We start from the raw sequence: 57,671 nt of genomic DNA on the forward strand, positions 1-57,671 counted from the left end.
TCGTGATGATCCAGGTCGCCGGCTACAAGCCCGGCACCGTCACCGACTTCGAAATTCCGAAGAGATACGGCCTTCGGCAGACCATTGCCGACACGCTGGGTGTCGGCGGCATCATGCGCGGGCTGCGCACTGTGCCGGTGCTGCTCGAGATCGCAAACGATATGCGCGAACTCTGCCCAAAGGCGTTGATGCTGCAATATGTCAATCCGATGGCAATCAATTGCTGGGCGCTGAACCGCATGGCGCCCGACATCCGACATGTCGGCCTCTGCCACTCGGTCCAGGGCACCGCCTGGGAACTCTCGAAGGATCTCGGTGTCGACTACAAGTCGCTGCGCTACCAATGCGCCGGCATCAACCACATGGCTTTCTACACGCGGTTCGAACACGAGCGGCCCGATGGCACGCGCGAGGACCTCTATCCGCGATTGAAGGAAATTGCCGCCTCGGATGCCGAACCCGAATGGAACAAGGTACGATACGAGGTGCTGCGTCGAACCGGCTATTTCGTCACCGAATCGAGCGAGCATTTTGCCGAATATGTGCCCTGGTTCATCAAGCGCGACCGGCCGGAGCTGATCGAGAAATTCAATATACCTCTCGACGAATATATCCGCCGCTGCGAGGAACAGATTTCGGCATGGGATGCCCAGGAGCGCGATCTTGTCTCGGCCAACCGCCTGGAGGTCAAGTTCTCGGGCGAATATGGTGCCAAGATCATGCGTGCCGTCGTTTCGGGCAAGCCGGCCGTCATCAACGGCAATGTCGCCAATCACGGCCTGATCGATAACCTGCCGGCTGGCGCCTGCGTCGAGGTGCCGTGCCGCATCGATGCGAACGGGGTGACACCAACGAACGTGGGCACGCTGCCGCCGCATCTGGCCGCATTGATGCAGACCAACATCAATGTGCAGGCGCTGACGCTGGAGGCGCTGGCAACCGGCAAACGGGAGCATATCTACCACGCTGCCATGCTGGACCCCCATACCGCCGCCGAATTGTCGCTCGACCAGATCTGGAATCTCGTCGACGACCTGATCGAGGCGCATGGGGACTGGCTGCCGCGCTTCCGCTGACGCCCCCCCCGAAAAAGACAGCCATCTACCGATTTTTGTGTCATTTGGGCGACGCAAATATAAAATCCCGACGCGGTTGGCGGCGGGGGCAGAAGCCGATTCGCACGGCGAAGGGGGAAATCGACATGGAATTCGCACTGTCCAGAACCTGGCAATGGAAAACGCTGCTGATCTGGACAGGATTATCCGCCCTGCTCTTCGCCTCCTGGTGGCCGATCGACATCACGCGCGCGTTCTGGGATGCCTTCGACCTATGGGTCTTCCGGGCGGCAAACGCGACCGTCGCCTGGGAGCCGATGGCGATCATCTGGGCGCTGTCGGGCGACCGGCGCTTCGACTATTTCTCGGCGCTGATCATTTTCGGTATCTATCTTGCCTATATTTCGCGCGGCGATCTGGCGCGGTTCCGCGACGGTGTGGCCTTCGGCATCATGACAGCCGTGGTCCTGCTGGTGGTGATCGTTCTGCAACGCGAGATCATCGCCTTTCCGCGTCTCTCGCCCTCGCTGGCGCTCGACAGCTATCACTCGATCCAGACCCTTGTCCCCTGGTCGCTCGCCAAAGAAGGGTCGAACTCGAGCTTCCCCGGTGACCATGCGACCGTTACGATGATCATTGCCGTGTTGTGGTGGGTGGGATTCAACTGGCGTCTCGGCCTGCTGGGATTCGTTCTGGGTTTCCTCTTTGCCATGCCACGCATCGCGGCCGGCGCACACTGGGCCACCGATGTGGTCATCGGCGGCGGGTTCGTGACGCTGCTGACAATCGGCCTGGTGCGGGGCACGCCCTTCGGTTGGTGGATATATGGCTTTGCGGTGCGTCAGACCGAGGCCGCACTTGCCCTCTGGATCGGCACTGTCGACAAGCTGAACGTCGCCCATCACGACAACGTCAATCCGACGCGACAGGTTCTGCGCGGCATGTGCATCGGCGCCGCCGATCTGGTGCCGGGCGTCAGCGGCGGCACGATGGCGTTGATCCTTGGCGTCTACAAGCGATTGATTGCAGCCATCGCACATGTCGACATGGCGTTTCTGCGCCAGCTGGGACAGCGGGAAATCATGGCGGCGCTGAGACGGATCGACTTTCTGTTTCTGCTACCGCTGGGGATCGGCGCCGTTCTCGCCATTGTCATTTTCACCCGCATCGTGCCGCTCTCGGTACTGGTCACTGAATTTCCCGAAGCCACCTTCGGCTTCTTTTTCGGCCTGATCGCGGCTTCGGTGGTCGGCCTTGTCTCGCATGTCGACAATGGCAGCCGGCTGCACTGGATCTGGCTCGTTCTCGGCGCCGCGTTCGGCCTCGCCGTATCGATTCTCGTGCCGGTCCGCACACCCGACGATATCTGGTTCATTTTCCTCTGCGGCATGATCGCCATCGCCGCCATGCTTGTTCCTGGTATTTCAGGATCATTCGTACTTCTGATCCTCGGGAAATATACCGATACGATCGATGCATTGGGGCGGCTCGATTTTTCGTTCCTCGTGCCGCTGGCTGCAGGTGTCATTGCAGGAGCGCTCGCATTCTCGCGCGCCATCTCCTGGCTGCTGACGCACTATCAACGCCAGACGATGCTGACGGTGATCGGCATTCTGGCTGGCTCCCTGCTGGCCGTGTGGCCGTTCAAGGAGCGTGAATACGCCCTGATCGACGAGAAAATGCGCCTGGTCGCATCGCATCCCTACTTTCCCGACCAGTTCGACAGCGGCGTCACCGCTGGCCTGATCGCCATGGTGGCGGGCGCCCTGCTCTTCCGGCTACTCGACCGTCTGGCGCAGAAATCGGAAGAGGAAGAGGCGGAGCAGCGGCAACAGACGTGAGTCAACCAAAAAACCCGACGTTTAGATTAGCTTAAGAAGACCTTAATCGGCGGCATGCTTCAATGCAGGAGCATGTTAACAATCTATAATTGCATCATCATTGAGCACGACCCGAGCCTCGTTGCTCTGGCGGTCTTCGTCTGTCTGTTCGCCAGCTATACGGCCCTCAGACTGCTTGTCCATGCCGGCGAAACCGGATCCCAGGGCCGCACGCCCTGGGTACTTGCCGGCGGCGTCGTTGCGGGCAGCGGCATCTGGGCAACCCATTTCATTGCGATGCTGGCCTTTCGCCACGGCGAGCCTGTCGGTTACGCGCCGGGCCTTACGATCGCCTCCCTGTTCATTGCATTGGCATTGACGACCCTCGGCTTTTTCATCGCTGCCCGCATGAGACCGGCGGGTATCGGCGGCGCCATCGCAGGCCTGTCGATAGGAGCAATGCACTATGTCGGCATGGCCGCTGTCAGCCTGCAAGGCCATCTCGTCTGGGACCGCGCGCTTGTCGCCGCTTCGGTCCTTCTTGGTGTGAGTCTGACCGCGGCAGCACTACAAACGACATTCTCGAAGCCCGGGCTCGTGGGACGCCTTGCCGGCGCCGGTCTTCTGGCGCTCGCGATCTGTGCCCTTCATTTCACCGGCATGGCAGCTGTCTCGATCGTGCCCGACCCTGGTATCGCGCTAATCGAAAACACTGTGAATCCACATTCGCTGGCAATTCCGATTGCGGCAATCACGGTATTGATTGTCGCGCTGGCCTTTGCCGGATCGGCTGTCGACAGCCACCTCGCCGACCGCGCGGTAAAGGAGGCCGAAAAGCTTCGCATCTATGTGGCAGAACTTGAGGACACCAAGCGCAAACTCGAAATCACATCCAGGGATCTGCTGGTAGCGCTGGGCGCAGCTGCCTCGGCCGATCAGGCCAAGTCCCAGTTCCTGGCGACGATGAGTCATGAACTACGAACGCCGCTCAACGCGATACTCGGATTTTCGGAGATCATGGCAGCGGAGACTTTCGGGCCGCTCGGCAGCGCACGCTACAAGGATTATGCCGACGACATCCTCAAAAGCGGCAAGCACCTGCTTTCGCTGATCAACGATGTTCTCGACTTCACCCGTGTCGACGCTGGCGCATTGCAGCTCAACGAGGAGACTGTCGATATTGCCGATGCCATCGGCGATACCGTGCGCATGATCGAGGCCCAGGCCAAAGCCGGCGGTGTTAGGTTGCATGTCGGGACGGCCGGAGCGCTGCCGCACATCCGTGCCGACCACCGGCGTGTCCGGCAGGTTCTGTTGAACCTGCTGTCGAACGCCGTCAAGTTCACGCCGCCCGGCGGGCAAGTGCGCGTTACCAGCGCTGTTGAAGACGGAGCGCTTGTCATCCGCGTCAGTGATACCGGCATCGGCATCGCGGCCGAAGACATCCCGACGGCACTCGAGCGGTTCGGCCAGATCGACTCCGATCTCGCCCGCAAATACGAAGGCACAGGCCTCGGACTTCCCTTGACAAAATGCCTGATGGAATATCACGACGGTTCGCTGGAAATCGATAGCACAAAGGGGCGTGGCACGACGGTCAGTATCCTCTTCCCGGCCGGGCGCGTGCTGGCGGGGCCGCCGGCACGCCTTCAGCAAGTGCGCAGCCTTTCCTGACCATGAAACAGCCAGCCTTCAAAGCGGCACGCGCCATGCGCCGGGATTGTCCACGGCAACGCGCGACCACCATTCGGGTGAATCGCCAGCCAGCAGGGCAACGATACAACCGCCAAATCCCGCACCGGTCAGACGCGCGCCAACCGCACCAGCATCGCGCGCGCTCTCGACGAGACGGTCGAGCGCCGGCGTCGAGACCTCGAAGTCCTGCGCCAGAGAAGCATGACTTTCATTCATCAGCCGGCCGAAACCGGTGATGTCCGCTGCCTGAAGCGCCGTGGCTGCGGCGAGCACCCGCGCGTTCTCGGTCACGACATGGCAGGCATATTTCAACATTGTGTCATCGGACAGGGAAGCAATCCGGGAAGCATCGGCATCGCGCAAGGCTGTCACGCCGAGACGACGCGCCGCCTCGACCGTCGCAGCACGTCGCGCATTATAGGCGCCGTCAGCTAGGCGGCGCGGTTCGCCACAATGAACGATCTCAAAATGAAATCCAGGCGGCACCGGAACGAGCTGGCCTGTGCTCGTTCGGCAGTCGAGGAGCAGTGCCTGACCGGACCGGCCCATGGCGCTCGCCATCTGGTCGAGAATGCCGCATTGAACACCGCAATAGTTATTCTCGCCAGCCTGTGCGAGGTGTGCAATCCGGCTGTCGGAAACCGCCTGTCCGGTGAGAGACAGCATCGCCCGCAGCGTGGCGACCTCAAGCGCGGCCGACGATGAAAGTCCGGCCCCTGACGGCACGGACGAGCGCACCGTCATCTCGACGGGCGGCACCGTGAATCCGGCTTTCACAAGTTCGGCAAGCGGGCCGGCGACATAATCGCTCCAGTTGCCACGCGGCGGGCCAAACGGATCAAAGTCCAGCGTGTCCTCCATCTCCTCACTGTGGACGCGAAAGCCATCTGCCGGCGCCAGCGCGACATGCGTTTCGAGCGGCAGCGGCATTGGTAGGCAGAAACCTTCCGCATAGTCGGTGTGATCGCCGATCAGATTGACCCTTCCCGGAGCCGAGGCCCGGGCAACGGACCCGCGGCCGAACACGCGCATGAATGCATCACTCATGCGCCTGTCTCCGGATCGACCGCCTTCAGACGTGCCGCCGCCTGTTCAGGCAGCACGTCGACCAGAAAGACGCCCGCACCCTGTTCGACACCCGCCAGGAATTTCAGCTTGTCGTGGTCGCGTCGGAACGGCCGGATCTCGATCGTCATGTGGAAGCTTTGTTCGAATCCGCGCGGCGCCGCCTGCACAGTCAGAATGTAGGGCATGGGGCGACTGAAAAGTCCATCAAGCCGCCGAATGGCCCTGCGCAACAACCGCGCCAGTGCCTCCGTTTCGACCGGAGAAAGCGCATCCGGACCGGCGACCCGACGGCGCGGTGCAAGCCAGGTCTCGAAGGGATACATGGCGAAGGGCGGCACGAACGAGACGGCGGCGTCCTCGGTGTCGATCGCCAATTCGTGCGGCGCCGCATCGATGAGGCGGGCAACAATCGGGCTCTCCTGTTGTGCCTTGGCCGCGCGCAACACACGCTGCGGCACGAAGGGGAAGGCGTATATCTGTCCATGCGGATGATGCAGCGTGACACCGATCTCCTCGCCCCGGTTTTCGAAGGGAAGCACGCAAGAAAGCCCTGCCTCGTCACGCAGCGCCTTGATCCGCGCGCCCCAGACCTCGATCAGCAGCGCCAGCCGGTCGACCGGAAGCGTGCCGAGTCCACCTGCATGATCGGCAGAGAAGACCACTACCTCGCACCGTCCTTCGGCCGGGGCAGCGACAATACCCGCTATGTCGGGAGGAGCCGCCTGTGCTGCGATCAATGCCGGAAAGCGGTTCTCGAAGACGGCGATTTCGAATTCGGCAAACGGAATTTCGCCAATACGCCCTTCACCCGCGGGACACAACGGACAGGCTGCCCGATCTGGCAGGAAGGTGCGCCCCTGCCTAGCGCCGGCATAGGCCACCCACTCACCAAGAAATGGATGCCATCGCAGATGCGGTGGCGCCGCAGGCGGCTCGGACGGCAGGACCGGAAGCGGCGGCGCATCATGCGCCTTGCGTCCGTAAAGCAGCAACTCGCGGCCACCCGGCATCGAATGTCGTCTTAGAGTAAACAACAACGGCTCCGCTCTTGCATTAACCCGGCATTAACCAGAATCGAACCGTCAGGCCGGGACAGCGCTATTCTGGCGCACAATTTGCGCTCTCACGAAGCAATTGTCGCATTCGGACACATTGTTGGCGTGAGTATCGTGACCGCACTGAACAAACAGATTCCTGCATTCGAGGCCGCAACTCCCGTCGCCTCGCCCCTCCCCGCATTGGCGGACGCCGCCACGCGCGAGCAGAGCGCGGGCTCGCGGCTGACGCCGCTGGCCGACCGTTTCATGCTGCTGATGGGCGATCTGGGTGCACTGGTCCTGGCGCAGTTGATCGCCGGCTTTATCGCCTTTGGCGTCAATATCCAGCTTTTCAACACCGAATTCGGCGCTTTGGAAGCCGACGAGCTTGCCAGCCGTCTGGTGCGCATCGGGCTCCTGCTGATGCTTCCGGTTCTCTGGTGGGCAGCCAAGGGCCATTATTCGAAGCGCACGCCCTTCTGGGCCGAAGCCAAGGAGATCGTCAAGGCGATCGCCCTGGTCGCGCTGATCGACGGGTTCCTGCTTTACCTGACCAAGGACTATTTCTCGCGCCTCTGGATGCTCCAGGCCTGGGCCTGGGCGCTGATCCTTGTGCCGTTGGCGCGTATCGCCATGAGACATGTCCTGAAGCGATACGGCGGCTGGACCGCGCCGGTCCTGCTGATTGGTTCGAAAGAGAACACCGATGAGGCCGCGCAGGTGCTCGAATCGGAACCCTATCTGGGCTACGAAATCGCCGGCACGATCGACCTTGCCGAACTGACCTCCGAGGCCAATGCCGCCAATCCCGGCAGCCTTCTCTACCGGGCCGGCGGCCAGCTCTCGGCAGCACTGAAACTCGCCTGTGCGGGCTATGGCGCACGCTTCGTGGTGCTGGCCCCTTCGCCCGAGGAAATGGCCGGTCTCGACCATGTCCTGCGCGCGCTGCACCGTGCCCGCATCGCCTTCTCGATCATCCCGCCGGTCAAGGGGATCGGCGTCATGGCGCTCGAAACCGGCAACTTCTTCAGCCATGATCTTGTCATGCTGACGCTGGCCGACAATCTGAACCGGCCGATGGCACGCATCGTCAAGCGCAGCTTCGATCTCGCCGTCGCCTCGTTGGCGCTGGTGGTGCTTTCGCCCTTCTTCTGGGCCGTATCGGCACTGATCCGCCTGGACGGAGGTCCGGCCTTTTACGGCCACCGCCGCGTCGGCGAGAAGGGGCGCGAATTCATGTGCCGGAAGTTCCGGACCATGCATGTCGACAGCGACGCCATTTTGAAGGAAATCCTCGAAAAAGACCCGCTTCGCGCGGCCGAATGGGCCCGCGACCAGAAGCTGCGCAACGACCCCCGCATCACGCCGGTCGGTCATTTCCTGCGCAAGACGAGCCTCGACGAACTGCCGCAACTGATCAACGTGATCCGCGGCGAGATGAGCCTTGTCGGCCCGCGGCCGGTGACCTATCCGGAAGTCCTGCGCTATGGCGAGGATGCCGAATACTACCTCTCGGCCAAGCCCGGAATTACCGGCCTGTGGCAGGTCAGCGGCCGCAACGACACGACCTATCTGCGCCGCGTTCAGCTCGACGCCTGGTACGTGAAGAACTGGTCGCTCTGGCAGGATATCGCGATCATGTTCAAGACGCTGCCCGCAGTGCTGCTCCGCCAGGGCGCCTGCTGAACCGGCCTTAACCGGCCCAGGCGGCGAAATCGACAGATCCGGCGCCCGGCAGGTCGTCGGGTCTTCTGCGCCTGAATGACAGGATATCAACAGAATCAATGACTTGACAAAAGGGCATGCCCGGCACGCCACCGTCGGCCCGCTGGTAATCCGAACCCTTGGTAACCATCCGTAAAGGTTAACTCTGGCAAGAATGAGGGACAGCCGGCGGGGGCGCGGGCACGAATCATTCGAAAAGGCAGAGCCAGGGCCATGTTTGAGGACAAGTCGATCCTGATCACGGGCGGCACGGGATCGTTCGGCAAGAAATTCACCCGCACGCTGATCGAGCGCCACCGCCCGCGGCGCCTTGTGATCTACTCGCGCGACGAGCTGAAGCAGTTCGAGATGGCCCAGCAATTCGGCGGGTCCGAAATGCGCTATTTCATCGGCGACGTGCGCGACGGCGAACGACTGCGCCAGGCCATGCAGGGTGTCGACATCGTGATTCACGCGGCCGCCCTGAAGCAGGTGCCGGCCGCCGAATACAATCCGATGGAATGTATCAAGACCAACATTCATGGCGCCGAGAACGTGATCAAGGCCGCGATTGAGAACAGGGTCGGCCATGTCATGGCGCTCTCGACCGACAAGGCTGCCAATCCGATCAATCTCTACGGCGCGACCAAACTTGCCTCCGACAAACTCTTCGTGGCGGCCAACAACATGGTCGGCAGCGCCCCGACGCGTTTTGCCGTCGTGCGCTACGGCAATGTCGTCGGCTCGCGCGGCTCGGTGGTGCCCTTCTTCGCCAAACTGGTCCAGGATGGCGCAAAGGAGCTGCCGATCACCGACGAGCGGATGACGCGTTTCTGGATCACGCTGCAGGAGGGGGTCGATTTTGTGCTCGACAATCTTCAGCGCATGCATGGCGGCGAGATTTTCGTGCCGAAGATCCCCTCCGTCCGGATCATGGATCTGGCTGCGGCAATGGCGCCGAAGCTGCCGACAAGAGTCATCGGCATACGGCCCGGCGAGAAACTGCATGAAGTCATGTGCCCGGCCGATGACAGCCACCTGACCGTCGAATTCGACGGTCACTATGTGATCCGGCCGACGATCAAGTTTTTCAACGGCGATGCGGATTATCTGACAAACCGGCGTGGCGAGCGCGGCAAGCCGGTGGATCAAGGCTTTGAATACAATTCGGGCACGAACCATCGTTTTCTCACTGCCGAGGAGATCGCGACCTACAACGCAAGAGCCGCGGAATGACAAAGGCGGTGATCGTTCAGGCGCGCATGACATCGACACGCCTGCCTGGAAAAGTGTTGATGGAGCTTGGTGGCACGACGGTCCTCGACCATGTCCTGACAAGATGCGCAGCCATTCCGGGCATCGACAAGGTCTGTTGCGCTATTCCGGAAGGTGATCGTCACGACGCCGTTGCCGCCGAAGCGGAGCGTTGTGGCGCCGTAGTGGTTCGCGGCGCCGAGCTCGACGTGCTTGACCGCTATCACCATGCCGCACAGAGCCTCAGGGCCAGTGTCGTCATGCGGGTCACCAGCGATTGCCCGTTGATCGATCCCGGACTTTGCGGCGAGGTGCTCGCAATGCTGCTGGCCGACGACACCGCCGACTATGCCGCAAACAATTTCTCGCACCGCTATCCGCACGGCCTCGATTGCGAGGCCTTCAGGTCTGACGCGCTGGCGCGCGCCTGGAACGAAGCGACCGACGATTATGATCGAGAACACGTAACTCCATGGTTGCGGCGTGCTTCCGGCATTCATCGCCTGTCGCTCGGCGGTCCGAATCCCGAACTCGGCAAGCTCCGCTGGACGCTCGATTTTCCTGAGGATCTCGAATTCTGCCGCGCCTTGTTTGCCCGTCTGGGTCCGGGCATCCCGCCGTGGACCGAGACCTTGAAAATCTGCAGCGCCCATCCCGAACTCGAAACCCTGAATGCCGTGCACCGGCAGCGCTGACCCGCAGGAGCAGAACCACCGATCCGTTTGCTGACCAGGCTCCATTCTTCCAGATACTGCTGAGGATCAATTCATGATTCGGCGATACGGCAAACCGAGCGGGCCATTGCTGAGCCTCAAGTCGCACTTCTTCAGTGACAACGAAAGGTTGCTGGATGAACAGCGGCAGCTCGCCGCCCTCTATGCACAACAAGCACGCCGGACGCGTTGCAAGGCGTGCGACAACCCGATTGACAAAGTCGCCTTTTCCAAGCTCGGCGTCGACTACATGATCTGTCCGCGCTGCGGTCATCTCAATGGCGCGTATGAGGACAGCGACGCCTTTTGCGCCGCCGTTTACACAGATGCCTCCGGCGCGGCATATGCCCGCGCCTATAGCGCCGCCGACCGCGAAGCGTATCGCATCCGCACCCGCGACATCTACGTTCCGAAAGCAAAATTTCTCGTCGAATCCCTTGCCACACTCGGCGAGGATCCCGGGACACTTTCCTATGCGGATCTCGGTGCCGGCTCCGGATATTTTGTCGCTGCCTTGCGATCGACAGGTCTCGTAACCGTGCGTGGGCATGAAGTATCCGCGACCCAGGTCGCGCTGGCCAACGATATGGCTGGCGAGGAGCTGGTCGAAATGCATGCGCTTGACGAGACGGTGGCGCTCGCAGGACAGCTTCAGGCGAACGTCGTTTCATTGATCGGTGTTCTGGAGCATCTGCAGCAACCTCGACAGCTGCTGGCAGCACTCAGGTCCAATCCATCGGTATCATATGTCTATATTTCGGTTCCGCTGTTCAGCCCGAGTGTATTCTTCGAGCTAGCGTTCCCCGAGGTCATGCAACGGCATCTGTCGGGCGCCCATACTCATCTTTACACCGAGTCATCGCTTGAGTGGACCTGTCGCGAATTCAGTCTGCGGCGCATGGCTGAATGGTGGTTCGGCAGCGACATCGTCGATCTCTATCGCGGCATTCTGATACGACTGGCACAAAACGAGGCGACGGCAGAGTCGGCCGCCATCTGGCAGGAAATGCTGAAGCCGGCCGTCGACGGGATGCAGGAAAGTCTCGACAGCAGACGACTTTCCTCCGAAGTGCATATGCTTCTGAAATTCGAGAGCGGAACCTGAATGAAAGCACTCCTTCTCGGCAGCACCGGTCTTCTCGGCCAGGCCATCGCGCCGGAATGGCGCCGACGCGGTCACACGGTCCTTGAGGCGGCGCGTCATGATGCACCGATCGCGCTCGATATTGCCGACGAGGCCGCATTGGCCGCAACGCTCGACGCCGAAGCACCCGATATCGTCGTCAACGGCGCCGCTCTCACGGATATCGACGCCTGCGAACGCGACCCCGGAGCCGCGTGGCGCATCAATGCCCGTCCGCTTGCCTTTCTGGCAGACTGGTCGTCGCGAACCGGGAGAGTGCTGCTCCATGTCTCGACCGACCATTACTACCTGGATGGCGGCGCCGCGCCCCATGACGAGGGGGCACCGGTTTCCCTCGTGAACGAATATGCCCGCGCCAAATATGCCGGCGAGGCTCTTGCCCTGACGACGCCGCATGCGCTGGTCTTGCGCACCAGCATCGTCGGCATTCGTCGATGGAAGCACCCGACTTTCGCCGAATGGGCCATCGACGTCGTATTGCATGACCGTCCCGCAACACTCTTCAACGACGCATGGTCGTCCTCCATCGATGTCCGGACATTTGCGGGCGCGGCGCTCGACATGGTCGAGGCTGGCGCGACCGGGCTCTTCAACCTCGCCGCCAGCGTCGTCTATACAAAGGAGGCATTTCTTCGTGAGGTCGCACGCCAGCTCGATGTTAGGCTGACATCTGCGGTTGCGGGCTCCGTCGGCGAACTCTCAACAAGGCGCGCCGGCCATCTCGGCCTTGACGTCGGGCGCGCCGAGCAGGTTCTTGGTTACCATCTGCCGACGCTCGAAGAGGTCGTTGCCTCGGTCCTGAACCAGTACAGGGAAGGTCGTCCATGAACTACCAGACCGCGCTCCGCATCGGAACCCGCGACATTTCGCTCGAATCGCCGACCTATTTCATCGCCGATCTTGCCGCCAATCACGATGGCGACCTGGGGCGGGCAAAGGATCTGATCTGGCGCGCGAAGGAAGCCGGCGCCGATTGCGCCAAGTTTCAGCACTTCCTGGCCGAGCGGATCGTCAGCAAGGTCGGTTTCGAAGGATCGGCAAGCCAGGTTTCGCATCAGGCGAAATGGAAGAAGTCTGTCGTCGAGGTCTACGACCAGTATCACACGCGCCGCGACTGGACGGAGGAACTGCTCGATACCTGCCGGAAGGCGGAGATCGACTTCATGACGACTCCTTATGATGCCGAGGCGATCGACATGTTTCGCGAAATCGTGCCGGCCTACAAGATCGGGTCGGGCGACATCACGCATCACGCCGCCATCGCACAGATGGCGAGAACCGGCAAACCCATATTGCTGGCATGCGGTGCGGCAACCATGCAGGAGGTCGAGGCAGCCGTCGGCCTGATCCTGCAATACAATGGCGCGCTCTGTCTTATGCAATGCAACACCAACTACACCGGCAATCCCGAGAACTTCAAATATGTCAACCTGCGCGTCCTGCAGACCTTTGCTGCCCGCTGGCCGGGCATGGTGTTGGGTTTTTCCGATCATACGTCCGGCCATTCGGCGGTGCTGGGTGCCGTGACGCTCGGCGCACGCATCGTCGAAAAGCATTTTACGGACGACACCTCACGCGAGGGACCCGACCATTCCTTTGCACTCGACCCGGTGACATGGCGTGCCATGGTCGACGCAACCCGCGAACTTGAATTGGCCCTCGGCGACGGCATCAAGCGGATCGAGGCCAACGAGACGGAAACGGTCGTGATCCAGCGTCGGGCGCTGCGGTTGCGGAACGCCTCGCCGGCAGGGACGGTTCTCTCGGAAGATCACCTGGAGGCCTTGCGGCCTTGTCCCGAAGGTGCCATCCCGCCCAGTGCGATTGCCGGCATTCTGGGAAAGCGCCTGACGACGAAAAAGGAAGCGGGAAAGGAACTGCTGTGGAGCGATATCGGACCGCAGTCCTGATCCCGGCCTATCGGGAAGCCGAAACGATTGCAGGCGTCGTCGCCGCGGCCGTCCGACAGGCACGAGTCATCGTGATCGATGACTGCTCGCCTGACGACACGGGCGAGATAGCAGCCGCCGCCGGCGCCACCGTGGTCCGCAATACGACGAATCTCGGATATGACGGGTCTTTGAACCGGGCCTTCGAAAAGGCACAGGAATTGGGTTTCAAGTTTGCCATCACAATGGATGCGGATGGCGAACACGATCCGGCATTGATCGCGAGATTCCGGGACATTCTCGAAACACAGCATGTACCGCTCGTCCTCGGCGTCAGACCGCGCAAGCAGCGTCTGGCCGAGACGATCATGGGGCTCTATGTCAAGATACGTTTCGGCATTGACGACGTACTCTGCGGCATGAAGGGCTATGACCTGCGCCTCCTGTCCGAAAATGGTGGATTCGATCACACCGGCTCGATCGGCACGGAACTCGCCGTCAATTCGCTTCGGCGGGGCGCTTCATTTCGTCAACTGCCCGTCAACGGCACACCACGCAGGGATGCTCCGCGTTTTGACCGGCGATGGCGCGCGAACTGGCGCATTCTGGGCGCCTTGGGCCGCCTGATCGGCCAGGACATCACAAAGGCCTGGCACTCGGCATCAACGCCGGTGTGACGCCGTCCGGCGCACCCTCGTCCGGAAAATTGACTGCACCCTGACGCTCGCCGCCGATCTTCCGGCAGATTCCGCATCAATGTTTCACGGTTGTGCCCGATTTCGCGGCAGGCGGACCGGTCGCCAATGCCGATCCAGTTCGTCAACAAATCCTTACCCACAAGATCGAACTTGGTTAAGCGCGCTTTATCGCATGATCGCCAATCATGCGCCGGGGAAAGACATATCTGAGCGTCCGCCAACTTATGCAGCCCATCATCTCAGGCTGCAACTCGTTCCATGCGGACAGAGGGGGATAAATCGATGACACCGGAAATCCGGCAGCATGTGCAGAGCTCCTTTGCAGCCGTGGCGCCGATCGCGGACCAGGCGGCGGAGCTCTTTTACGGTCGCTTGTTCGAAACCGCGCCCGAGCTCCGGCCGCTCTTCAAGGGTGACCTGAAGGAACAGGGCCGCAAGCTGATGAAAATGCTCGCATTGGCGGTCAACGGCCTGAACGATCTCGATCGTCTGGTACCTGTTGTCGAAGAACTTGGACGCCGGCACGCCGGATACGGCGTCAAGCCGGCGGATTACACGGCCGTCGGCAACGCGCTTCTCTGGACACTCGAGAAGGGGCTGGGGGAGAAATTCACACCCGACGTTCGTGCTGCCTGGGCCGCGGTCTACGAATTGCTGTCGAGCGTCATGATCAAGGCCTCGCATTCACACCCATCAACCAATGTTGCCACTCGACCAGAACCAGAGAAGAAAACGATGCACAATATGATACATCGCTTCAAGAATATGTCTCTTGCCGTCAAGATTCCGGGCCTCGTCGCAACGGCCGCATTGCTGTCGGTCGTCGCAGTCGGAACGATGAGTTATTTTCAAGCGGCAGACGCATTGCATGTCGAAGCCGAAGTTCGATACGAGGCACTTGCCCAGGCCCGGGCAGATGCCCTTCAGTCCTACCTTGGCAGCATACGGGAAGATCTTGCCGTTACAGCGACCAGCAGTACGGTCGCCGATGCACTCGTCGCATTCGACCAGGGCTTCCGCGAGATCAACCGGGACGGCCGCGGTACGCAGGTCCTGCAGGACCTCTATATTCAGGCGAACCCCCATCCGACAGGCGAGAAACACAAGCTCGATCAGGCCGCCGACGGCTCAGCCTACAGCATCGCACACGGTGCCTATCATCCCTGGTTCCGTCAGTTCACTGAGTTGCGCGGCTACTATGACGTCTTCCTGATCTCACGCGGCGGCGACATCGTCTATTCGACTTTCAAGGAACTTGATTTCGGAACGAATCTGAAGTCCGGCGAGTGGAAGACGAGCGATCTCGCCACGGTTTTCAATACCGTGAGCAATGGCGCCACGGCCGGCAAGATCGCCTTTGTCGACTTTGCACCTTACGCCCCGAGCAACGGCGCCGCGGCCAGCTTCATCGCCACGCCGGTCATGCGCAATGGCCGCCTCCTCGGCGTGCTCGCCTTCCAGATGCCGATCGAGCGCATCAATGCCGTCATGCAGTCATCCGCAGGCATGGGCGAAAGCGGCGAGACCTATCTGGTCGGCGGCGACTATCTGATGCGCAGCGACTCCCGTTTCTCGGAGACCTCGACGATTCTCGAAACCAGGATCGAGGGCGAGACGGTCAAGGCTGCGCTGGCCGGCGAAAGCGGCATCAGGGACATTCTCGACTATCGGGGCGTCCCGGTACTCTCGGCATATCGTCCTTTCGATTTCGAGGGCGTTCGCTGGGCGGTCATTGGCGAGATCGACATTGAAGAGATGATGATTCCGGCCAACAGGATGCGGAACAATGCCGCGCTCATCGGCCTTGGCGTACTGGTCATACTCGCCGCCTTCGGTCTGTTCGTTGCCCGCGGCATTACACGGCCGATCACCGCCATGACCGATGCCATGAACGTGCTGGCAGGCGGCAATCACGCAGTCGAGATCCCGGCGACGGAGCGCGGCGATGAAGTGGGTCTTATGGCCAGGGCCGTACTTGTGTTCAAGGAAAATATGATCCGGGCGAAAGAGCTCGCCGAAAAGGAAGCGGCCGCTCAGGAGCAGCGCGAGCGCCGGGCACGCATCATCGACGATCTCACCCGCTCGTTCGACAGCGATGTCAGCGCGGTCCTGAAAACGGTCGCATCGGCCGCCACCGAACTGCAGGCCACGTCGCAGAACATGTCGGCGATCGCCGAGGAAACCTCGCGTCAGGCCGTTGCCGTCGCCGGCGCGTCCGACCAGGCCTCGGGCAATGTGCAGACTGTCGCCTCCGCAACCGAAGAGCTCTCCTCGACCGTTGCGGAAATCGGCCGACAGGTCACCCAGTCGGCCGAGATTGCCGCCCTGGCGGTCAGCGAAGTCACGCAAACCAACGATACGGTGAAGAGCCTCGCCGAGGCCGCACGGCGGATCGGCGATGTGGTCCAGCTGATCAACGACATCGCCGCGCAGACCAACCTGCTGGCGCTCAACGCAACGATCGAGGCGGCACGCGCCGGAGAAGCCGGCAAGGGCTTCGCGGTCGTCGCCTCCGAGGTGAAATCCCTCGCCAACCAGACCGCTCAGGCGACCGAGGGCATTACCGCGCAGGTCGATGCCATTCAGAACGCGACCGAGGGCGCCGTGACGGCCATGGGCAGCATTGGCGAGATCGTCGGCCGCGTTGCTGAAATCGCAACAACCATTGCCTCGGCTGTCGAAGAGCAGCAGGCGGCAACGCAGGAAATCGCGCGCAATGTCCAGCAGGCCGCACAGGGCACGCAGGAGGTGACGCTCAACATTGCCGGCGTGACGGAGGCCGCGGGGTCGACCGGTGTCGCGACCGGCCAGGTCCTGAGTGCCGCGAATGAACTGTCGCAGCAGTCGGAAAGCCTGAGCGCCAGGGTCGATTCCTTCCTGAGCTCCATCAAGGCCGCCTGATCCGTCCAAGAGACGAAGACGATTGCATTCGATTGCGGGGTCCGGCACGCCGGACCCCGTGACCGCATGAGGGCGGCTTCGGCCAGATACATCGGAAACGCCCGCATCCAGATGCTCGTGGCAAACGAACCGGATGCTAAGGACGAAAGGTCTCGCCGCAAGTGCGGCTTGCGTCGTCCGGAAGCGCCCATTCGCGCCAGGGCAACGCCAGGCGGTCCATCTGTACGGCAAGGCTGACGGTGTTATCGGGCGTGCTGCAGACATCGGCGCCACCTTCGACGAACAGGCGCAAGGTCGTCAGATGGTCCGGACGCCGCGGCGCATCGTCAGGCGCATACTCGTAGCCCTGCAACGCCGCAACGGCAGGGCGCAACGGCCATGGGTCGATGCCACTCTCCAGGCGGAATTCGGCATAGAGAGCGATCGCGGCGGCATCGCCGCCGCGCGCCGCATCACGCATCAGTCGCTCATCCGGCATGAGTCCCGCCGCCAGCAGACGGCGCAGCGCCGCCAGCCGATCGGCATCGCCGCCCGGCGCCACGGGACGGCCTTCGTGATCGAGACCGAACCAGTACTGCACCGCATCGAGGCCGCACCATGTCGGTTCGGCCAGTATATCCGGATGCATTTCGATCAGCGTTTCGCGATCCGCCGGAGAAGCTGTCGCAATCCTCGCAAAGAAGTCGGCCGACTGCTCGCAACGTCTCTGTTCGAGAAACTTCAACCCGCCCCAGATACCCGCACCGCCAAAGGCAATGGCCAAAACCATCGCCGGCAGGATGCCTGACGGCCGAATTCCGTCACGCAGGACAATCCAGGCGCACAGGCAAAGCACCAGGACGGCCCAGACACCGAGCACGGCAACGCCATAGAGCGCCAGCGAAAGCCCATCCCAACCCGTCACCAAATACTCACCCGCCACAAACAGGACACCGGCGACAAGCAGGAGCGGGATCGAGATGGAAAGCAGGATCAGAAGATCCCGCGGTATTGATCGGCCCTGCATGACTCCCTGCCCCCCGCCCCATTTTCGATGCAGATCTATAACAGCCATCCTGATCGGTGGTCCATTGCGACGCTGGCGTTATCCAGGGCAGCCTGAGGGCTAGGAACGAGCAGCTGTGCCGCGAGAAGATCCCCCATCTCGCTCAACTGGCGCGGTCCGGCACGACAAGCTGGACGTCGCCGTCAAAGGCAAGCCGCGCTGCCACCATGCGATTCCGCCGGACAAGGAATGCGGCGACCAGAACGCCGAAAAGAGTTCCAACAAGAATCCCAAGCCCGTTCGCCGCAAGATCGCCAAAGGAGGCCGAGCGTGTCGGAAAGAAAGCCTGGACAAGCTCGATCGCGCCACTCATCAGAAAGAGGGCGGAGGCCGCGGCAAGCCGTGACGCGAAGCGCAGAAGCAGCGGCGGCGCAAAGACCGCCAGAAGCGCCCAGGCCGAGAAATGCACGAGCTTGTCGGCATGAGCCAGCGGGATATGAAAGGATGACGGCCCGAGATTGGGCAGCAACGAGCCGGCGAGAACGGCGAGCCCGAGAGCAAGCCAGATCAGCGCAAGCGCCACCCGGATGCGGCGAAGTATGTGGGGATCGCTAAGGGACATTGAGAGACTTCTCGTGACGGCATCGTGCCGGGACAAATGATCGAGACCGTTCCGGCCGGGCGACATGCCACCCGACACAATACCGGGCGAGCGTCTCACTCCGCCGCCGGCTCCTTGATGTCGCGGCCATAGACGTCGTCAAAACGAACGATATCGTCCTCGCCGAGATAGGCGCCCGACTGCACCTCGATGATCGAGAGCGGCTCGGTACTGGGATTCTCGAGCCGGTGCTTCGTCCCGAGCGGAATATAGACCGACTGGTTCTCTTCAAGCATCCGGACCTCGTCGCCAACCGTCACCTGCGCCCGGCCCTTGACGACAACCCAGTGCTCGGCGCGCTGATGGTGCAGCTGCAGGGAAAGTGCTGCGCCCGGATGCACCATCAGATGCTTGACCTGATGTCGCGCGCCAGCGTCAAGGCTCTCATAATAACCCCAGGGCCGATGAACGCGACGATGCGCATTGTGCTCGTTACGGCCGGCACCGGCAATCCGTTCGACGATCCTCTTGACGTCCTGCACGCGGTCGCGTGCGGCAACCAGAAGTACGTCGCCGGTCTCGACAATAACGAGATTTTCGACGCCGAGCGTCGCGACAAGCCCGGACTCCGCCCGGATATAGCTGCCCTCTGTATCCTCGACAATCACATCGCCGACCGTGACATTGCCGTCCTTGTCCTTCGCGCCGATCTCCCATAGCGCGCCCCATGAACCGATATCGCTCCAGCCCATGTCGACCGGAATGACTGCGGCGGCGTCCGTATGCTCCATCACCGCATAGTCGATCGAATCGGACGGACAGGCGGAAAAGGCATCGGCATCGAGGCGCAGGAAATCGAGATCCTGCGCCGCCTTTGCGACGGCATCGACCGCATGCGCCGCGATCTCGGGACAATAGAGCCGCATCTCCTCAAGCAGACGGTCAGCGCGGAACATGAAGATGCCCGCATTCCAGTCATAGCCGCCCTCGGCGAGATAACCCTCGGCCGTGGCGCGGTCGGGTTTCTCGACGAAACGCGCGACCGAATAGCCCGCACCGCCGGCTAGCGCTTCGCCGCGCTTGATATAGCCATAGCCGGTCTCGGGCCCTGAGGGGACCACGCCGAACGTGACGAGCCGGCCCTCGGCCGCAAGACGCGCGCCAGCCGCAACAGCGCCGTGAAAGGCCTCGACATTGCCAATGTGATGATCGGCCGGCAGCAGCAGCACTACGCCCTGCGGATTGCGGGCGCGAACAAAGGCAGCGGCGGCGGCTGCCGCCGGCGCCGTGTTGCGGCCCTCGGGTTCAAGGATATGGGCGAGCGCCCGGAGGCCGGCCTCCTGGAGCTGTTGCGCAATGATGAAGCGCTGCGCGTCATTGGAGATGATGATCGGCGCGGCAAACCCGGCCCGGCCGTCGACCCGCAACGCGGTCTCGATCAGCATGGCGCGCTCGGAAACCAGCGGCAGCAGCTGCTTGGGATAGAGAGCGCGCGAAGTCGGCCAGAGACGCGAGCCGACGCCACCGGAAAGGATCACCGGATAGATGGTGACGCTGCTCATCGTCGATGTCTCCGCCTCTTGTTCCAGCCTCGTCACGCAACGCACGCATGTGCTGGGGCCATCCAGCCTTCACGGCAATGCTAACGACGCCGCAGAAGACGATCCAGACAAAGACCGGCCAAGGGTTAACGCCTGCTCAGGCGCGCAGCCCGCCATTGACGGCAACACTGTCGGAAACGCGCCGCATATCGGCCTCGACCATCTCGGCCACCAGCTCGACAAAGCTGGTCTTGTGAACCCAGCCGAGCTCGTCGCGTGCCTTGGCGGCATTGCCAACCAGCGAATTGACTTCGGCAGGACGGTAGAAGGAGGGGTCGACCTCGATCAGCGTCTGTCCGGACTTCCGGTCGATACCCTTTTCCTCCAGGCCCGAACCGTCCCATTCGATGGGGCGGCCGACGGCCTCGAAAGCCAGCTGGACGAAATCGCGCACCGAATGCTCCTCGCCCGTGGCCAGCACATAATCGTCGGCGCGGTCCTTCTGCAGCATCAGCCACATGCCTTCGACATAGTCGCGCGCATGGCCCCAGTCGCGGCGCGAATTGATGTTGCCGAGATAGAGCTTGTCCTGAAGGCCATGATGAATGGCCGCCGCAGCGCGCGTGATCTTGCGACTGACAAAGGTTTCGCCACGATTGGGGCCCTCATGATTGAAGAGGATTCCGTTCGAGGCGTGAAAACCGTAAGCCTCGCGATAATTGACGACGGTCTGGAAAGCGAAATGCTTCGAAATGGCATAGGGGCTGCGCGGCCGGAATGGCGTTGTCTCGCTTTGCGGCGTTTCCTGCACATTGCCGAAAAGCTCCGAGGTCGACGCCTGGTAGAAGCGAATGCTCTCGCCCATATCGAGCAGGCGGATCGCTTCAAGAAGCCGAAGGACCCCTGTCGCATTGACGTCGGTTGTGTATTCGGGTTTGTCGAAACTGACTTTCACGTGACTCTGTGCAGCCAGATTGTAGACCTCGTCGGGCTTCACTTCCTTCAGGACACGGAAGAGGCTCGAACCGTCGGTCATGTCGCCGAAATGCATCCGGAGCTTCGAATCGACACCGCGCTCCTCGCCATAGAGATGCTGAATCCGGTCGGTATTGAACGAGGAGGAGCGGCGCATCAGGCCATGCACTTCATAACCCTTTTCGACCAGCAGGTCGGCCAGATAGCTGCCATCCTGGCCTGTAATGCCCGTGATTAACGCGACCCGCTTGGTCATGCCCGACTTTCTCCCGCACTTGCCGATCAATGCCGGCCCCGATCGATGGATCGGGATTGGATGGACTGAATGAATGGACTGGTGACGCTGCGCCCGGCCCGTAACGGCCTCTAGATACATGGATTTTGCCGGAACGGGAACAGGGGCCGGAGCTTCGGCTTGCAGCCGGCCGCGACCCGTGCCAGAAGTGGGCCGGGATTTCAAAAATAGCCACTGTTATTAACGACTTAGACGACACCCCTCGCGGATCAGCCACCCATGCCCCAGATGCCCCGCAAAGCCGTTTTCCCGGTCGCCGGTCTCGGCACCCGCTTCCTGCCCGCAACCAAGGCAGTGCCGAAGGAAATGCTGACCGTGGTCGACAAGCCGGTGATCCAGTATGCCGTCGAGGAGGCGGCCGAGGCCGGCATCGAGCACTTCATCTTTGTGACGGGTCGCGGCAAGGGAGCGATCGAGGATCATTTCGACATCGCCTATGAGCTCGAGGCGACCTTGAAGGCGCGCGGCAAGACGGCCGAAATCGCGCAGCTTGAGGCAAGCCGACCGGCCGCCGGCACGGCAAGCTTCGTCCGCCAGCAGGAACCGCTGGGCCTTGGACACGCCGTCTGGTGCGCGCGCGACATTGTCGGCAACGAGCCCTTCGTCCTGGCGCTGCCCGACATGCTGATCCTTAGCCCCCGCGGCTGCTTTGCCCAGATGATGGATGTCTATCGCGCCCATGGCGGCAATGTGATCGCGGTCGAGGAAGTCCCGCATGAGCATGTCCATCGCTACGGTGTCGTGGCGCTGGAACAGAAGCTCGACGAGAGGACCCACCGGATCGCCGGCATGGTCGAAAAGCCCAAGCGCGAAGAGGCGCCGTCCAATCTGATCATTTCCGGACGCTATATCCTGCAGCCTGAAATATTCGCCCGGCTCGAAACCCAGAAGCCCGGCGCCGGTGGCGAAATCCAGCTGACCGACGCGATGATTGCACTGGTGGCCGAACAGGCCTTCCATGCCTACCGCTTCGAGGGCACGACCTATGATTGTGGCGACAAGATCGGTTTCCTGGCGGCCAATGTGGCGCTCGCCCTGTCGCGCCCCGACATCGAACCGGCATTCAGACCGCTCCTGGAGCGCCTGATCGGGCGCTGAGATCGGGGGTTTTTCCCGTCTATAAAAAGGCCGGGGGAAGAAGGAAGGGAAAAAGCGAGGCATGCTCGAAATCGAGGAAACCGCCATCCCCGGCGTCCGTATCGTCAAGCCGCGCCGCTTCGGCGATGCGCGCGGCTATTTTTCCGAGACCTTCAACCGGCGCGCCATGACGGCAGCCGGCATCGACATCGACTTCATTCAGGACAATGAGTCGCTCTCGGCCGCACCCGGTACGATCCGGGCTCTTCATTTCCAGGCACCGGATTTCGCACAAACCAAGCTGGTGCGCGTCCTGACCGGCGCGGTCCTCGACGTGGCCGTCGATATCAGGCGCGGATCGCCGACCTATGGGCATCATGTCGCCGTGACGCTGAGCGCCGAGGATGGACGGCAACTCCTGGTGCCCAGAGGCTTCGCCCATGGATTCTGCACGCTTGTGCCGGATACCCGCGTATTTTACAAAGTGGACGCGTATTACTCGCAATCGCATGATGCGGGGATAATATGGAATGACCCCGATATTGCGATCGACTGGCCGGTCGCGCCGGACAAGGCCACATTGTCGGAAAAGGACATGCGGCTTCCGCGTCTGGCCAACATGACATCGCCTTTCGTCTATGGCACGGATTGAACGGGGCAAAAGCAGGCGAGAGACCAAGGGGGATTGTTCGGTGCGTTTTGCAGTAACAGGGGGTGCGGGGTTCATCGGTTCGGCGGTTATCCGCCGGCTGATCGGTCAAACCGAGCACGAAGTGCTGAACATTGATTGCCTGACCTATGCGGGCAATCTCGATTCACTGGCCGACGTATCGGAGAATGCCCGCTACCATTTCTCGCAGACCGATATTCGCGACCTGCCGGCGCTGCGTCGGGCCATTGAAGATTTCCGTCCCGACATCATCATGCATCTGGCCGCCGAAACCCATGTCGACCGTTCGATCGACGGCCCGGCCGCCTTCATCGAAACCAATGTCGTCGGCACCGCCAATCTGCTGGAAGTCGCGCGCGCCTGGTGGGAAAGTCTCGATAACGCGGCGAAGGCGCGCTTCCGCTTTCACCACATCTCGACCGATGAGGTCTTCGGCTCGCTGGGACCGACAGGTGCCTTTACCGAAGAAACGCCTTATGCGCCCAACTCGCCCTATTCCGCATCGAAGGCGGGGTCGGATCATCTGGTGCGCGCCTGGCGCGAAACCTTCGGTCTGCCGGCCCTAGTCAGCAATTGCTCGAACAATTACGGTCCCTGCCAGTTCCCCGAAAAGCTGATCCCGCTGATGATCCTGAACGCGCTGGAGGGAAAACCGCTGCCGGTCTATGGCTCCGGCCTGCAGATACGCGACTGGCTGCATGTGGACGATCATGCGGACGCGCTGATCGCCATTGCGACAAGGGGCCTTGTCGGCGAGAGCTACAATGTCGGCGGCAATGCCGAGCGCACCAATATCGATGTCGTGCGGACCATCTGCCGCCTGCTCGACGAGATGCAGCCACAATCGCCCTATTGCCCGCATGAGCAGTTGATCGCCCATGTTGCCGATCGCCCGGGCCATGATGCCCGCTATGCGATCGATGCCGCGAAAATCGCCCGCGACCTCGGCTGGAAGCCGCGGGAGAATTTCGAAAGCGGGCTACGCAAGACGGTCGAATGGTACTTGCAGAACCGCGACTGGTGGGAACGCGTTCGCTCCGGCCTTTATCGCGGCGAGCGCCTTGGTCTGATCGACGCGGATTGAACGCACATGACCGAACCGCGATCGAGACGCCTGCTGGTGACCGGCGCCGGCGGCCAGGTGGGAGGGAAGCTCGTTGCACAAGCGGCCGCGCATGGCTTTGCGGCCATCGCAACCACGCGCGCGGAGCTCGACATCACCGATCGGGCGGCGATCGAGGCGGCGATCGCATCGCTGAAACCCGACGCCGTGATCAATGCGGCCGCCTATACGGCTGTCGACCGCGCCGAAAGCGAGGCAGAGCTCGCCCGGGCCATCAACGCCGATGCACCGGGCCTGTTGGGTGCGGCCTGCGACAGGGCCGGCATTCCGCTGCTGCATATCTCGACCGATTATGTCTTTGACGGCTCGGCCGCGCGCCCCTGGCGGGAAGACGACCCGCTGGCCCCGCTTGGCGTCTATGGCAGGAGCAAGGCCGAAGGCGAAGCCGCACTCCGCAAGGCCACGGAAAACCACATCATCCTGCGCACGGCCTGGGTGTTCAGCCCTTGCGGCAGCAATTTCGTGAAGACGATGCTGCGCCTCGCAGCCGAACGGGACGAGCTGACCGTGGTCGACGACCAGAAGGGCTCGCCCTCCGCGGCCATCGATATCGCGCAGGTTCTGTTGACGCTGGCCCGACTGTCGCTCGACCGGCAGGCCGCCGGCGAAGCGCCGCCACGCGGCACCTGGCATTTCTGCAACAAAGGCGTGACCAGCTGGTATGAGTTCGCCTGCGCGATCATGACCGGCGCCGCCCAGCGGCACGCGCCTGCAGCCCGCGTGCGGCCGATCCCGACATCGGCCTATCCGACCCCGGCCCGGCGCCCGGCCAATTCGGCGCTCGACTGCGCGAAGCTCACCAGGGATTTCGGCATCGTTCCGCGGCCTTGGGAAGAAGCCCTCGATGACGTACTCGACAGGCTTCTCGCGCCGCCCCACTGACCCTTACGACGGAAAAAGGCACAAGGCATATGAAGGGCATCATCCTGGCAGGCGGCAGCGGCACGCGGCTCTACCCCGTGACCCGCGCGGTCTCGAAGCAATTGCTGCCGGTCTATGACAAGCCGATGATCTACTACCCGCTGACGACGCTGATGCTGGCCGGCATTCGCGACATTCTGGTGATCACGACGCCTGAGGATGCCGCCGCCTTCAAAAATCTGTTGGAAGACGGCAGCCAATGGGGCATTTCGATTTCCTATGCCGTGCAGCCGAAACCCGAAGGTCTCGCACAGGCCTTTATCATCGGTCGCGACTTCGTCGGCGGCGGCCGCTGCGCCCTGGTGCTGGGCGACAATATCTTCTACGGCAACGGCCTGTCGGCCATTCTCCAGCGCGCCGCACGGCCGGGCAAGGGCGCGACGGTCTTCGGCTACTGGGTCCGCGATCCGGAACGTTATGGCGTTGTCGAATTTGACGACGCCGGCAAGGCGATCTCGATCGAGGAAAAGCCGGAAAAGCCGAAATCGAACCATGCGGTGACGGGGCTCTATTTCTACGATTCAGACGTCTGCGACATGGCCGCCGAAGTCCGGCCCTCCGCGCGCGGCGAGCTTGAAATCACGACGCTCAACGAAATGTATCTGAAGCGTGGCATGCTGACGGTGGAACTGCTGGGCCGGGGCTTTACCTGGCTCGACACCGGCACGCATCAGTCGCTGCTGCAGGCGGCGCAATTCGTCGAGACGATCGAGGAGCGCCAGAACCTGAAGATCGGCAGCCCCGAGGAAGTGGCCTTCCGCATGGGCTATATCGATGCCGAACAATTGCTGGCAGCCGCCCGCGGCGTCGGCAAGAGCAGCTATGGCACCTATCTGCGCGCGCTGGCGAAGGGCCGGTGATCATGTCTGGACCGTCAGGGCAGGTCCATTGTTCCGCCGGGATGGCCGGTCGATGAGTTTCGGGAGCGAGAAATGAAAGTTGCGATGATCGGCACCGGCTATGTGGGCCTGGTCTCGGGCGCCTGTTTTGCCGATCTCGGGCATCACGTCACCTGCGTGGATACCGACGCCGCTAAGATCGCGAAGCTCCGCCGCGCAGAAATCCCGATCTATGAGCCCGGTCTCGAAGACATCGTCGCGCGCAGTGTCGAAGCGGGCAGGCTTTCCTTCACCATGGACGCCACCGGAGCCGTGCCGTCATGCGACGCGATTTTCATCTGCGTCGGCACGCCGCCGCGCGAGGATGGCGATGCCGACCTCTCCTATGTCTATGCCGCCGCGCAAGGCATCGCGGCGCATCTGAACGGATATACGGTCATTGTCGACAAATCGACCGTCCCTGTTGGCACCGGCGACGAGGTCGAACGGATCATTCGCAAAGCCAATCCGGAGGCCGATTTCGACGTGGCGTCGAACCCCGAATTCCTGCGCGAGGGCAACGCGATCGACGATTTTATGCGGCCGGACCGGATTGTCATCGGCACGAACGCCCCGCGTGCCCGGGAGGTCATGCAGGCGCTTTACCGGCCGCTGATGCTCGCCGAAACGCCCATCCTGCACACGAGCCGCGCCACGGCCGAACTGACCAAATATGCGGCCAACGCCTTTCTGGCGATGAAAGTGACCTTCATCAACGAGATCGCCGATATCTGCGAGCAGGTCGGTGCCGACGTGCAGGACGTCTCGCGCGGCATCGGCCTCGACAGCCGCATCGGCACCAAATTCCTGCAGGCGGGGGCGGGCTTCGGCGGCTCCTGCTTCCCGAAGGACACGCTGGCGCTGACAAGCACCGCAAGGAAGGTCGGCCGACCGACCCAGATCGTCGAAGCGGTGATGGCGGCCAATGCCGAACGCAAGCGGCGCATGGCCGACAAGATCGTCGCGGCCTGCGGCGGCACTATCGCCGGCAAGGTACTCGGGGTGCTCGGTGTCACCTTCAAGCCCAATACCGACGACATGCGCGACGCGCCAAGCCTCGACATCTTGCCCTTGCTGCAGCAGGCCGGCGCACGAATCCGCGCCTATGACCCGGAGGGTATGAGCGAGGCGCGGAAATATCTGAGCGATATCGAATGGAGCGCCGATGCCTATGGCGTGATGCCCGGCGCCGACGCCTTGCTGATCCTGACCGAATGGAACGAATTCCGCGTTCTCGATCTCGACCGCGTGCGACGCGAGTTGAAGCGTCCGCTGATGATCGACCTGCGCAACATCTATACGCCCGGCGATATGGCCGAGGCCGGCTTCGAATATCACTCGGTCGGGCGGCCTTCGCCTGCTCGATCGACCCGACGCGGCGGGTGAAAGCGTACCTGCGCCTGTCAGCCGCAGAGAACAGCGCCTGAAGGACCTGCCGACAAAAACCCATCGGACACAATGCCCGGACGCCCCGACATGGCGCCGCAGGCGCTTCGTATCGTGCGGCAAGGGACCGTCGATCATATCGACGAATTGCATGCTGGCACAGCGGACATTGCACCTGCCGGCCGAACCGGACGCTCGCTCTCGAGACGCGCATCCGTTCTGTGGCCATCTGACCGTCTGCAGATCATATGACAGACGTCCGGACTGTCGGCACTTCAATCCAGGACACGCCTGAAATCGGATATGGCAGTCAACCGAATGTCGATACCGGAATGTCGGGATGCATCGCCGCCGTTTCTGCGGCCTCAAAATGTGTTCCAGCCTGATACAGGTGATGTTTTGCAGGAGAAAGAAGCCGAAGCTTCACCCCCCCGGGGGGGGGGGGGCAAAAAAGCAAAAACGAAAAACAACCCCATGCACTCTCCCGCATGTTCACGGGAGCTGATGTTTTTATTGGATCAGATGCAGCGAATCGCTCGATCCTGAGATCGGGAAGGGGAGTCGGACGGCCAGCGACAATCGATGACAAGGAACCGTTGCAATGAAAGCCGACGCACAGAAGAAACCCAACACACAGAAGTCCCCCAAGCCCAAAGCCAGGAAAAAGACACCGAAGAGTCCGGAACACGCGCGCTTTTACCAGGACTGTCTGGACATAGAGACCGCGCGCAGGAATGCCTTCAAAGCCACGGGCATGACCGAGGCACAGCTCCAGACAATATTGAATCCCATCTGCCGCGCCGTGGCAGACGGGCAGTTATTGCCACCGGGGGACCTTATCGACGCAACTAATCTCGTCTCGGAGTTCGCGCCAAAGACAGCCTACGAACGCATGATCTGCGGACAATTGCTGTCGACTTATTTTTTCATGAACGTGAACATGCATCTCGGCATGCGTGCGAGTCTCGTGCCCATAAGAACCAGCTTGTTCCAGACCGCCACGAAACTTGGCCACCTCAACAAGGGTTTGCTGGAAATGCTGCACCGGCTTCAGAACGGAGAAGACCGCAAGGTCATCGCCTTCGAATACAACCATGTAACTCGCAAGGAGGCCGGGCCAGACGCGCACGCGAAACCAAAACAGGGCAAGCGCAAGCAGGAGGGACGCCCGGTCAACGGCAGCCCCGCCATGAACGGGCATGCCATGAACGGACATGCCTTGAACGGGCACGGATTGAACGGGCACGCTCGGAACAGGCGCAAGCCCAAATGTGCTCAGAGGATCATGGCGTCGTGACCATCGAAGGGAGAGCCTCCGAAAGCCCGGGAGAGACGCCGGCGCTTTGCGGCGCAAGGACAAGAAACGGCCTGCCCTGCAGAAACCCGCCGGTCAATGGCAAGCGCCGCTGCCGCATGCATGGCGGCGCGGCAGGGAGCGGGGCGCCCAAAGGAAACCAGAACGCCTTGAAAACCGGTTTCTACAAGCGGCAATACATTGACCTGCGGCGCCAGTCAAAGCGGGCCATGCGCGAAGCACTGATGTCACTCGGCAGAAAACGCTGGTAACCCGGTTTCGGCAGTGCGGCTCGGCCAACAATGCATGATCCGGCCGCATCGGTCGCGATCGATTGACTTGATCGATCAACGATCAGACGGCAGCGCCCGTGGCCGCCCCGACAATCCGCAGCCCCTGCCGCCTAGAGATCGATGACCGGTGTCGCCTTGAGGCGCACGCCCGGGCCGCCGGCTTCATCGGCCACGACAAAGACCACCCCGGCCGCCTCCAGCGTCTGCTGCAGCCGCCAGATATTGGCGACCGTGCCTTGCGCCAGGCCCGCGCCCTTTTCCATCCTCTGAACGGTCGACAGGCCGAGGCCCGCCTTGCGCGCCAGATCCTCGCGCGACCACTCTATAAGACCTCTTGCGGCTCTAATTTGAGATGAAAACAGCATTTAATGCTCATTTTTTATCTTTTAATGAACTGTTTCTGTTGTTTTTTAATCAGATAATGATAGAATACGGCCGAATTCGAACAAAAACAGGTCATGCCCATGCTGTATCCTGATTCCACACCGCCGATCCAGAACGATGCGATCCCGATCAAGAAAGATCACCCTGCAGCCTCACCAGTCGTTGCTCACGATGCCGCTGGAGCATGGGACCGCCCGGATGCCGCAGGAGCTATCTCCGGCCCACCTGCGCCGCAGGCAAGCCCGGCGGTCTCGGCCGAGCTCCATACGCATCTTTACCTCAAGGAACGTCTTGAGGCCGAGTTTCCGGATCTCGATGACGAGACGCTGGCCGATACGCTGGAAGGCGAGACGCGGCTCAACGAGATGCTGGCCGCGGTGCTGCGCTCGCGCGAGGAGGATATGGGGCTTGTCACGGGCCTCAAGGCGCGGATCGAGGCGCTGAAGGCCCGGCTCGACCGCTTTCAGGAACGCGCCGAACGCAAACGGGCGCTTGTGACCGAGGCCATGGCGCGCGCGGCCATCAAGCGGCTGCTGGCGCCCGATTTCACCGCTTCCCTGCGCATGGTGCCGCCCGGGCTGGTCATCGAGGACGAGACCGCGATCCCCGATGAATTCTGGAAACCGCAAGCCCCGAAGCTCGACCGCAGCGGTCTCGGCGACGCGCTGCGCAGCGGACGCACCGTCACCGGCGCAACGCTCGGCACGGCGCGCCCCTCGATCAGCATCCGCATCGCCTGAAGGGAGACACCATCATGGCACTGACCCGCAACCAGCGCATCGCCCTCGACGCCGCCCCGCCGGCCGACGCCATCAGGACGCGTCAGGAAGGCGGCCGGGCCCTTTCCTATCTCGAAGGCTGGTATGTGATCCGCGAGGCCAACCGCATTTTCGGCACCGATCACTGGGACCGGATCACCCTCTCGAGCCAATGTGTCTGGCAGGGCCAGCATCGCGGCGAGGCCGCCTGCACCTATACGGCCCGGGTCCGTCTCTGCATCCGGGTCGGCCATGAAAGCCTGGTGCGCGAGGGCTCGGGCGTCGGTCACGGGCAGAACCTGCATGCCGGCGAGGCCCATGGTCAGGCCATCAAGGCCGCCGAAACCGATGCGACCAAGCGGGCGCTGGCAACACTGGGCGCTCCTTTCGGGCTCAGCCTTTACGAGACACACGCGCCGGATTTTCCGGCGGCGCATGGCAGATCCGCAAGCATGCCCGCATCAAAACCGGACGCGGCGACAATGCCGGCGACATTGCAGCGGCAGGATGCGCCCGTCGCGCGCGAGGATTACTGGATGATGCGGGATGCGGCCGGCGAGCTGATGGCCGTCTTCAAGAGCCCGATCCTTTGTTGTTCGGCGCTGCGTCGCGCGATCGAGGCGGCAGGCTCGGCGCAAGGCCTCGAGGCCCTCTACAACCAGAACCGGCGCCTGCTGACACGGCTGCGCGCCGAACGTCCCGATCTGCGCAGCGACCGCGATCAGCACTATGCCGAAATCCTGAGCGCACTGTTCCGCACACGGCTGAAGCGGCTGGCGGCCCGGAATGACATACCGGAAACAACGGCACGCGCGGTCGCGCCGATTGACCTGTCAGACGGACTGGCACCGGGCGCCGCCGACTGAAGCGCACAAGGTCCGGGGGGCGCCGCTCCGCCTGCCCGCAATCGCCCCGCGCCTTGTCGCGCATCTGTATCACACCGCATCTGTGTCACGTCACTTGTGTATCACGTCATGTGCCCCGCAATTGCCAGGGGCCGGCGCGCCATCCCGGCACTCGAACGCTCACAATGGAAGCCGCGACACAACAGCTTGCGTTGTCATACTCCGCATTACAGCCGTCTTGACGATACGAAACGCCCGCGGGCCGCGCCGACGGACCACCTCTTGCGATCTGCGGCGAAATAGCACCCGCCTGTCGGGCACAATCGAATAGTAAATCATTGTTACGGAGAACCACCGCGTTAGGATGAAGCGCTGCCAGGTTGATCATCATCTCGAAAGACCAGGGGATGACGGGGGAATGGGGAACATGCCCGACAGGGCCGATACGATAAACACCGGCACCGACGCGGCACTGCCAGAAGTGGAGCGGCGGGACCGGACGTTGGCGGGCTTCCTGCGGCGGTCGATCTTCCGCAACCGCGTCCAGCTCCTTGGCGGGGTGCTCTTTGCCATCCTGCTGCCGCTTGTATTCCGCTTCAACCTGTTCGACGTCCCGCTGACGCAATCGAGCCTGACCAACACGATCATCGGTGCGGCAATCGCCTTGACGCTCGGCTTCTTCTTCTATCGGCGGTTGACGGACTATCCGGGCACCGAAGGCATTTCCTATGCGGTACCGGTCTTTGCCCTGACCTATGCCGGCATCCTGGTCCTTTTCGTCTTCCTGCGCCTCGACTACAGCCGCTATCTCTTCGGCGCGAGCTATCTGATGGCAGTCATCTGGTTTACTGCCCTGTCGATCGCCATGGTGCGGCTGCGGACCTACCGGATCGGCATCGTACCGGGCGGCAGCGTCGCCAGTCTGCCCGATCCTGGTTCGGTCCGCTGGGAAAGGCTGAGCGAACCCCGCGCCCTGCCGCACGGTCTCAATGCAGTTGTCGCCGATCTGCGCACAGATTTTTCGCCGGAATGGGAGCGTTTCATCGCCGAAACGGCGATCGCCGGAACGCCGGTCTTCCATGTCAAGCAGCTGCAGGAAACGCTGACCGGCCGCGTCGAGATCGAGCATCTCTCCGAAAACACGCTGGGCGCGCTCAACCCCAACGACCTTTATCTGAAGATCAAGCAGGCGATCGACTGGCTGGGCGCGCTCATCGCGCTACTGGTGACCTTGCCGCTGCTGGCGGCGATCGCGGCCGTCATCCGCCTTGAATCGAAAGGGCCCGCCCTGTTCAGGCAGGCCCGGATGGGCTACCGCGGCAATGTTTTCACGGTCTACAAGTTCCGCACCATGACGACGGAACGTGACAGTACCAGGTCGGCACGTGAGCAGGCGATGACACAGGACGCAGACCAGCGCATCACCCGTTTCGGCCGCTTCCTGCGCCGCACCAGGCTCGACGAACTGCCGCAGATGATCAACATCCTGCGCGGCGAGATGAGCTGGATCGGCCCACGCCCGGAAGCGGTGCCGCTATCGGAATGGTATGAGCAGGAACTGCCCTTCTACCGCTACCGCCATATCGTGCGGCCGGGGATTTCGGGCTGGGCCCAGGTGATGCAGGGTCATGTGGCCGCGCCAGATCAGGTGCTTGAGAAGCTCCATTACGACTTCTACTACATCAAGAACTTCTCGCCCTGGCTCGATCTTTTGATCGTGTTGAAGACGATCCGCACCATGCTGACGGGCTTCGGGGCGCGCTAGGCGGCGGAGCGCCGCGTCGCAACGTCCTGCAGAATGTCCAGCATGCGGCCCGCCAGCACCCGACGGTCATAGCGGGCGGCGGCGGCCGGCCCGTTGCCGCGAAGCCTTTGCAGGGTCTCGGGCTCCGAGACAAGCGTCCGAAGGACGCGGCAAAGATCGTCGTAATCTTCTGGTTCGAAACTCAGGCCGACCTGTTCCTGTGTCACGATCATCGCTGACTCGCCGCGCACGCCATGCAGCACCGGAATCCCCATGCCCATGCATTCGAAAAGCTTCGAGGGGATCACTGTTTCGAAAAGCGGCGTCCGGCGCAGATGGATGATCGAAGCGTCGAGCAACGACCAGTAACGCACGACCTCGTCCTTCGGCACGGTATCGACGAATATCACATTGTCGAGCCCTTCCTTGCCTGCGCGCGCAACAAGGGCGGCCTTGCTCGATCCGTCGCCCAGGAACAGGAAACGGAACCGGTCGCCATCGGGTTCTGCCCTGATCTTGCCGGCCGCATCAAGAATCGTCTCCAGCGCATGCGCCATGCCATGCGTGCCGATATAGCCGGCGACGAACTTGCCCTCGAGGCCGAGCTCGGCCGCAAGCCCCGAATCCTTTTCGCGCGGAGCAAAACGGCTGGTATCGACGCCATTGGTCACGACATGGATCTTCGCGCCGTCGATACCGCGCGCAATCAGATTGTCGCGAAAGGCATGCGTGACCGCCACGATGGCGCTCGCGCGGCGGTAGAGAAAGAGCTCGAGCTTCTCGAGGAGATCGAGCGCCCGCGAGGAGCGCATGGCACCAACGGTACGGATCGATTCCGGCCAGATGTCGCGCAGCTCGAAAATCCAGGGCCGCCGCTTGAGCAGGGAGGTCATGAAGGCCGCGACCGCCGTGAAGAACTGCGGCGAGGTTCCGATGATGATATCGACCTTGCGCACGAAGAGCGCGGCGAAGAACGCCGACAGCATGAAACTCAGATAGTCGAGTATCCGCTTCAGAAAGCCTTCATTGGCGGTGATATAGGTCCAGACCCGGATCACGCGGATGCCGGACATCTCTTCAGCCTGCCAGAGACGGTTGCGATAGCCGCCGAATACCTCTCCCTTGGGAAAGTTCGGCACGCCGGTAATGACCGTCACCCGGTGCCCGGCCTTCACCCATTCACGGCAATGCTCGAATGTGCGGCTGGCCGGCGCATTGACCTCGGGCGGAAAATTGTCGCTGAGAAAGAGGATATGCATGCGCCTCAGGACCGCCCGTCATGCCAGGCGAAGACGATCTCGCTCTGCCCGCCATGGAGAGCGACGGCGAGGCACTGGCTGGCGCAGGCCTCGCCGAAGCGCGGATGCCAGGTCGCCGGCTCGATCCGCGCCCGTCCGCGGCGGACCTGCCAGGAAAAACGCTTGCCGTTCGGGGTCAGCCCCTCGCCGGCCGAAGGATCGGATGCCGGCACAAGCGTCACCCCGGGATGAACATGAAACCGCGCCTCGGCCGGCAGGGTGCCAGTGCCGATACGGTCGCTGATGGCAAGCGAGCCGTCATCCATGCGCCAGCGCCGTTGATGCAGGGGCGCGCCGGGCAGGCGCCGATAGCCGTCATGCGTGCCCTGGGCGATCGGCGCTTCGCCCGTCGTCACCACCATATCGCGCAGCCGTGCCCGCCGGGCGACCCGGAAGCCGCCCCAGACTTCGGAGGAATCCCGGCCGTCGATGATCACCGTGTTATGGGCGGCCGTGCCGCGTTGCCGGAGGCGCTCATCGCTGTCGCCATAGCAGGAGGTTCCGGAATTGACGAGGACCCGCTCGCCGAACAGGGACAGCTCGAAACTGAGCGTATCGGCATGGGCATGACCCGGCAGATAGTCGGGGCCCACCGGGGCCATGTCGAGAAGCGCGACGGCCGGCCCGCATGAGAGCCGCGCATAGCCGCTCGCCGCGCGCCATTGCGTCGGCGGCAGGCGGTCGACCGCCTCGAAACCGAGACGCCCGGCATAGGCATCGAGTTCGGCATTGTCGGGCGCGATGCCGAAAGCCGCATCGTTGAAAAAGGAAATCCCGCCATCGGGATGGCTCATCGCATCAAGCCAGCCCCGCATCGCCTCTATCCGTTCGCACCAGCAATCGACCTGCGTCTGCTGCGCCGGCACCAGCCCCGCCCGGTAGCAGGCGGCGATGTTGACCAGATCAAGCAGATCCTCGAGCGCCAGCGCATGATACATCGGGCTCCGCTCGAAATGGCCGCCATCGGCCAGGATCTGCTCGGGAAGCTCGCGTGCCAGGATCGCAAGGCCCGTCTCCAGCCAGCTCTCGGCCTCCGCGCCCTCGAAGAACAGACCGGCAAAGACCAGCGCCTTGGCGTTCGAGAACAGATGATTGCCGAGCAGATGATATTCGAGCCGGCGCGACAGCCAGCGCGCCTGGACGGCAAGGCTCTGCACCGCCGCCGCTGACAACATGTTGCCGGCACGCGCCCATTTGATCCAGTTGACGATCCGGAGCGAGGTCGGATAGGGCTCCCAGCCACTGCCGCGGCCGGGTGAATTCTGCGCAAGCCAGTCCGCGATCAGCGCGACATGCCAGCCGGCCCGCTCCGGTGCCCCGGTCGCATTGAGATCGTCGAAATAATGCTGGTTGTAGCGCCAGAGCTTGTCGCGGGCCGGGCCGTCCCAGCCGATTTCGGCAAGCGTGCCGGTCTCGCCGAGAAAACGGAACGCGCCGGGCCCGGCAAGGCTCGGCGCGCGCGCCGCTGGCGCGACCCAGGCACCCGAGGGCGCGCGCAGGTCCGGCGCCGGCGCGGCATCGACCCGCGGGCGGACGAGCCGGAAGCGGACCCGGCCATAGACCTGCACAGGCCGCAAATGGCGCAGCGTGTGCCAGTAGAGAGATGCGGTCCGCAGCACGCTCATGCCGGCTGCAACAGCCGTTCGAGATGCTGCACGATGCGCGGACCGGTCTGGCCGTCCCAGAGTTCGGGAATGCCGCCCTTCTTCCAGTCGCCGGCAAACAACCGGTCGAGCGCCGGCGCAAGCCGCGCCGGATCGGTGCCGATCAGCTCGTTGGTGCCGATGCTGACCGTCTCGGGCCGCTCGGTCGTGTCGCGCAAGGTGAGGCAGGGCACGCCGAGCACGGTGGTTTCCTCGGTGATGCCGCCTGAATCCGTGATCACGGCTTTCGCATGTTGGACGAGATAGTTGAACTCGAGATAGGGCTGGGGCTCGACCAGATGAAAGCCGGCCGGCGCCGCGCCCAGCGCCTCGAGGGTCCGGGCGGTGCGCGGATGAACCGGGAAGACGACCGGCAGCCCGCGCGTCGCCGCACCGATTGCGCCCAGCAGGCGAGTGAAGGCCCCGCCCTCATCGACATTGGCCGGCCGGTGCAGCGTGACCACGAAATAGCCCCCGGCCTCAAGCCCATATGCGTCCCAGAAACCCGGCTTCTGCAACCGCGGCAGATTGGTGAGCAGCGTGTCGATCATCGTGTTGCCGACAAAGAAGAGCCGTTCGTCGCCGATGCCGGCGCGGCGCAGATTGTCGTTGGCGATTGTGCTGGTGGTGAAGAAGAAATTGCTGATGGCGTCGGTCACCATCCGGTTGATCTCCTCGGGCATGCTCCAGTCGCCCGAGCGGATGCCGGCCTCGACATGCGCGACCGGAACCTGCAGCTTCTGCGCCGCAATGGCGCAGGCCATGGTCGAGGTGACGTCGCCCACCACCAGGCAGAGCCGGCTCGGCGCCTCGATGAGCAGCTTTTCGTAGCGCGTCATGATCGCCGCCGTCTGCTCGGCCTGCGTACCGGAGCCGACCTCGAGATTGACATGCGGATCGGGAATGCCGAGCTGAGTGAAGAAATCGCCCGACATGCGCGCATCGTAATGCTGCCCGGTATGGACAAGCCGGTAGCGCAGGGGACCGCCTTCGGCCATGCGCTGGTCCAGCGCGCGAATGATCGGCGCGATCTTCATGAAATTGGGCCGCGCTCCGGCGATGATGTCGATCAGCATGATCCGTCCGCGAGGCTCGCGGCGATCTCGATCGTCGCGCGGCTGACTTCGAAGATCTCGGCAGCCGGGATCGGCGCCGGTCCGCCCGCGCGCACCGCCTCGACAAAGGCCTTGGCGCAAGCTCCCTGCCCCTTGTCCTGGCGCCAGAGGTTCATCCGCGAGAAGCCCTTCCAGCCCCAGCCGCGCAGGCGCCGGAAATTGTCGAGCTGCAGCACCCGGCCGGCGGCGAAGACCTCGAGCCGCTCCTTGGGGAAGCCCTTGTCGCCATTGGCGAGATAATGGATCGTGCCGACCGAGCCGTCGGCGAATTCGAGCGTGATCACCGCCTTGTCGTCCCGGATCGCAAGCGCCGGATGCCGGCCCAGCGCCACCGCGTGATGACGCAGGATCGGCGCCCCGGCGAGATGGCGCAGCAGATCGATGAAATGACAGGCCTCGCCGACGATACGGCCGCCGCCGACCGCCCGGGCTTGCGTCCAGTGATCGGCCGGAATGGCGCCGGCATTGACCGTCATGATGAAGCTCTTGGGTTCGGCGACCTGGTCGAGCAGTGATTTGATCCTGATCGCCTGCGGCGCGAAGCGGCGGTTGAAACCGAGCATCAGCAATTGCGCAGGCCGCGCCACCGCCTCGGCCTCGATCGCCTCGAGTTCCGCCAGCGTCAGGCAGAGCGGCTTTTCGCAGAAGACATGCTTGCCGGCCCGGAACGCCGCCAGCACCTGAGCCCCATGCGCATCGTGGCGCGTGGCGATGACCACGGTGTCGACCGCCGGATCGGCCAGCGCGGCGGCGCTGTCGGTGGCGGCGGCGGCGAAGCCGTATTTGCGTCCGAAATGCACCGCGCTGACGCCGCCGGCGCTGACCACCGTCTGCAGCGAGGCGCCGGCCGCCTTGAAGGCGGGGATCAGCACCCGGCCGGCATAATTGCCGGCGCCCAGAAAACCGACGCCGGCCTTGCCGGGCGCGGCGGCGCGGGGCCCAAGCGCAACCTGGCGCGCGGGCGGCGCTTCACGTTCCGCCGCATCGGCGCCCGGATATTGCAGCAGGATGCCGAGCGACGGCGCGCCGGACGAAAGCAGCGCATAGGCCTCGGGAGCCGCCGCGAGCGGGAAGCGATGCGAGATCAGCGGCGCGACATCGAGTGTGCCCGCCGCCATCATGTCGAGCGCCGCCTCGAAATTGCGTTGCTCGGTCCAGCGCACGAAGCCGACCGGATAATCCTGGCCGCCCTCCTCGTAAGCCGGGTCGTAGCGGCCCGGCCCGTAGGAACAGCTGACCTGGAAGCTCAACTCCTTCTCGTAGAAATCGGCCCGCGACAGCTTCAGCCCGGTGACGCCGACCAGCACGATGCGGCCGCGTTGACGGCAGATCTGCGCCGCCTGGTGCACCGGTTCGTCGCTTTTGGTCGAGGCCGTGATGATGACGGCATCGACGCCGCGCCCGCGAGAGAAGGCCTGCGCGGCGGCCAGCACATCGCCGCCGGCGCCGGGATTGACGGTCTCGGCCCCGAACTGCCGCGCTAGCGCCAGCCGCGCCTCGTTGAAATCGATGCCGAGCACGCGGCAGCCCTGCGCCTTCAGCATCTGCACGGTCAGAAGGCCGATCAGGCCGAGCCCGGTGACGACCACGCATTCGCCGAGCGTCGGCGCGGCGAGACGGATGCCCTGCAAGCCGATCGCGGCCAGCACGGTGAAGGCGGCCTGCTCGTCGCTGACACCGTCGGGAATGCGCGCGCAGAGATTGAGAGGCACGCTGACGATTTCGGCATGGCGCCCGTTGCTGGCAACCCGGTCACCGATCGAAAAGCCCACCACGCCGGCGCCCACCTCGGCGACGCGGCCGACGTTGCAATAGCCGGGCGCCAGCGGCTGATCGAGCTTGCTCTGCACCGCCTCGAAGGTGGCGGCCAGCCCGTCGGTGCGCGCCTTGTCGAGCACCATGCGCACCTTGTCGGGCTGCTGGCGCGCCTTGTCGAACCAGTTGGCCTGGCCGAACTCGACCAGCATGCGCTCTGTGCCGGCGGAAACCAGAGAGGCCGCCGTGCGGATCAAAAGCCGCCTCGCCGCCCCGCGCGGGGCGGGTACATCGGCAAGCTCTATCGTGCCGTTCTTCAGGGACTGGAGGAGTTGTTTCATACGAATTGCCCGGCGCGCCGCAGAAGCGCTTCTTTCTCGGTGCGGCTAGGATAATTGATCAGAACGGCACGGTATTTTCCCTTGAACACAAACAGACTGCCAGCCGCAGCACCGACGATGCCTTCAGCTGCAAAAAGTTGTTCAATGTCCGAGAGTGACCCTGCCCCCCCAAGAAACGTGACCGGCAAACGAACACACTCGCGCAAACGCTCTACAAGCTCCATATCGTATCCCTGCATCGTGCCATCCCGATCGACCGAATTGAGAACAATCTCGCCAGCACCAAGATCCTGCAACCGCTCAGCAAAAACAAATGGATCAAGACCTGCCCGAACCGTTGCATTGTGCGTGACGACTTCCGGTCGTCGCATCAAACCAGTATATTTGACATCGAGCACCGCAACGATGCTCTGGCTGCCGACACGCGCCGCCGCGGATGAAACGAGTTCGGGCTCATGCACCACCGCGGCGCTGAGCGCCACTTTCTCGACGCCGAGACCGATGATCCTCTCGATCTGTTCATGCGTCCTGATACCACCGCCATAGCAAAGTGGCATACGGCACTCATTGGCGAGATTCGCAATCATGCGATAATCCGGCTCCCGTCCGAGGCGCGTCGCATCAATATCGAGGACGACGAGTTCGTCCACCTCCTTTTCATTGTAGATGCGAACCGCATTGATCGGATCGCCGACATATTTCGGCTCCGCGAACTTGATCGTTTTCACAAGGCCCCGATCGTGGACCAGCAGACAGGGTATAAGACGTGGACGCAGCAAGATCAGACCTCGGCAAAATTCTTCAGCAGACGAATGCCCCAGTCATGGCTCTTTTCGGGATGAAACTGGGTTGCCCAGATATGACCCTGTGCAATCGCGGATGCGAACGGCTTTCCGTACACGGTCGTGCCGAATATGCATTCCTCAGAATCCGGTTTGAAAAAGTAGGAATGCAGAAAGTAGAACTGGGGGTCGGAAATATCGCGAAACAGAGGGCAGCCCGGTTTTGGGGCAACATCGTTCCATCCCATATGCGGCAGGCAGGCGTTGCCCTTGAACCAGCTATCGTCAAACCGCTTCACGTCGGCGGCAACCCATCCGAGGCCGGGCTTCATTCCCTCATCACTGCCACGCGCCATGATCTGCATGCCGACACATACGCCGAGTACGGGAACACTGTCGACCCGCACCCGCCTGTCCAGCACAGAGAGCATGCCGGAGGACGCCAGCCGCTCCATCGCCCAATCGAAGGCTCCCACCCCCGGCAGGATAAGCCGCTCGGCGGTTTCCAGCTGAGCTTCTGTGCGCACAGCCGCCGCATTGATTCCAAGCCGCCTGTAGATATTCTCAAAGGCGCAGACATTGCCCAGTCCGTAATCGACGATGCCGATCACCTCTTGCCTCCGAGTTCCAGCCCGACCATCCGCATGATCCGGGCACCGAACCTGTAGACTTCCTCCTGGTTCCGATAGTCTCGATATGTCTTCTTCGGCAGCGCCATGTAATTCATCAGCTCTTCGACGCTGATATCCAGTTTGTTCGCCACAAACTCGATCTCTTGTCCTATCGTTTCCTTGTCGTAGGAAGGGTTACTGAGCTCCGCCAGCGCCTCATCGCGAGTCATTTGATCCGTCACGATCAGACTTGAAAACTGAACCTTGCGCACATCGTATCCGAACCGCTCAGGTAACCAGTAGCTTTCGTAGAACCGCGTGAAACGTGACTCGAAATGCTTCTGCGGATAGGGCTGCCAACCGAAGCGGTCCATCAGCAGCAGCCGCGCATCTGCCTTGATATAAGGCATGAAGTTCAGCGGCCGCAAAACCTCGATTCCCCGGACATAAGGGAGCCAAACCTTGTGCCAGAGAATGGAGGTGAGGGGAAAATTGCGCAGCGGTTTCTCGCCGAACCGGCGATGGATATCGCGTATCTGCCGGGAATCGGACTGGTAATACATCCACTCGATAGGGTTGCGGATACATTCCGTGGACAGGTTCGCACCCGTCAACATATTCCGCACACCGTGTTCGAGCGCGAACTTGTACATGGTCGCAAAGAAGGCATGATCCTGCGGCGTATCTATATGCGGCACGCCCGAGCGAAAGAATGCCCGCTGAAGATCCTTCATCTCCTCCCAGTCGATAACTTCCGTGAAGAGATCGAGCCCCAGCCCGTCCACCACCTTCTCGATATTGTTGACGGCGATCTGCGAATTCCATCCGGCATCGACATGAAAGACGAGCGGCCGAAGCCCCAGCAGCTCCTTCGCCGCATATGTCAGATAGGAGCTGTCGATGCCCCCGCTCATACCAATGATGCAATCGAAATCCTTGCCCTGCCCATCGGCCCTGATCTTCTCGACCATCCTGTCGAGCGCAGCCCTGCCGCGCTCATCCGTGTGCCAGTTCGGCTTCACCTTGCTGTAGAACGTGTTGCAATGATCGCAAACACTCTTCTCGTCGAACACGATGGCGCTGTCCGTCGTGTCCATCACGCAGTTCGTGCAGATTTGATGGGGCCGGTTGGTCATAGACCCGTTTCCTCCCGCAGAGAACCTGCCTCTTCATGCAGAACCTGCATCACGTTCCTTTCGACAGTTCGGCCATTGTGGATTGATAGGTCTCGAAGTTCTCTTTCCACGTCGGAAATGTCTCCAGGCGGTGGACTCCGGCCTCAACCAATGCCGATCTCTTGCTTTCATCGAGGAATATCTCCTCGACAGACGACAGTATTTCTTGCGCATCAAATGGATCGAAATACTTTGCGGCGTTTCCACAAACCGAACGTGAGAACCACATGTCACTTGTAAGAATTGGCAGCCGGTAGTGCATCGCTTCCAGATAGACGATACTGAAACTCTCCAAAAGCGTGGGCATTATTACTGCGTCGCATTGTTTGTATAGACTTGGCATACTTGCCAACGACACCTGCCCGACATTGCAAATCACACCTTCGAGACCACGGCTCCAAATCTCTGCCAGAAATTTTGCTGCAGCCTTACTGTCCGGATTTATGGTGACCACTATTCGATAGTTTAGATCCCGGGACCGTATGGCATCCGCAACACCAAGCAGCACTTCGAGGTTCTTATGCGGATAGTACACACTCGGCGACAGAAGTTTCACTCCATCGGGCAGGTCGAATTTGACCGCAGACCAAGACGAAGCTTCGTCAACGGTCGCTGCATTGCCGATAACCCGAACATCCCTGAGCCGATACTTTTCGATCAGCATTTCCCTGATGCCGCCGGTCTGAGCAACAACGATATTGGCTCGATGAAAATTTCTTGTCAGCAGCCAGAGTTTTGCCCTGCGCACGATCCAGTCGCGCAACGTCATTCCCGCCCAGACTTCCGGGTGAACCTCAAGCGCATAGGGCCAATCGAAGATATAAAGCTGCTTCACCGCCGTATCGATGATGAGATCGCCCAGGTTCAGAACAGCGTCTGCCCCCCAATTTTCAATCAGGCGGCCGAGCACAAACCCGTAGACCAACGGCGCCATGATTGTACTGCCGAGGAGCCCGGGCATTTCCTTAACCTCGATCCTCGGATTATCAAGAAAAGACAGACCTTTCGGGGCTGATGTTATGACTATGTACTGGTCGTGCAGGCGTTGCCGGTTCAGCAGAGTCAGATAGCTGTCCCTTATGCTCCCCCCACCACCTGAATTGGAGTTGAGGGCGTTTATCACAATGGTTGCCACGTGTTCGTCTAGCTCCTAGGTTCTGTTGACAAACTGGATTCCCAAATCACCTGAACTCTGATTCAAGATAGCTTTTGCGGAGGCTATCGTGGCGCGTTTGTTGATGGAAGATGCCGAGTGGGTATTTTTCGAACCCTTTTTGATTGCCATTCGAGGTCGCGGAGGACGTCCCGCATCGGATCATCGCCGTATTCTTGATGCTGTGTTCTGGATCGCGCGCACTGGTTCGCCTTGGCGGGATTTGCCCGAAGAGTTCGGCAAGTGGTCCAGTGTCTATCGCCAGTTCCGGCGGTGGACCTTGGCAGGGCTGTGGGACATGATCCTGGAGGCTCTCAATGAGAGCGGGACCATGCCCGAACAAGTTCAGATGATCGACAGCACAATAATCCGGGCGCACCACTTGGCAGCGGGCGCAAAAGGGGGACTCAAAAAGAGGGTTTTGGCCGCTCAAAAGGTGGCTTTACGACCAAGGTCCACCTCATTACCAACGCTCACGGACTTCCTGTCAGGGCTGAGATAACCGGCGGTGAGGTCTCTGATTTCAAGGGCTTTGATGTTCTGGTCGATGATGATCTGCCCAATGCCAAAGTGTTTCTGGCCGACCGCGGCTATGACAGTGACCACATCCGCACGACAATCACCAATCGCGGCGGAACGCCTGTCATTCCAGGCAAGGCCAATCGCAAAGTCCCGATCCGGTTTGATGCCATCACATATGCTTTGAGAAACCGGGTGGAGCGGTGTTTCAACAAGCTCAAATGCTCACGCCGCTTCGCAACACGATATGACAAAACCGCCGCAAGCTACCTCGGCTTCATTCAAATAGTTGCTGCTCGCCTCTGGGTCAGAAGTTTGTCAACATGACCTAGTGACTTGCGGCCTCAATAGCGTCGCGGAATCCACGAAGCATGCACTCGAGTGACCGGGCCTCATACTGCCGGCAGGCGCAGCATCACTGCGCGGCTAACACGTTGGAGAGTCCGTTTCGAGATTGGAGCGACCCAATCGGCTCTTTTGTTCGAACCCGCGTAAACCAACATCAATTTATCGAATTCGTTAGGTATGTTGAATGTCTCAAAGCAGTTGCACGAGGGGCAGCCACAGACCACCAAATTCCAGTACCAACCATCTGCAAACGCTTACGATTTGCGGCAGACCCAAAATATCGATGCAGGAGCGACGCTATGAATTGCGCTCGTGCGATGATAACGTTTGTTCCATGCGAAAAGTCGACCGGCCAAAGCGTCAATCTGGGTCAACACTGCCGAGTTATAAATTTCGGTGAGGCCAAGCATCTCCGCAAGACGCGGGAGAGGCGAGAAGTCACAATAGGCCTTCGAAATGATCTCAAGTCCGGCTGCGTCCAGCGACGCCTGCATGATCTTTTCTGGTATTCCGCGTTCTCTGGCCGTCAGTCCGCGCCGAGGTTTTCGCCAGTCACCCATACTAACCGAAGGCTCTCGCAAAAGCAGGTACCCCCCTGGACACAAAACCCTGCCCATCTCCGAGGTGACATACGATACGTTTGGAATATGATGCAAAACACCGAAGCAGGTAATTAGGTCGAAGGTAGAATCTGGAAATTCGATCACTCCAAGAGAGTTCGGCTTCTTGTAGCTCACCGGTATCCCCCGAATCTCTGCGACTTTCAGCTGATCGCTTGGATCAAGAATGGTGATATGTCCCAGTCGATCCAAAATTGGCGCGAGTTCTTCAGCGTAAGCACTTCCGAATCCCAGCGCATGGGCGATCGGCCCGTCCGGCAATTGCGAAAAGCCGTGCTTCTGATTGAGCGCGTGGTAACCGTACACGTAGGATTCGTGGTCTTTGGCTCCGAGGTTTGCGTATCCCTCGGCTTCATCAGAGAACCATCGTTGGATACTCAGTTCATCGTAGTCGTTTCCGATCAGTTTCTCGCCCCGAAGATATGGACCGATGTCTATGTCACTTAAGCTGTCCATCAGAAACTCCCCGCATAAGTCTGCGGTCAAATGTATATTTCCACTTTCTCAAACCCGACAATAATGAACGCATCCCACATCACGCCAACCTGGTCTTTCTGTCTATGAAACGTGAGTCTGGAGCGCACTTTTTAGTTCCCCCTTACGAGACTCCTTCAATAGCGTCGTGGAATCCACGAAGCATGCACTCGAGTGACCGGGCCTCATACTGCCGGTAGGCGCAACGCCCAAGCCGAGAGGACAGGTCCGACTGCCTGCATATTTTCGTGATGGCCTGATCAAGTTCACCGGGATTGCCGTAAACGATGGCATTTTCTTCATTCCGGACGTTCTCGAACTCCGGCCCATGCCGCTCCTCTCGACAAGTTATGACCGGCACGCCATAGGCGAAACTGTGCAAGGCACCCAGCCCTACGGGGCCCGGCGACACGTAGGCGAAAGCTGTCGAAAACAAGCTAGCTAATGCCTCATGATCCACAACAGCCCCATGAAAGTGCACACGCTTCGACAAGCCGAGCTTTTCCACAAGAGCTTTGAGCTCTGGCTCCATATCCCCGCTACCGACAATGTCCAGAACCACATGTTGCGGGATTCGACTTAAACAGCGAGCAAAGGATGAAATCAGATCATCGATTCGCTTTCTGGGTTGGAGACGACCGACAAAGAGCAAGCTACTTTTCTGTTGCTGGCTATAGTCACGATGGTTCGGAATATGAATCGTATTCCACCCCATGAAAATGCGCTCCGGCCTAACACCCCGCGCGATCATCAAATCGATATCCTCTGATCCATACATAAGCAAACCATCGGCTTTCTTCATCAGCCAGTCCCGAACGCGGTTGGCCGTATGATTCTCACTATATCGATGGCCCCATAGAATGTTCCTGCCATCACACCTCGCGACGGAAGAAAGATAGATCGGCCAATGCAAATCGAACATCGCAATGACGGCGTCAGCATGCGCCACAGCGCGACGAACTTGAACCGGGCTCTGAATAAAGAAAGGGCCAATCTTGCGGCTCGATACAATCGTCTCGGCATAGATATTGTTTTCACCAACACTAGGACGCCCCGTGTGCACCACAGTGACGTCATAGTGCCTGGCGAGACCGTCAAACACCGGCTTACGGTATTCCATGACCTCATTCTGCAATATGACGACTCGCTTCATCACGATCTGTCACGCCCAGAATCGGATGTGCGAACATATCCGGCTATGGAAACGATCAACTGGATCGCGTAGCCGCCAACAAGCGCAAGGACGGCACCCTTCAGACCGAAGCACAGCGTAAGGAGTACAGTCAGGGCAGTACACGCAATAGCCCCGGATGCGCTATTGATCAGCAGCTGGCGCGATTTGCCAGCCACAAGAGAAAACCCGCCAAATATATTCGCAATGTTGAAGAGGGTGACCGCAACCGCAAACCAAATCAGCAGTTCCGCGAGTTCAACATATTCGGGTGACAGCAGAACATGCACAATCAGCTCGTCCAGAAGATAGAAGAGCACCACCCCCAAGGCGGCAATACCGCCACCGGCACCAAGCCAGGCAAGCCTCACATGTGCGGCTTTCTCGGCTTCCTTGTCTGCAAGTGCCCCGGCGAGTGCCGGCCGCATGGTCCAGTCGGTCACTCCGTTCACAAGTCCATAGGGACGCTTGACCAGCCCATAACCGATAACGAATAGACCTGCCGCGCCGAGACCCGCCGTCAGGGCGACAACATAACGGCCCAGCATTTCTGTTGTATTGGAAAGGACAGCCGCCGGGAACAGGGGCTTTGCCAAGTGAAGAATCGACTTCCGGATTTCGGGGTGAGCACCGGTACGAATACGTAAGAAAGCCGCCAACGCCTCACGGCGCAGGAAAAAGCCGGAGACGACGGTGAAGACCGCGGCGCCAGCAACTGTGCCCAACATAGCCATTTCGGCAGTTCCGGCAAAGAAATGCAACATGAACCACAGCCCGGCAAGACGCGCACATGCATCGCCGCCGTAAACAACAGCTGTGTCCCTCTGCCTTCTTTGTGCGGCGAGCAGAGCCATTTCGAAGGCCCGATAGCCCTCAACGACAACAAGGCTAGCTACCAGCAGCGGCAACCACGAGCTCAGACCCAGGCAAAACGATATTGGAACGCCGAACACAGTCAGCATGAGAACGGCGAGAAGACACCCCCTCAACACAAGATCGGCTGCACTGACCTGAAACGATACATCCCTGTCCTGATACCTGACGCGGTTGACCAATACGACTTGCGTCACAGGCCCGATCGCAATCCCCACAAAAATGGACGATATGCCAACCGCCAGGCCCATCAGCCCAACTTCAGCGGGCGCAAGATACGTTGCCCACACTTTGAGCGAGGCCAACATGGCACTAGCTGCCACAACTTGTCCGGCGACAACCCAAGAGCCATCACCGAAGAGATGGCGGGGCCTCGTCATGCGCCCCGGCTGCCTCTTTCTGAGCGTTCAGATCTATATAGCGAAGTCGTAATAGATCGAGATGACGCCCTCGAAGCCTCACTTAGAACGCGCCTTGCCTCGAAGGTCCCACTGCGCCTCCACAATGCAGTAACTCGTTTGCCGAACCCCAACACAATTGCAAATGGAAGCGCCGCCGCGATCGTCACCACCCATTGAATAAACGCAAGCTCAAGGCCCGACCCTCTCGCAAACGTCAAAACGGCCACGCCGAAGTAAAGCGCTCCAACTGAATAGAGGAGCCCCCGTCCGCGAGGCCGAAGAATAAAGTTCCTGAATATCCAGTCAAATCCAGAAAGCAAACCCGCAACCACTATCGCCCCAGCGAACCGGAAATTCATATAAGCCTCGCCGAGCATCGAAACGCCCCATGACCCGCCTTCTCGCCGGACATCATATGAAAAGAGCGTCGTATAATAGTGAACAGCGCTGTCCGGCTTCCAAAGACCAAGCTCACGGGGAAGCCATATATAGAACAGCTTTGCATAGGTCTCTCCCCAGAGCAGAGGAACCAAACCTTTTGACGACATATCTATAGCGTTGACGACATGAAAATACGTGTACGTTGCTTCAATATTGAGAAGAAAGTAGCCCCAAAAGTCATGCCACTCGAGATATGCGGCGACTGCGGGTAGAATATTGGAGATTCCACTCACCCCAAAAATCGCCGACGCCCTGACCACTGTCATGATCAGGACTAGGAAACCAAGTACAACTGCTCCACTCAAAGCGAGACTAACTCGGGATAGGGTCAACTGCCGTCTCTTCGCCAATATCACTTCAAACACAAGTATCGAATAGAGGAAAAAAATCGCCTCACGTTTCGAATGTGCCATTGCTAAGGCAAACGGAATAAAAGCTAAAAGATACAGAACTATCCGAGTTGAAGGCTGCTTGACGGCAAGAACCTGAAGCACATAAACAGCAAAGACGGCGCCAATTATCTGTTCGGCAAAGAATATCTCCCCATCCGCGAACACCAAGAGCGCGAAAAAAAATCCCAGCAGAGAAAGTAGAATGCCGCCAACGTGTTGTCGACGTTCGAGCCAAAATACCTGAGGTGCCTTGTAGTCCGAAAACAAGAGTATCGCAGCGACCACCCCCCCAAAGAATAACATCGAACCAACCGATGCATCCCAGCTCAGCGAGTAGCTTGCCATATATGGCACAACGATCTTGTTACCGTAGAATCCAGCAGCCCCTATCAGGAGGGACACATAGAGGTAGTTGACGGCGAATACAGACGGGTAGAGAAACACCATCAGATCACGGCCGGAACAACGCATAACATATGCGTTGAAAATCACGAGAATCAGCGAAAACGTTGTCAGGTTTCTTGCGTGAATGTCTTCGACAAGAAGATGACTAATAAGAACTGCCAAGAAAATCAGCGGTACACTGAAAAATTTCCCTGCTAAAAGGGTCGTCAGATTCAGAGAAGATCTTCGCATAGAGACTAAATGCCCGTGATTTTCGTTTTGTCGCGTGAGCTAAGCGAGCTTTTGAGGGCGGCGAACCAGCAGCCGACGGCATAGCCGCCGCACCGTCATCGTAGGTCGCTCGAAGGCGAGATAGAATACATATGAAAAGATAAGACAAACTAGCATCATGCCGCATAAGGCAAGAAGCTCCATTGATGTAACCTGGTCTGATTTCCCTAACATTGGTACTGCAAAAACAAAAAGAGGGTAATGAACGAGATACAAAGTATAGGAAAAGTCAGCGAGTATCGTTCCCTGCTTATAGAAAAATACTTTCAAGCCGGAGCGCGGGGTAGACATGAGAACCAACTGAGAGATGAGCAGCGCAATGCCCGCGGAAAGTATTAAGGTCGAAAAACCTTTTGACGGCAAGAAAGTCCAAGTGATTTGCATTGCACCTTCAGAACCAAGTTGAAGGCACACAATGCCGGTCGATGCCAAAGTCACTGCGGCGAGCAAAGCAAAAACAGATCTGCCTGTCGGCTTCCATATATAGACAGCAACGCCGAGCAGCCATGAAAACAGGAGATATGGTTCAAGAACGGAGAATACGATAAATGAGCAAACCACCAAGAAGAACGGCACGAAACCAGCCCGAGAAACTATGGTAGCCACTCCACCGCACAGCAAGTAGAACCAAATTTCATAAGATAGGGACCAAAGCGGTCCATTACTGTCCATTACTGGGACCAGCAATCCCTGCAGGGCAAAGAGATTCCCGAGCACAATGGAAATTCCGTCTGGCACGCCAACCAACGCCTGAACAAGCCAAGTAAAAATTATGGCAGGGATCAGCGGGAGGAAAATTCGCGTAATTCTATCCAGCGCGTAGTCCGAACCTCGAAATTGCCCAGCGCGCGACCGCTCAAATGCTCGGCCGCCCACCAAGTATCCACTCAAGACGAAAAAAACCACAACCGCTTCATACCCTAACCGGGTCGCAGCAAAGAAAATGCCAACCAAGAAACTCTGGCTGTCCGCCTGCAAAGATGAGTACTCAACAAACAGAAGGCCGCGAGCATGTGCGAGTGTGACGCAAAACGCCGCCAAAAATCGAAGCCAATCAAGCCACGGCAGGTTGTCCTTCATCGCAACACACCAAGTGCTTTCAATTTCAATACTGCATTCGCGCGAGCAATGTTTCCTATAAGCTCGGAGTACCGCACACTCACGCCTGCACGACCTTCCCGCCCGCCACGCCCGCCTTACGGCAGGCATTGCGCGTGTCGACGATGAGCAGCGCATGCGCGACAAGCGCGGCATAGTCGACATTGTCGTGATCGGTCACGATCAGCACCGCGTCGTAATCGGCCGCGAGATCGGCGCGCCAGGCCACGCTTTTCCAGCCGGCGAGTTCCGCATGCTCCCGCGTCTGCGGGATGACCGGCACGAAGGGATCGAAATAGGCGACCCGCGCCCCGCGGCGCTCGAGAAGCTCGATGATCTTCAGCGCCGGGCTCTCGCGCATGTCGTCGACATTCTTCTTGTAGGCGATGCCGGCGATCAGCACTTTCGCGCCGTTGAGGCCCTTGCCGCCATGCGCGTCCAGCGCCTGCGCCAGCCGCTCGACCACGCGCTGCGGCATGGCGGAGTTGATCTCGCCGGCCAGCTCGATGAAGCGGGTCGAGATGTCGTATTCGCGGGCCTTCCAGGTGAGATAGAAGGGGTCGATCGGAATGCAGTGCCCGCCCAGGCCCGGCCCCGGATAGAAGGGCATGTAGCCGAAGGGTTTGGTGCTGGCGGCCGCGATCACCTCCCAGATGTCGATATCCATCGCCTCGCAGACGATTTTCATCTCGTTTGCGAGCGCGATGTTGACGCTGCGGAAGATGTTTTCCTTGAGCTTGACCATCTCGGCCGTGCGCGTGCTCGAGACCACGACCACCTTGTCGATGAAGATCGAATAGAACACCTCGGCGATGCGCCGCTCGGCCTCGGTGTCGGCGCCGACGACCTTGGGGATCGTCGAGGTGGTGAAGGCGCCGTTGCCGGGGTCTTCGCGCTCGGGCGAAAAGGCGAGGAAAAAGTCTTCATGCGCGGCGAGGCCCGGACGCTCGAGAATGGGGCGGAGCACCTCTTCGGTCGTGCCGGGATAGGTGGTCGATTCCAGGATCACCATCTGCCCCGGCCGCAGCGATCTGGCGATGTCCTCGCCGGTGCGCACCAGATAGGACAGATCGGGCTCGCGGTGGCGCGTCAACGGCGTGGGCACGCAGATGACGATCACGTCCATCTCGCCCATGCGCGAAAAATCGGCGGTCGCCTCGAACCGTCCGGTCGCCACCGTCTGCGCGACCAGCGCATCGTCGATATGTTCGAAATAGCTGCGGCCGGCGGCCAGTGCCGCACATTTGTCCGGGTCGATATCGAAACCGGTTGTGGAGAGGCCCTTGCCCGCGGCAGCCATGCAGAAGGGCAGCCCGACATATCCGAGTCCGACAACGCCCACCCGGGCGCTGCGGTCGGTGAGCTTCCGGATCAGCTCGCCACTCGTCATCAATATCTCCATTGCTACCGCACCCGAGGGTGAAAGCCCCCGGGCAAAATCATTGTCACCGCAACGGCGCGGCGGTTCCGTCGTGCCTCAGGCCGCCGGCCACAAGGCGCTGCGGTCCATCAGAACCGGGCTTTCGCCGTTCAGGAGACGCAGCAACACGCAGACGCGGCCCTTGCCATCGAGCCGCTCGATCGTTCCGACCAGCTGCGCGAAGGGGCCCGACAGGATCTCGACGCGCTGGCCCGGCCGCAGCTCGGCCGCCATCAGACCCGAATTGTCTGTCATTTCGATGAAATGCTCGACCAGCCCCGGCGGCACCGGGGTCGGCCGCTCGCCGGCCATCACCAGCGAGCGGACGCCGAAAGTGCCGTTGACCGAGCGCCAGGGGCAATCGGCAATATCGAAGGCGACAAACAGATAGCCCGGAAAGAGCGGCACATGGCGCTCGATCTGGCGCCGCGCATGGCGCACGGTCTTGCGGCAACGCGGCGTGAAACTCTCGAAGCCCTGTCGCGCGAGATGCCGCTCGGCCGCGTCCTCGCAGCCCGGCTTGACGGCCGCGACATACCAGCGCCGGCCGGCGCCTTGCGCGCCCGGCCCGGTGCCACGATCAAGGGCACGAAGCGCCGCGCGCTGCCCGGCCGCGCCGCTCGAACGGAGCGCCGCCTCCGCCGCCAACGGCGCGGGAGCGTTAACGCAAGTTGTTGATACGAAACTCAATTCCAGCCCCCCCGGCCGCATCGGCCATCCCGTGCAAAACTACGTGGCGCCGCAGCATACCGCAACGACAGAAGCACAATCCGCGCACCGATCGGCCGGGTTTTACACCTCATGATTAACGTAGACGCCCTTTGGACGCGCCAATACTGGCGGAATGTCACAGGCCAGCATTCGGGGTCACGCCCGGCTTGCGGTTTTGCTTGCACGCACCGCGCCGCATTCCGTCCCGCAGGCATGCCTGTTATGCAGCCAGCGACGGGACAAAGTGATAAGCCCGGCATGTCGAGGCTGACGGCCTGTGCTTCCTCCTCTAGCCTGAGACCATCGGCCGCCTCCGTTTCAAGCTTCGCGCCCGCGCGAATTCACTCACCGGTTTCCGCCTTATGCCCGCCTCACCCATTCGCACCGCGTCCAGCGCCGCCGAAACCTGGCTTTTCCGGGGCCTCGTCGCCCTCATCGCCCTGGCGCCGCTGCCGCTCGGCAGCAACCGCCCCCTGCCCGCCGCGCTTCTTTCGCTGTTTGCCGGCCTGCTGCTCATCGGCTGGGCGCTTCTGGCGATGTTTCGTCCGTCCGCCTCGGGGGGTGTCATTCGCCGGCTTCGCGGGCCCTTCCTGCTTTTCGCCGCCGTCACCCTCTGGATCGCCGCACAATCGGCGCCGCTGCCCTTCGCCTCATGGGGCGACCCGCTCTGGGCCGAGGCATCGGCCGCACTTGCGCAGGATATCACCCCCCGCATCAGCATCGACCCTTCCGCCACGCGGGCCGCCCTCTCGAACCTCCTCGCATATGGCGCGGTCTTCTGGCTCGCCCTGCAGCTCGGCCGCGCGCCGGAACGCGCGGCTCAGGCGCGGCGCGCCATCATCGCGATCGGCAGTTTCTATGCGGTCTATGGCCTCTTTGCCTATTTCGGTGGCGCGCATTGGGTCTTCGGGCAACTCCTGGCCACCCATCCCGATGCGCTGATCTCGACCTTCGTCAACCGCAACTCCTTCGCCACCTTTGCCGGCCTGGCGCTTCTCGCCGCCGTTTCGGTCTTCCTTGAGCGCATCCGGCATATTCTGGCGCTGGCGCGCCCGGCCCGCCAGAAGGCGGCGCTGGTGATCGAGACCATGGTCTTCCAGTCGGGCTGGATGACGGCCGCCATGCTGACCATCGCGCTGGCGCTCTTCCTCACCGCCTCGCGCGGTGGCATTGTGGCAACACTGGTCGCGCTTGCCGGCCTTACCATGCTGCAATTGCGGTCCAGCGCGGGCGCCGCAAACCGGCGCGGTCCCATCGCCTTGCTGATCCTGATCGTGGTCGGCATCGCGCTGGTGATCGGCGGCGGCAATTTCATCGACCGCATCGAGAGGCAGGGCCTTTCACTCGACAATGATCTCAGATCGACGATCTTCGCGACCACCATCGAGGCAATCGGGACCACGCCCTGGACCGGGACCGGCGCCGGCACCTATGAACAGGCGATCGAGGCCTATCGGCTCAACGATCCGGATATCTTCAAGCTCTGGGAAAAGGCGCATAACAGCTATCTCGAAAACGCCCTCGAGCTCGGCCTGCCGGCAGCGCTGGCGCTCAATCTCGCCATCCTCTGGCTGGCCGCCATCTGTTTCAGGGGCGTGCGCGAGCGGCGGCGCGACCGCGCTTACCCGGCCCTCGGCGTTGCCGCGACGCTGCTGGTCGGTCTTCACGCGCTGGTCGATTTCAGCCTGCAGATCCCGGCGGTGGCCGTCCTCTACGCCTTTATGATGGGGCTTGCCATCGCCCAGTCGGCGCCCTCGCGCAAGCGAAGGGCGGCGACGGCCGAACAAGGCGCGGGGGAAGCGTCAGGTGCCGAGCGCGGCTGACAGCAAGCGGTCGAATTGCGGCAGCGCGCGCGGGTCTTCGCTCAACCGTTCCCGGAAGGCCGCCCGCGCGGCAAAACCGGCATCGAGATAGCTGGCGACCAGAAAACCCCGGAGCTGTCCGCGCCGCCACAAGGCCGGCAGATCGGCCAGCGCATGGGCGCGCATCTCGTCGGGCATCGCCGTCCAGTGCCGCATCACGATCCGGTGCTGCAGCAGCAGCGCCGAGGCCCGGCGCGGCGCGGTCAGCCGCGCCAGACGCAAGGCCGGCAGCACGTCCTCAAGTGACACCCCGGCGTTAAGCCCGGCATCGGCCAGCAGGGCCCAGGTCAACCCGTCGCCCGGCGCCGCGGCCGCGGCCAGGCGCAGATCGGCAAGAGCGGCCTCACGCAAGGCGGTCGCATCGGACAGCACGTCAACACGCCCGTCTTCCGCGGGATCGGTATTCTCGTTCGCATCGGCAAGGGCCGACAGGCGCCGCGCAATCCGCGCCCGGTCGCGGCGCAGCTGCGGATCGTCGGCCTGCCAGGCCAGCGCCGCGTCATGCGCGGCATAGGCGGCCTGGAGCGCCGCGGGCTCGATGGCCGCACCCGAATCGAGCGCGGCAACCGCCGCCGCGGCCGGGACAAGCGATGCATGGGCACCGATACGCGGCAGGCTCAGCCCCGCCAGCAGCGCGCCGAGCAGCAGCGCGGCCAGGATCGCACCCCAGGGCCTTTCACCGCGGGGACCCCTGATGTCGTCACCGCCCATGCGCATGCCGGCCTCAATTGACGTAGTAACGGCTGTATTTCCCGTAATAATAGCCGCCATCGCCATAGCCATATTTGGCCTGGGCGGCGGTATCGACCACGGCCAGAACCGCACCGGCGATATTGGCATCGTAAAGCCGGAGCTCGCGGATCGCGGCCTGGGCCGCGTCCTTCGGCGTCTCGTTCCAGCGCACCACGAAGACCGTCTCGTCGGCAATCCGCGACAGCACCCGGCTGTCGGAGACCGGCAGCACCGGTGCGCTGTCGAGCACCACGAGATCGTAATCGGCCTTGAGCCTGTCGAGCAGCAGGCGCATCTGCGTCGAGCCCAGCACATCGGGCGGGTTGGCGGTGCCGGTCGCGATCGGCAGGATGTCGAGCTCGGATTTCGGGTCCCTGATCAGCACCTGTGCGAGGTCCAGCCGCTCGGCCAGCAGCTCGACAAGCCCGGCTTCGGGCCGCTTCAGCCCAAAGGCCTTGTGCACGCTTGGATGCCGCAGATCGCAATCGACCAGCGCCACCTTGAGGCCCGAAGCCGCCGCCGCCCGCGCAAAGCCGGCCGAGGTCGTGGTCTTGCCCTCGTTGGGCAAAGCGGAAGTGAAGAGAATGACCGTTGGCGGGTTGTCGACATTCGACAATTGCAACGCGCTTCTCAGGCTGCGGAGCGATTCCGAGAAGGCCGACAAGGGCTTGACCAGAAGATAGTCCTGCGGGCTCATGACCTTGCCATCCGCCCCCTTCTCGGCCGGCGTCGCCGGCAGCGAGACCAGATGCGGCAGGCCCAGCGCCTGTTCGACGTCGCGCCCCGTCTGCAGCCCGTTGTCGAGATGCTCGAGCAGGAAGGCGAGGCCGACCCCCAGCATGCCCGAGAGAACAAGGGCCAGCGCCAGCGAAAGCGCCTTGCGCGGATGCGAAGGATTGACGGGCGGGGTCGCCGCCGAAATCACCCGGCTGTCCGGCGTCTGGAAATCCTGCTGCTGGCTGGTTTCCTTGAAGCGGTTGAGGAAACTCTCATAGACCGCCCGGTTGGCGGCCGCCTCGCGTTCGAGTTCGCGCAGCTGGATCATCGCCTGATTGCCGGTGCCGGCCTCGCCGCGAATCTCGCGCAGACTGTCTTCCAGGGCCCCGACGCGGGTCTGCGCCACCGACACATTGTTCTCGAGGCTGCCGACGATCCGGTTTATTTCCGAACCGATCTGGCGCTCGATATCGCGGCGCTGCGCCTCGGCATTGACGATTTCGGGATGCCGCGGGCCGTATTTGGAGGCCAGATTGGCAAGCTCGCGGGCAAGCTCGGCCTGTTTCTGGCGCAATTGCGAGATGGTGGTCGATTGCACGACATCGGCCATGCTCTCGATGGTGCCGCCGGAACGGCGGATCTGCTGGGCGCGCGAATATTTGGCCTCCGCCTCGGCAAGGCTGGTGCGGGCCAGGATCAGCTGCGCATTGAGCTCCGACAATTGCTGCTCGCTGACCGTCACGCCGGCGGCCGAGGATTCAAGCCCCTCTTCGGTACGGTAGATCTCGACCGCGCGTTCGGAATCCTGCACCTGCTGGCGCAGTTCCGCGAGACGCCGCGACAACCAGTCATTGGCCTGGCGCGTCGCATCGAACTTGGCCTCCAGCTGGTCGAGAATATAGAGGTCAGCCAGGCTATTGGCGATCCGCGCGGCCTTGGCCGGATTTTCCGAGACGAAGGAAATATTGATCACATAGGTCAGGCGCTGGCGCGTCACGGTGAGGCGCCCGAGCACGCTGTTGATCACCCCGTTGAGCTCGGCCCGGGCCCGGACATCCTCGCTTTGCGGCAGCGGTTCGGCCTCGATCAGCGACAGGGCCGTGCCGATCCAGACGCGGGGGTCGAGCCAGCGCAGCATCGAGGGCTCGCGCAAGGCGCCGTTGAATTCGGGGTCCTGAACAAGATCGAGGGTCTCGATGACGCGGGCGGCAAGCGTGCGCGACCGCAGGATCTCGACCTCGCTGTCGACCGTCGCGCTGTCGGGCGACAGGCCCGACATCACGGCCTGCATGTCGGTCACCTGCATCTTCTGCCGGTCGAGCAGGATCTGCGCTTCGGCCGTGTAGAGCGGCGTCTGCTGCAGCACCACCACCATGACGAGAGCGGTCAACCCGACAGTCACGCCCATGATCACGCCGAGGCGCTTGCGCAACGTCCGGTAGAGCGCCATCAGGTCGAGCTCGAGAAAGCCCTGATCCTCGGCCTCGATGCCGCCATAAGGCGCTCCGCCCTCCGCCCTTGCGGCCGCGCCCTTCACCGGTGCATTCATCGTTCTAATTTCCTCATCAGGACGCATCTGTCACAACGCCCTTGCCGCCTTGCCTGTCGGGGCCCCTGCCTTCGGGACGCCCGTACCTCTGTCAGATCGTCATCCTAGCCAATAGGCCACCGAAATGCGTAAACGGCGGCCCGAAACCCGTTGCCATCCTTAACGACGGCCCCGGCAGATGGCCCCGGGCAGACGTCTCCTGGCAGATGGAAAGGGCAGCAACGGTCGCCCGTGCTGCCCTGATACCCGGATTTGTTTCGCGTGACCGCCCTAAAGCGCCGCCCGCAGCGTCAGCCCGATTTCATTGCGCGTATAGTCGAGCCCGAGCACATTCGAGTCCCGGTCGGTGTAGTCGTAACCGAGCCCCACCGAGAAATTGCGGTTCAGCAGATAATCGATGCCGAGCCCGGCGCGGATCACATCGTCCGAACGGGCGATCCCCTCGTAATCCTGATTGGCAAAGGAGGCACGTGCACCGACGATCACGTTGCGCATCAACTCGTGATCGATCCTGAGACCCACCGACTGATCGAGGAAGCCCGACGCGCCGGCCGCGACCGTTTCTTCCACCGTCGAGGCCGCATTGATCCGTACGGTGGTCAGCGGCGTCACGAACCAGTCGACAGCCGCCCCGAAGGCAAGACCGCTGATGTCGGTGAGCGTCGGGTCGTCAAAGCTCTGCTCCTGATAGCCGATATAGACCTCGCCCTGGGCGAGGTTCGACAGGCGGAACTCCGAGCCGCCAACGACCGCCCAACCGTCCGAGTCGCGGTTGAGGGCCACAACCGGCGGCTTCTGATCGTATTCGCGCTGATTGAGCGTGCCCTGGATATAGAGATTGGTGTCGGGCGAGACGTCATAGCCCAGACGCAGGAACTGCTCGAATTCCTCGCGATCGCGGAAATCCTGATCGAGCACACCGCCACCGATCAGCGGCGCATCGTCATAATCATAATCGGCATAGCCCACGCCGACCCGTGTGGTCACCCGGTTGAAACGGTGAGCGAGGGCGGCATTCGCCTGAAACAGCGCATATTCGGTCGGCTC

Annotated in this window: 49 protein-coding genes (2 of these 49 cut by a window edge); 24 read left to right on the plus strand and 25 right to left on the minus strand. The window is 61.5% G+C overall.

Translation table 11 applies throughout. The features are described 5' to 3' along the window. From AAC071_RS07375 to AAC071_RS07385, 3 genes are all read left to right on the plus strand, one after another. A protein-coding gene (locus AAC071_RS07375; RefSeq protein ID WP_339831317.1) for an alpha-glucosidase/alpha-galactosidase crosses the window boundary here: on the plus strand, nucleotides 1–1,076 show its 3' portion. 238 nt of this gene lie to the left of the window's left edge; only the last 1,076 of its 1,314 coding nucleotides appear in the window; its start codon lies off the left edge, out of view; its stop codon occupies nucleotides 1,074–1,076. Nucleotides 1,077–1,201: 125 nt separating this feature from the next. Next, nucleotides 1,202–2,896 carry a DUF368 domain-containing protein gene (locus AAC071_RS07380; protein WP_339831319.1) on the plus strand — a complete coding sequence of 565 codons (1,695 nt, stop codon included), beginning with the start codon at nucleotides 1,202–1,204 and terminating at the stop codon, nucleotides 2,894–2,896. A 72-nt stretch (nucleotides 2,897–2,968) separates the two neighbouring features. Further along, a complete protein-coding gene (locus AAC071_RS07385; RefSeq protein ID WP_339831321.1) occupies nucleotides 2,969–4,549 on the plus strand; it encodes an MHYT domain-containing protein in 1,581 nt (526 codons plus the stop codon). Between the two features lie 18 nt (nucleotides 4,550–4,567). On the opposite strand, the gene galK is transcribed toward AAC071_RS07385, so the two are convergent. Both galK and galT read right to left on the minus strand, forming a co-directional pair. After that, nucleotides 4,568–5,617, minus strand: a complete 1,050-nt coding sequence (gene galK, locus AAC071_RS07390) for a galactokinase (protein ID WP_339831324.1) — start codon at nucleotides 5,615–5,617, stop codon at nucleotides 4,568–4,570. Beyond that, nucleotides 5,614–6,648 carry a galactose-1-phosphate uridylyltransferase gene (gene galT / locus AAC071_RS07395; protein WP_339831326.1) on the minus strand — a complete coding sequence of 345 codons (1,035 nt, stop codon included), beginning with the start codon at nucleotides 6,646–6,648 and terminating at the stop codon, nucleotides 5,614–5,616. Before galT ends, galK begins: the two co-directional genes overlap by 4 nt. Before the next feature lie 150 nt (nucleotides 6,649–6,798). Here galT and wbaP point away from each other — a divergent pair, with 150 nt between their 5' ends. From wbaP to AAC071_RS07435, 8 genes are all read left to right on the plus strand, one after another. Then, nucleotides 6,799–8,361 carry an undecaprenyl-phosphate galactose phosphotransferase WbaP gene (wbaP, locus tag AAC071_RS07400; RefSeq protein WP_339831327.1) on the plus strand — a complete coding sequence of 521 codons (1,563 nt, stop codon included), beginning with the start codon at nucleotides 6,799–6,801 and terminating at the stop codon, nucleotides 8,359–8,361. A 252-nt stretch (nucleotides 8,362–8,613) separates the two neighbouring features. Beyond that, nucleotides 8,614–9,615, plus strand: a complete 1,002-nt coding sequence (gene pseB / locus AAC071_RS07405) for a UDP-N-acetylglucosamine 4,6-dehydratase (inverting) (protein WP_339831328.1) — start codon at nucleotides 8,614–8,616, stop codon at nucleotides 9,613–9,615. Continuing rightward, nucleotides 9,612–10,328, plus strand: coding sequence for a glycosyltransferase family protein (locus AAC071_RS07410; RefSeq protein WP_339831329.1), 717 nt, complete (start codon nucleotides 9,612–9,614; stop codon nucleotides 10,326–10,328). Before pseB ends, AAC071_RS07410 begins: the two co-directional genes overlap by 4 nt. 73 nt (nucleotides 10,329–10,401) lie before the next feature. After that, the gene (locus AAC071_RS07415) at nucleotides 10,402–11,451 is read left to right on the plus strand and encodes a methyltransferase domain-containing protein (RefSeq protein ID WP_339831330.1); all 1,050 of its coding nucleotides are present in this window, start codon (nucleotides 10,402–10,404) and stop codon (nucleotides 11,449–11,451) included. Continuing rightward, nucleotides 11,452–12,318, plus strand: a complete 867-nt coding sequence (locus tag AAC071_RS07420) for a sugar nucleotide-binding protein (protein ID WP_339831332.1) — start codon at nucleotides 11,452–11,454, stop codon at nucleotides 12,316–12,318. Continuing rightward, the gene (locus AAC071_RS07425; protein WP_339831333.1) at nucleotides 12,315–13,400 is read left to right on the plus strand and encodes an N-acetylneuraminate synthase family protein; all 1,086 of its coding nucleotides are present in this window, start codon (nucleotides 12,315–12,317) and stop codon (nucleotides 13,398–13,400) included. The genes AAC071_RS07420 and AAC071_RS07425 overlap by 4 nt, the downstream gene beginning before the upstream one ends. Then, nucleotides 13,373–14,056, plus strand: coding sequence for a glycosyltransferase family 2 protein (locus AAC071_RS07430; protein ID WP_339831336.1), 684 nt, complete (start codon nucleotides 13,373–13,375; stop codon nucleotides 14,054–14,056). Before AAC071_RS07425 ends, AAC071_RS07430 begins: the two co-directional genes overlap by 28 nt. Nucleotides 14,057–14,359: 303 nt before the next feature. Continuing rightward, nucleotides 14,360–16,978 carry a methyl-accepting chemotaxis protein gene (locus AAC071_RS07435; RefSeq protein WP_339831338.1) on the plus strand — a complete coding sequence of 873 codons (2,619 nt, stop codon included), beginning with the start codon at nucleotides 14,360–14,362 and terminating at the stop codon, nucleotides 16,976–16,978. A 136-nt stretch (nucleotides 16,979–17,114) separates the two neighbouring features. On the opposite strand, the gene AAC071_RS07440 is transcribed toward AAC071_RS07435, so the two are convergent. The 4 genes from AAC071_RS07440 to gmd form a co-directional block, all read right to left on the minus strand. After that, nucleotides 17,115–17,984, minus strand: a complete 870-nt coding sequence (locus AAC071_RS07440; protein WP_339831339.1) for a hypothetical protein — start codon at nucleotides 17,982–17,984, stop codon at nucleotides 17,115–17,117. A 142-nt stretch (nucleotides 17,985–18,126) separates the two neighbouring features. Further along, on the minus strand, nucleotides 18,127–18,585 hold the full coding sequence (locus AAC071_RS07445; RefSeq protein WP_339831341.1) for a VanZ family protein: 459 nt from the start codon (nucleotides 18,583–18,585) through the stop codon (nucleotides 18,127–18,129). A gap of 95 nt (nucleotides 18,586–18,680) precedes the next feature. Then, a complete protein-coding gene (locus AAC071_RS07450) occupies nucleotides 18,681–20,126 on the minus strand; it encodes a mannose-1-phosphate guanylyltransferase/mannose-6-phosphate isomerase (protein WP_339831344.1) in 1,446 nt (481 codons plus the stop codon). 136 nt (nucleotides 20,127–20,262) lie between these two features. After that, on the minus strand, nucleotides 20,263–21,336 hold the full coding sequence (gene gmd, locus AAC071_RS07455) for a GDP-mannose 4,6-dehydratase (protein WP_339831346.1): 1,074 nt from the start codon (nucleotides 21,334–21,336) through the stop codon (nucleotides 20,263–20,265). 258 nt (nucleotides 21,337–21,594) lie between these two features. On the opposite strand from gmd, the gene galU reads away from it, so the two are divergent. The 8 genes from galU (at nucleotide 21,595) to AAC071_RS07495 (ending at nucleotide 28,996) form a co-directional block, all read left to right on the plus strand. Then, nucleotides 21,595–22,473 carry a UTP--glucose-1-phosphate uridylyltransferase GalU gene (galU, locus tag AAC071_RS07460; protein WP_339831347.1) on the plus strand — a complete coding sequence of 293 codons (879 nt, stop codon included), beginning with the start codon at nucleotides 21,595–21,597 and terminating at the stop codon, nucleotides 22,471–22,473. Nucleotides 22,474–22,534: 61 nt separating this feature from the next. Next, nucleotides 22,535–23,104 (plus strand): dTDP-4-dehydrorhamnose 3,5-epimerase, encoded by a 570-nt coding sequence (gene rfbC, locus AAC071_RS07465; protein WP_339831348.1) that lies wholly within the window; start codon nucleotides 22,535–22,537, stop codon nucleotides 23,102–23,104. Between the two features lie 40 nt (nucleotides 23,105–23,144). Continuing rightward, nucleotides 23,145–24,206 (plus strand): dTDP-glucose 4,6-dehydratase, encoded by a 1,062-nt coding sequence (gene rfbB / locus AAC071_RS07470; RefSeq protein ID WP_339831350.1) that lies wholly within the window; start codon nucleotides 23,145–23,147, stop codon nucleotides 24,204–24,206. A 6-nt stretch (nucleotides 24,207–24,212) separates the two neighbouring features. Continuing rightward, entirely contained in the window at nucleotides 24,213–25,127 is a 915-nt protein-coding gene (gene rfbD, locus AAC071_RS07475) for a dTDP-4-dehydrorhamnose reductase (RefSeq protein ID WP_339831351.1), read from the plus strand. Nucleotides 25,128–25,156: 29 nt separating this feature from the next. Then, on the plus strand, nucleotides 25,157–26,026 hold the full coding sequence (gene rfbA, locus AAC071_RS07480; RefSeq protein ID WP_339831353.1) for a glucose-1-phosphate thymidylyltransferase RfbA: 870 nt from the start codon (nucleotides 25,157–25,159) through the stop codon (nucleotides 26,024–26,026). 72 nt (nucleotides 26,027–26,098) lie between these two features. After that, nucleotides 26,099–27,430, plus strand: a complete 1,332-nt coding sequence (locus AAC071_RS07485) for a UDP-glucose/GDP-mannose dehydrogenase family protein (RefSeq protein WP_339831355.1) — start codon at nucleotides 26,099–26,101, stop codon at nucleotides 27,428–27,430. A 601-nt stretch (nucleotides 27,431–28,031) separates the two neighbouring features. Next, the gene (locus AAC071_RS07490) at nucleotides 28,032–28,727 is read left to right on the plus strand and encodes a hypothetical protein (RefSeq protein ID WP_339831356.1); all 696 of its coding nucleotides are present in this window, start codon (nucleotides 28,032–28,034) and stop codon (nucleotides 28,725–28,727) included. After that, nucleotides 28,700–28,996 carry an HGGxSTG domain-containing protein gene (locus tag AAC071_RS07495; protein WP_339831357.1) on the plus strand — a complete coding sequence of 99 codons (297 nt, stop codon included), beginning with the start codon at nucleotides 28,700–28,702 and terminating at the stop codon, nucleotides 28,994–28,996. Before AAC071_RS07490 ends, AAC071_RS07495 begins: the two co-directional genes overlap by 28 nt. Before the next feature lie 131 nt (nucleotides 28,997–29,127). Here the strand turns inward: AAC071_RS07495 and AAC071_RS07500 are convergent, their stop codons facing one another. Continuing rightward, nucleotides 29,128–29,382, minus strand: a complete 255-nt coding sequence (locus AAC071_RS07500) for a helix-turn-helix transcriptional regulator (RefSeq protein ID WP_339831358.1) — start codon at nucleotides 29,380–29,382, stop codon at nucleotides 29,128–29,130. 99 nt (nucleotides 29,383–29,481) lie between these two features. On the opposite strand from AAC071_RS07500, the gene AAC071_RS07505 reads away from it, so the two are divergent. The 3 genes from AAC071_RS07505 (at nucleotide 29,482) to AAC071_RS07515 (ending at nucleotide 32,769) form a co-directional block, all read left to right on the plus strand. Next, nucleotides 29,482–30,141, plus strand: coding sequence for a siphovirus Gp157 family protein (locus AAC071_RS07505; RefSeq protein ID WP_339831359.1), 660 nt, complete (start codon nucleotides 29,482–29,484; stop codon nucleotides 30,139–30,141). Between the two features lie 14 nt (nucleotides 30,142–30,155). Next, a complete protein-coding gene (locus AAC071_RS07510; protein ID WP_339831360.1) occupies nucleotides 30,156–31,025 on the plus strand; it encodes a Rad52/Rad22 family DNA repair protein in 870 nt (289 codons plus the stop codon). 406 nt (nucleotides 31,026–31,431) lie between these two features. Continuing rightward, on the plus strand, nucleotides 31,432–32,769 hold the full coding sequence (locus AAC071_RS07515) for a sugar transferase (RefSeq protein ID WP_339831361.1): 1,338 nt from the start codon (nucleotides 31,432–31,434) through the stop codon (nucleotides 32,767–32,769). Here the strand turns inward: AAC071_RS07515 and AAC071_RS07520 are convergent. Genes AAC071_RS07520 through AAC071_RS07555 form a run of 8 tightly spaced genes read right to left on the minus strand, consistent with a single transcriptional unit; the run spans nucleotide 32,766 to nucleotide 42,603 of the window. Beyond that, the gene (locus tag AAC071_RS07520) at nucleotides 32,766–34,007 is read right to left on the minus strand and encodes a glycosyltransferase family 4 protein (RefSeq protein WP_339831362.1); all 1,242 of its coding nucleotides are present in this window, start codon (nucleotides 34,005–34,007) and stop codon (nucleotides 32,766–32,768) included. The genes AAC071_RS07515 and AAC071_RS07520 overlap by 4 nt on opposite strands. Before the next feature lie 5 nt (nucleotides 34,008–34,012). Beyond that, nucleotides 34,013–35,671, minus strand: a complete 1,659-nt coding sequence (locus tag AAC071_RS07525) for an alginate lyase family protein (protein ID WP_339831363.1) — start codon at nucleotides 35,669–35,671, stop codon at nucleotides 34,013–34,015. Next, nucleotides 35,668–36,765: a UDP-N-acetylglucosamine 2-epimerase (non-hydrolyzing) gene (wecB, locus tag AAC071_RS07530; protein ID WP_339831364.1), complete on the minus strand. Its 1,098-nt coding sequence runs from the start codon at nucleotides 36,763–36,765 to the stop codon at nucleotides 35,668–35,670. Before wecB ends, AAC071_RS07525 begins: the two co-directional genes overlap by 4 nt. Then, nucleotides 36,759–38,900 (minus strand): bi-domain-containing oxidoreductase, encoded by a 2,142-nt coding sequence (locus tag AAC071_RS07535; RefSeq protein WP_339831365.1) that lies wholly within the window; start codon nucleotides 38,898–38,900, stop codon nucleotides 36,759–36,761. Before AAC071_RS07535 ends, wecB begins: the two co-directional genes overlap by 7 nt. Next, nucleotides 38,897–39,679, minus strand: a complete 783-nt coding sequence (locus AAC071_RS07540) for an AglZ/HisF2 family acetamidino modification protein (RefSeq protein WP_339831367.1) — start codon at nucleotides 39,677–39,679, stop codon at nucleotides 38,897–38,899. The genes AAC071_RS07535 and AAC071_RS07540 overlap by 4 nt, the downstream gene beginning before the upstream one ends. A 2-nt stretch (nucleotides 39,680–39,681) precedes the next feature. Then, a complete protein-coding gene (gene hisH, locus AAC071_RS07545; protein ID WP_339831368.1) occupies nucleotides 39,682–40,293 on the minus strand; it encodes an imidazole glycerol phosphate synthase subunit HisH in 612 nt (203 codons plus the stop codon). Beyond that, nucleotides 40,290–41,429: an N-acetyl sugar amidotransferase gene (locus AAC071_RS07550; protein WP_339831370.1), complete on the minus strand. Its 1,140-nt coding sequence runs from the start codon at nucleotides 41,427–41,429 to the stop codon at nucleotides 40,290–40,292. Before AAC071_RS07550 ends, hisH begins: the two co-directional genes overlap by 4 nt. A gap of 49 nt (nucleotides 41,430–41,478) precedes the next feature. Continuing rightward, nucleotides 41,479–42,603 (minus strand): glycosyltransferase, encoded by a 1,125-nt coding sequence (locus tag AAC071_RS07555; RefSeq protein WP_339831373.1) that lies wholly within the window; start codon nucleotides 42,601–42,603, stop codon nucleotides 41,479–41,481. Between the two features lie 103 nt (nucleotides 42,604–42,706). Here AAC071_RS07555 and AAC071_RS07560 point away from each other — a divergent pair. Further along, a protein-coding gene (locus AAC071_RS07560; protein WP_202895407.1) for an IS5 family transposase occupies nucleotides 42,707–43,467 on the plus strand; the annotation gives its coding sequence in 2 pieces (ribosomal slippage) (nucleotides 42,707–43,016 and nucleotides 43,016–43,467; 762 coding nt in all). 275 nt (nucleotides 43,468–43,742) lie between these two features. Here AAC071_RS07560 and AAC071_RS07565 read toward each other — a convergent pair. From AAC071_RS07565 to AAC071_RS07595, 7 genes are all read right to left on the minus strand, one after another. Next, complete coding sequence (locus AAC071_RS07565) at nucleotides 43,743–44,564, minus strand: methyltransferase domain-containing protein (protein WP_339831375.1); 822 nt, start codon at nucleotides 44,562–44,564, stop codon at nucleotides 43,743–43,745. 142 nt (nucleotides 44,565–44,706) lie between these two features. Then, nucleotides 44,707–45,702, minus strand: coding sequence for a glycosyltransferase (locus AAC071_RS07570; RefSeq protein WP_339831378.1), 996 nt, complete (start codon nucleotides 45,700–45,702; stop codon nucleotides 44,707–44,709). Nucleotides 45,703–45,734: 32 nt separating this feature from the next. Beyond that, nucleotides 45,735–46,934, minus strand: a complete 1,200-nt coding sequence (locus AAC071_RS07575; protein ID WP_339831380.1) for a hypothetical protein — start codon at nucleotides 46,932–46,934, stop codon at nucleotides 45,735–45,737. Between the two features lie 68 nt (nucleotides 46,935–47,002). After that, on the minus strand, nucleotides 47,003–48,307 hold the full coding sequence (locus AAC071_RS07580; protein ID WP_339831382.1) for a hypothetical protein: 1,305 nt from the start codon (nucleotides 48,305–48,307) through the stop codon (nucleotides 47,003–47,005). 228 nt (nucleotides 48,308–48,535) lie between these two features. Next, complete coding sequence (locus tag AAC071_RS07585) at nucleotides 48,536–49,615, minus strand: acyltransferase (RefSeq protein ID WP_339831383.1); 1,080 nt, start codon at nucleotides 49,613–49,615, stop codon at nucleotides 48,536–48,538. A 79-nt stretch (nucleotides 49,616–49,694) separates the two neighbouring features. Continuing rightward, on the minus strand, nucleotides 49,695–51,023 hold the full coding sequence (locus AAC071_RS07590) for a nucleotide sugar dehydrogenase (RefSeq protein WP_339831384.1): 1,329 nt from the start codon (nucleotides 51,021–51,023) through the stop codon (nucleotides 49,695–49,697). 87 nt (nucleotides 51,024–51,110) lie between these two features. Continuing rightward, nucleotides 51,111–51,743 (minus strand): transcriptional activator RfaH, encoded by a 633-nt coding sequence (locus tag AAC071_RS07595; RefSeq protein ID WP_339831385.1) that lies wholly within the window; start codon nucleotides 51,741–51,743, stop codon nucleotides 51,111–51,113. A gap of 383 nt (nucleotides 51,744–52,126) precedes the next feature. On the opposite strand from AAC071_RS07595, the gene AAC071_RS07600 reads away from it, so the two are divergent. After that, nucleotides 52,127–53,587 carry an O-antigen ligase family protein gene (locus AAC071_RS07600; protein WP_339831387.1) on the plus strand — a complete coding sequence of 487 codons (1,461 nt, stop codon included), beginning with the start codon at nucleotides 52,127–52,129 and terminating at the stop codon, nucleotides 53,585–53,587. On the opposite strand, the gene AAC071_RS07605 is transcribed toward AAC071_RS07600, so the two are convergent. The 3 genes from AAC071_RS07605 to AAC071_RS07615 all read right to left on the minus strand — a co-directional run. Next, nucleotides 53,567–54,343: a hypothetical protein gene (locus AAC071_RS07605; protein ID WP_339831389.1), complete on the minus strand. Its 777-nt coding sequence runs from the start codon at nucleotides 54,341–54,343 to the stop codon at nucleotides 53,567–53,569. The genes AAC071_RS07600 and AAC071_RS07605 overlap by 21 nt on opposite strands. Before the next feature lie 7 nt (nucleotides 54,344–54,350). Then, nucleotides 54,351–56,624, minus strand: coding sequence for a polysaccharide biosynthesis tyrosine autokinase (locus AAC071_RS07610; RefSeq protein WP_339831392.1), 2,274 nt, complete (start codon nucleotides 56,622–56,624; stop codon nucleotides 54,351–54,353). A 270-nt stretch (nucleotides 56,625–56,894) separates the two neighbouring features. Continuing rightward, nucleotides 56,895–57,671, minus strand: the 3' portion of a protein-coding gene (locus AAC071_RS07615; RefSeq protein WP_339831393.1) for an outer membrane beta-barrel protein. The gene runs 498 nt beyond the window's last position; 777 of the gene's 1,275 nt are visible here — the last part of the coding sequence; the start codon falls outside the window, past its right edge; the stop codon is at nucleotides 56,895–56,897.

This window comes from uncultured Parvibaculum sp. (genome assembly GCF_963975745.1).
GTDB lineage: Bacteria > Pseudomonadota > Alphaproteobacteria > Parvibaculales > Parvibaculaceae > Parvibaculum.

Excerpts from the sequence above, each read along its gene's own strand:
- AAC071_RS07380 (WP_339831319.1), top strand. The coding sequence starts at position 1,202 with ATGGAATTCGCACTGTCCAGAACCTGGCAATGGAAAACGCTGCTGATC.
- AAC071_RS07385 (WP_339831321.1), top strand. The coding sequence starts at position 2,969 with ATGTTAACAATCTATAATTGCATCATCATTGAGCACGACCCGAGCCTC.
- galK (WP_339831324.1), bottom strand. The coding sequence starts at position 5,617 with ATGAGTGATGCATTCATGCGCGTGTTCGGCCGCGGGTCCGTTGCCCGG.
- galT (WP_339831326.1), bottom strand. The coding sequence starts at position 6,648 with ATGCCGGGTGGCCGCGAGTTGCTGCTTTACGGACGCAAGGCGCATGAT.
- pseB (WP_339831328.1), top strand. The coding sequence starts at position 8,614 with ATGTTTGAGGACAAGTCGATCCTGATCACGGGCGGCACGGGATCGTTC.
- AAC071_RS07410 (WP_339831329.1), top strand. The coding sequence starts at position 9,612 with ATGACAAAGGCGGTGATCGTTCAGGCGCGCATGACATCGACACGCCTG.
- AAC071_RS07415 (WP_339831330.1), top strand. The coding sequence starts at position 10,402 with ATGATTCGGCGATACGGCAAACCGAGCGGGCCATTGCTGAGCCTCAAG.
- AAC071_RS07420 (WP_339831332.1), top strand. The coding sequence starts at position 11,452 with ATGAAAGCACTCCTTCTCGGCAGCACCGGTCTTCTCGGCCAGGCCATC.
- AAC071_RS07425 (WP_339831333.1), top strand. The coding sequence starts at position 12,315 with ATGAACTACCAGACCGCGCTCCGCATCGGAACCCGCGACATTTCGCTC.
- AAC071_RS07435 (WP_339831338.1), top strand. The coding sequence starts at position 14,360 with ATGACACCGGAAATCCGGCAGCATGTGCAGAGCTCCTTTGCAGCCGTG.
- AAC071_RS07440 (WP_339831339.1), bottom strand. The coding sequence starts at position 17,984 with ATGCAGGGCCGATCAATACCGCGGGATCTTCTGATCCTGCTTTCCATC.
- AAC071_RS07445 (WP_339831341.1), bottom strand. The coding sequence starts at position 18,585 with ATGTCCCTTAGCGATCCCCACATACTTCGCCGCATCCGGGTGGCGCTT.
- AAC071_RS07450 (WP_339831344.1), bottom strand. The coding sequence starts at position 20,126 with ATGAGCAGCGTCACCATCTATCCGGTGATCCTTTCCGGTGGCGTCGGC.
- gmd (WP_339831346.1), bottom strand. The coding sequence starts at position 21,336 with ATGACCAAGCGGGTCGCGTTAATCACGGGCATTACAGGCCAGGATGGC.
- galU (WP_339831347.1), top strand. The coding sequence starts at position 21,595 with ATGCCCCAGATGCCCCGCAAAGCCGTTTTCCCGGTCGCCGGTCTCGGC.
- rfbC (WP_339831348.1), top strand. The coding sequence starts at position 22,535 with ATGCTCGAAATCGAGGAAACCGCCATCCCCGGCGTCCGTATCGTCAAG.
- rfbD (WP_339831351.1), top strand. The coding sequence starts at position 24,213 with ATGACCGAACCGCGATCGAGACGCCTGCTGGTGACCGGCGCCGGCGGC.
- rfbA (WP_339831353.1), top strand. The coding sequence starts at position 25,157 with ATGAAGGGCATCATCCTGGCAGGCGGCAGCGGCACGCGGCTCTACCCC.
- AAC071_RS07485 (WP_339831355.1), top strand. The coding sequence starts at position 26,099 with ATGAAAGTTGCGATGATCGGCACCGGCTATGTGGGCCTGGTCTCGGGC.
- AAC071_RS07490 (WP_339831356.1), top strand. The coding sequence starts at position 28,032 with ATGAAAGCCGACGCACAGAAGAAACCCAACACACAGAAGTCCCCCAAG.
- AAC071_RS07495 (WP_339831357.1), top strand. The coding sequence starts at position 28,700 with ATGTGCTCAGAGGATCATGGCGTCGTGACCATCGAAGGGAGAGCCTCC.
- AAC071_RS07500 (WP_339831358.1), bottom strand. The coding sequence starts at position 29,382 with ATGCTGTTTTCATCTCAAATTAGAGCCGCAAGAGGTCTTATAGAGTGG.
- AAC071_RS07505 (WP_339831359.1), top strand. The coding sequence starts at position 29,482 with ATGCTGTATCCTGATTCCACACCGCCGATCCAGAACGATGCGATCCCG.
- AAC071_RS07510 (WP_339831360.1), top strand. The coding sequence starts at position 30,156 with ATGGCACTGACCCGCAACCAGCGCATCGCCCTCGACGCCGCCCCGCCG.
- AAC071_RS07515 (WP_339831361.1), top strand. The coding sequence starts at position 31,432 with ATGCCCGACAGGGCCGATACGATAAACACCGGCACCGACGCGGCACTG.
- AAC071_RS07520 (WP_339831362.1), bottom strand. The coding sequence starts at position 34,007 with ATGCATATCCTCTTTCTCAGCGACAATTTTCCGCCCGAGGTCAATGCG.
- AAC071_RS07525 (WP_339831363.1), bottom strand. The coding sequence starts at position 35,671 with ATGAGCGTGCTGCGGACCGCATCTCTCTACTGGCACACGCTGCGCCAT.
- wecB (WP_339831364.1), bottom strand. The coding sequence starts at position 36,765 with ATGCTGATCGACATCATCGCCGGAGCGCGGCCCAATTTCATGAAGATC.
- AAC071_RS07535 (WP_339831365.1), bottom strand. The coding sequence starts at position 38,900 with ATGAAACAACTCCTCCAGTCCCTGAAGAACGGCACGATAGAGCTTGCC.
- AAC071_RS07550 (WP_339831370.1), bottom strand. The coding sequence starts at position 41,429 with ATGACCAACCGGCCCCATCAAATCTGCACGAACTGCGTGATGGACACG.
- AAC071_RS07565 (WP_339831375.1), bottom strand. The coding sequence starts at position 44,564 with ATGGACAGCTTAAGTGACATAGACATCGGTCCATATCTTCGGGGCGAG.
- AAC071_RS07570 (WP_339831378.1), bottom strand. The coding sequence starts at position 45,702 with ATGGAATACCGTAAGCCGGTGTTTGACGGTCTCGCCAGGCACTATGAC.
- AAC071_RS07575 (WP_339831380.1), bottom strand. The coding sequence starts at position 46,934 with ATGTTGGCCTCGCTCAAAGTGTGGGCAACGTATCTTGCGCCCGCTGAA.
- AAC071_RS07580 (WP_339831382.1), bottom strand. The coding sequence starts at position 48,307 with ATGGTGTTTCTCTACCCGTCTGTATTCGCCGTCAACTACCTCTATGTG.
- AAC071_RS07585 (WP_339831383.1), bottom strand. The coding sequence starts at position 49,615 with ATGAAGGACAACCTGCCGTGGCTTGATTGGCTTCGATTTTTGGCGGCG.
- AAC071_RS07590 (WP_339831384.1), bottom strand. The coding sequence starts at position 51,023 with ATGACGAGTGGCGAGCTGATCCGGAAGCTCACCGACCGCAGCGCCCGG.
- AAC071_RS07600 (WP_339831387.1), top strand. The coding sequence starts at position 52,127 with ATGCCCGCCTCACCCATTCGCACCGCGTCCAGCGCCGCCGAAACCTGG.
- AAC071_RS07605 (WP_339831389.1), bottom strand. The coding sequence starts at position 54,343 with ATGCGCATGGGCGGTGACGACATCAGGGGTCCCCGCGGTGAAAGGCCC.
- AAC071_RS07610 (WP_339831392.1), bottom strand. The coding sequence starts at position 56,624 with ATGAATGCACCGGTGAAGGGCGCGGCCGCAAGGGCGGAGGGCGGAGCG.